The organism is Pseudonocardia wallangbongensis, from assembly GCF_054486945.1.
Window position 1 is genome coordinate 112,199 of sequence record NZ_JBRERS010000013.1, and the last position, 55,560, is coordinate 167,758.

Annotated in this window: 54 protein-coding genes, 1 pseudogene and 2 riboswitches (2 of these 57 only partly in view); of the genes and pseudogenes, 25 read left to right on the forward strand and 30 right to left on the reverse strand. The window is 73.0% G+C overall.

The features are described 5' to 3' along the window. Positions 1–990, forward strand: partial view of an LLM class flavin-dependent oxidoreductase gene (locus tag ACU436_RS34460; RefSeq protein ID WP_459031252.1) — the 3' portion only. Its footprint begins 111 nt before the window's first position; only the last 990 of its 1,101 coding nucleotides appear in the window; the start codon falls outside the window, past its left edge; the stop codon is at positions 988–990. Between the two features lie 200 nt (positions 991–1,190). On the opposite strand, the gene ACU436_RS34465 is transcribed toward ACU436_RS34460, so the two are convergent. The 7 genes from ACU436_RS34465 to ACU436_RS34495 all read right to left on the reverse strand — a co-directional run bounded on the left by ACU436_RS34465 (position 1,191) and on the right by ACU436_RS34495 (position 7,660). Continuing rightward, positions 1,191–1,952, reverse strand: a complete 762-nt coding sequence (locus ACU436_RS34465) for an alpha/beta hydrolase family protein (protein ID WP_459031253.1) — start codon at positions 1,950–1,952, stop codon at positions 1,191–1,193. 187 nt (positions 1,953–2,139) lie between these two features. Continuing rightward, a complete protein-coding gene (locus tag ACU436_RS34470; RefSeq protein ID WP_459031254.1) occupies positions 2,140–3,393 on the reverse strand; it encodes an Nramp family divalent metal transporter in 1,254 nt (417 codons plus the stop codon). 46 nt (positions 3,394–3,439) lie between these two features. Continuing rightward, complete coding sequence (locus ACU436_RS34475; RefSeq protein WP_459031255.1) at positions 3,440–4,081, reverse strand: nucleoside/nucleotide kinase family protein; 642 nt, start codon at positions 4,079–4,081, stop codon at positions 3,440–3,442. After that, the gene (locus ACU436_RS34480; RefSeq protein ID WP_459031256.1) at positions 4,078–4,944 is read right to left on the reverse strand and encodes a sugar phosphate isomerase/epimerase family protein; all 867 of its coding nucleotides are present in this window, start codon (positions 4,942–4,944) and stop codon (positions 4,078–4,080) included. Before ACU436_RS34480 ends, ACU436_RS34475 begins: the two co-directional genes overlap by 4 nt. A 15-nt stretch (positions 4,945–4,959) precedes the next feature. Continuing rightward, complete coding sequence (locus ACU436_RS34485) at positions 4,960–5,691, reverse strand: ATP-binding cassette domain-containing protein (RefSeq protein ID WP_459031257.1); 732 nt, start codon at positions 5,689–5,691, stop codon at positions 4,960–4,962. Next, the gene (locus ACU436_RS34490; protein ID WP_459031258.1) at positions 5,688–6,653 is read right to left on the reverse strand and encodes an ABC transporter permease; all 966 of its coding nucleotides are present in this window, start codon (positions 6,651–6,653) and stop codon (positions 5,688–5,690) included. The genes ACU436_RS34485 and ACU436_RS34490 overlap by 4 nt, the downstream gene beginning before the upstream one ends. Beyond that, positions 6,650–7,660, reverse strand: a complete 1,011-nt coding sequence (locus ACU436_RS34495) for a substrate-binding domain-containing protein (protein WP_459031259.1) — start codon at positions 7,658–7,660, stop codon at positions 6,650–6,652. Before ACU436_RS34495 ends, ACU436_RS34490 begins: the two co-directional genes overlap by 4 nt. 114 nt (positions 7,661–7,774) lie before the next feature. Here ACU436_RS34495 and ACU436_RS34500 point away from each other — a divergent pair, with 114 nt between their 5' ends. The 4 genes from ACU436_RS34500 (at position 7,775) to ACU436_RS34515 (ending at position 10,535) form a co-directional block, all read left to right on the forward strand. Further along, positions 7,775–8,950, forward strand: a complete 1,176-nt coding sequence (locus tag ACU436_RS34500; RefSeq protein WP_459031260.1) for an ROK family protein — start codon at positions 7,775–7,777, stop codon at positions 8,948–8,950. Between the two features lie 138 nt (positions 8,951–9,088). Next, positions 9,089–9,544 carry a DUF6325 family protein gene (locus tag ACU436_RS34505; protein ID WP_459031261.1) on the forward strand — a complete coding sequence of 152 codons (456 nt, stop codon included), beginning with the start codon at positions 9,089–9,091 and terminating at the stop codon, positions 9,542–9,544. Positions 9,545–9,574: 30 nt separating this feature from the next. Further along, the gene (locus ACU436_RS34510) at positions 9,575–9,850 is read left to right on the forward strand and encodes an SHOCT domain-containing protein (protein ID WP_459031262.1); all 276 of its coding nucleotides are present in this window, start codon (positions 9,575–9,577) and stop codon (positions 9,848–9,850) included. A 16-nt stretch (positions 9,851–9,866) separates the two neighbouring features. Continuing rightward, positions 9,867–10,535 carry a GAP family protein gene (locus ACU436_RS34515; protein ID WP_459031263.1) on the forward strand — a complete coding sequence of 223 codons (669 nt, stop codon included), beginning with the start codon at positions 9,867–9,869 and terminating at the stop codon, positions 10,533–10,535. A 10-nt stretch (positions 10,536–10,545) separates the two neighbouring features. On the opposite strand, the gene ACU436_RS34520 is transcribed toward ACU436_RS34515, so the two are convergent. The 5 genes from ACU436_RS34520 to ACU436_RS34540 are packed head-to-tail and all read right to left on the reverse strand — an operon-like array spanning position 10,546 to position 14,821. Beyond that, positions 10,546–11,958, reverse strand: a complete 1,413-nt coding sequence (locus ACU436_RS34520; RefSeq protein WP_459031264.1) for a glutamate decarboxylase — start codon at positions 11,956–11,958, stop codon at positions 10,546–10,548. A gap of 41 nt (positions 11,959–11,999) precedes the next feature. Further along, entirely contained in the window at positions 12,000–12,728 is a 729-nt protein-coding gene (locus ACU436_RS34525; RefSeq protein ID WP_459031265.1) for an SDR family NAD(P)-dependent oxidoreductase, read from the reverse strand. Beyond that, positions 12,728–13,087, reverse strand: coding sequence for a hypothetical protein (locus ACU436_RS34530; protein ID WP_459031266.1), 360 nt, complete (start codon positions 13,085–13,087; stop codon positions 12,728–12,730). Before ACU436_RS34530 ends, ACU436_RS34525 begins: the two co-directional genes overlap by 1 nt. Then, positions 13,084–14,280 carry an acyl-CoA dehydrogenase family protein gene (locus ACU436_RS34535; RefSeq protein ID WP_459031267.1) on the reverse strand — a complete coding sequence of 399 codons (1,197 nt, stop codon included), beginning with the start codon at positions 14,278–14,280 and terminating at the stop codon, positions 13,084–13,086. Before ACU436_RS34535 ends, ACU436_RS34530 begins: the two co-directional genes overlap by 4 nt. Positions 14,281–14,287: 7 nt before the next feature. Beyond that, positions 14,288–14,821 (reverse strand): flavin reductase family protein, encoded by a 534-nt coding sequence (locus tag ACU436_RS34540; protein ID WP_459031268.1) that lies wholly within the window; start codon positions 14,819–14,821, stop codon positions 14,288–14,290. 88 nt (positions 14,822–14,909) lie between these two features. On the opposite strand from ACU436_RS34540, the gene ACU436_RS34545 reads away from it, so the two are divergent. Further along, positions 14,910–15,854, forward strand: a complete 945-nt coding sequence (locus tag ACU436_RS34545) for a LysR substrate-binding domain-containing protein (protein ID WP_459031269.1) — start codon at positions 14,910–14,912, stop codon at positions 15,852–15,854. A gap of 58 nt (positions 15,855–15,912) precedes the next feature. Here the strand turns inward: ACU436_RS34545 and ACU436_RS34550 are convergent, their stop codons facing one another. From ACU436_RS34550 to ACU436_RS34560, 3 genes are read right to left on the reverse strand one after another with little or no spacing between them, the layout of a single operon-like run. Continuing rightward, positions 15,913–16,683, reverse strand: a complete 771-nt coding sequence (locus ACU436_RS34550; RefSeq protein ID WP_459031270.1) for a DUF899 family protein — start codon at positions 16,681–16,683, stop codon at positions 15,913–15,915. Continuing rightward, positions 16,680–17,978: an RNA polymerase sigma factor gene (locus tag ACU436_RS34555; protein WP_459031271.1), complete on the reverse strand. Its 1,299-nt coding sequence runs from the start codon at positions 17,976–17,978 to the stop codon at positions 16,680–16,682. Before ACU436_RS34555 ends, ACU436_RS34550 begins: the two co-directional genes overlap by 4 nt. Beyond that, positions 17,975–18,310: a YciI family protein gene (locus ACU436_RS34560; RefSeq protein WP_459031272.1), complete on the reverse strand. Its 336-nt coding sequence runs from the start codon at positions 18,308–18,310 to the stop codon at positions 17,975–17,977. The genes ACU436_RS34555 and ACU436_RS34560 overlap by 4 nt, the downstream gene beginning before the upstream one ends. Before the next feature lie 28 nt (positions 18,311–18,338). Between ACU436_RS34560 and ACU436_RS34565 the strand changes: the two genes are divergently transcribed. Next, positions 18,339–19,592: an FAD-dependent oxidoreductase gene (locus ACU436_RS34565; RefSeq protein WP_459031273.1), complete on the forward strand. Its 1,254-nt coding sequence runs from the start codon at positions 18,339–18,341 to the stop codon at positions 19,590–19,592. Positions 19,593–19,600: 8 nt separating this feature from the next. Here ACU436_RS34565 and ACU436_RS34570 read toward each other — a convergent pair whose 3' ends face one another. The 3 genes from ACU436_RS34570 to ACU436_RS34580 form a co-directional block, all read right to left on the reverse strand. Continuing rightward, the gene (locus ACU436_RS34570; protein ID WP_459031274.1) at positions 19,601–20,665 is read right to left on the reverse strand and encodes a cyclase family protein; all 1,065 of its coding nucleotides are present in this window, start codon (positions 20,663–20,665) and stop codon (positions 19,601–19,603) included. Positions 20,666–20,731: 66 nt separating this feature from the next. After that, positions 20,732–22,105, reverse strand: a complete 1,374-nt coding sequence (locus tag ACU436_RS34575) for a rhodanese-like domain-containing protein (RefSeq protein WP_459031275.1) — start codon at positions 22,103–22,105, stop codon at positions 20,732–20,734. A 96-nt stretch (positions 22,106–22,201) separates the two neighbouring features. Next, the gene (locus ACU436_RS34580) at positions 22,202–23,431 is read right to left on the reverse strand and encodes a CoA transferase (protein ID WP_459031276.1); all 1,230 of its coding nucleotides are present in this window, start codon (positions 23,429–23,431) and stop codon (positions 22,202–22,204) included. 82 nt (positions 23,432–23,513) lie between these two features. Here ACU436_RS34580 and ACU436_RS34585 point away from each other — a divergent pair, with 82 nt between their 5' ends. Next, entirely contained in the window at positions 23,514–24,521 is a 1,008-nt protein-coding gene (locus tag ACU436_RS34585) for an LLM class flavin-dependent oxidoreductase (protein WP_459031277.1), read from the forward strand. Position 24,522: 1 nt separating this feature from the next. Here the strand turns inward: ACU436_RS34585 and ACU436_RS34590 are convergent, their stop codons facing one another. Both ACU436_RS34590 and ACU436_RS34595 read right to left on the reverse strand, forming a co-directional pair. Then, complete coding sequence (locus ACU436_RS34590) at positions 24,523–25,695, reverse strand: acyl-CoA dehydrogenase family protein (RefSeq protein ID WP_459031278.1); 1,173 nt, start codon at positions 25,693–25,695, stop codon at positions 24,523–24,525. An 11-nt stretch (positions 25,696–25,706) separates the two neighbouring features. After that, a complete protein-coding gene (locus ACU436_RS34595) occupies positions 25,707–26,507 on the reverse strand; it encodes an enoyl-CoA hydratase/isomerase family protein (RefSeq protein WP_459031279.1) in 801 nt (266 codons plus the stop codon). A gap of 127 nt (positions 26,508–26,634) precedes the next feature. Here ACU436_RS34595 and ACU436_RS34600 point away from each other — a divergent pair, with 127 nt between their 5' ends. Further along, a complete protein-coding gene (locus tag ACU436_RS34600; protein ID WP_459031280.1) occupies positions 26,635–27,375 on the forward strand; it encodes an SDR family NAD(P)-dependent oxidoreductase in 741 nt (246 codons plus the stop codon). An 11-nt stretch (positions 27,376–27,386) separates the two neighbouring features. Here ACU436_RS34600 and ACU436_RS34605 read toward each other — a convergent pair whose 3' ends face one another. Both ACU436_RS34605 and ACU436_RS34610 read right to left on the reverse strand, forming a co-directional pair. Further along, positions 27,387–28,025 carry a TetR/AcrR family transcriptional regulator gene (locus tag ACU436_RS34605; protein WP_459031281.1) on the reverse strand — a complete coding sequence of 213 codons (639 nt, stop codon included), beginning with the start codon at positions 28,023–28,025 and terminating at the stop codon, positions 27,387–27,389. A gap of 97 nt (positions 28,026–28,122) precedes the next feature. Beyond that, the gene (locus tag ACU436_RS34610) at positions 28,123–28,323 is read right to left on the reverse strand and encodes a sigma factor (protein ID WP_459031282.1); all 201 of its coding nucleotides are present in this window, start codon (positions 28,321–28,323) and stop codon (positions 28,123–28,125) included. A gap of 208 nt (positions 28,324–28,531) precedes the next feature. Here ACU436_RS34610 and ACU436_RS34615 point away from each other — a divergent pair. After that, positions 28,532–28,753, forward strand: a pseudogene (locus ACU436_RS34615) (WhiB family transcriptional regulator); the annotation flags it as partial. 152 nt (positions 28,754–28,905) lie between these two features. Further along, a complete protein-coding gene (locus ACU436_RS34620) occupies positions 28,906–29,136 on the forward strand; it encodes a helix-turn-helix domain-containing protein (protein WP_459031283.1) in 231 nt (76 codons plus the stop codon). A gap of 3 nt (positions 29,137–29,139) precedes the next feature. Here the strand turns inward: ACU436_RS34620 and ACU436_RS34625 are convergent, their stop codons facing one another. Further along, complete coding sequence (locus ACU436_RS34625; protein ID WP_459031284.1) at positions 29,140–30,234, reverse strand: hypothetical protein; 1,095 nt, start codon at positions 30,232–30,234, stop codon at positions 29,140–29,142. After that, on the reverse strand, positions 30,231–31,190 hold the full coding sequence (locus ACU436_RS34630; protein ID WP_459031285.1) for a UGSC family (seleno)protein: 960 nt from the start codon (positions 31,188–31,190) through the stop codon (positions 30,231–30,233). The genes ACU436_RS34625 and ACU436_RS34630 overlap by 4 nt, the downstream gene beginning before the upstream one ends. Here ACU436_RS34630 and ACU436_RS34635 point away from each other — a divergent pair. Together ACU436_RS34635 and ACU436_RS34640 are read left to right on the forward strand one after the other, a co-directional pair. Beyond that, on the forward strand, positions 31,071–31,526 hold the full coding sequence (locus tag ACU436_RS34635; protein ID WP_459031286.1) for a nitroreductase family deazaflavin-dependent oxidoreductase: 456 nt from the start codon (positions 31,071–31,073) through the stop codon (positions 31,524–31,526). The genes ACU436_RS34630 and ACU436_RS34635 overlap by 120 nt on opposite strands. Positions 31,527–31,635: 109 nt before the next feature. After that, entirely contained in the window at positions 31,636–33,747 is a 2,112-nt protein-coding gene (locus ACU436_RS34640; protein ID WP_459031287.1) for a DUF222 domain-containing protein, read from the forward strand. 6 nt (positions 33,748–33,753) lie between these two features. Here ACU436_RS34640 and ACU436_RS34645 read toward each other — a convergent pair whose 3' ends face one another. Then, a complete protein-coding gene (locus ACU436_RS34645; protein WP_459031288.1) occupies positions 33,754–34,527 on the reverse strand; it encodes an ABC transporter permease in 774 nt (257 codons plus the stop codon). After that, positions 34,524–35,366, reverse strand: a complete 843-nt coding sequence (locus tag ACU436_RS34650) for an ABC transporter ATP-binding protein (RefSeq protein WP_459031289.1) — start codon at positions 35,364–35,366, stop codon at positions 34,524–34,526. Before ACU436_RS34650 ends, ACU436_RS34645 begins: the two co-directional genes overlap by 4 nt. A gap of 136 nt (positions 35,367–35,502) precedes the next feature. Between ACU436_RS34650 and ACU436_RS34655 the strand changes: the two genes are divergently transcribed. The 5 genes from ACU436_RS34655 to ACU436_RS34675 all read left to right on the forward strand — a co-directional run bounded on the left by ACU436_RS34655 (position 35,503) and on the right by ACU436_RS34675 (position 40,192). Then, on the forward strand, positions 35,503–36,690 hold the full coding sequence (locus ACU436_RS34655; RefSeq protein WP_459031290.1) for a sensor histidine kinase: 1,188 nt from the start codon (positions 35,503–35,505) through the stop codon (positions 36,688–36,690). Next, positions 36,687–37,304, forward strand: a complete 618-nt coding sequence (locus ACU436_RS34660; protein WP_459031292.1) for a response regulator transcription factor — start codon at positions 36,687–36,689, stop codon at positions 37,302–37,304. The genes ACU436_RS34655 and ACU436_RS34660 overlap by 4 nt, the downstream gene beginning before the upstream one ends. A 105-nt stretch (positions 37,305–37,409) precedes the next feature. After that, the gene (locus tag ACU436_RS34665) at positions 37,410–38,243 is read left to right on the forward strand and encodes a glycoside hydrolase family 16 protein (RefSeq protein WP_459031293.1); all 834 of its coding nucleotides are present in this window, start codon (positions 37,410–37,412) and stop codon (positions 38,241–38,243) included. A 116-nt stretch (positions 38,244–38,359) separates the two neighbouring features. Then, positions 38,360–39,280: a hypothetical protein gene (locus tag ACU436_RS34670; protein WP_459031294.1), complete on the forward strand. Its 921-nt coding sequence runs from the start codon at positions 38,360–38,362 to the stop codon at positions 39,278–39,280. A gap of 9 nt (positions 39,281–39,289) precedes the next feature. Then, complete coding sequence (locus ACU436_RS34675; protein ID WP_459031295.1) at positions 39,290–40,192, forward strand: NADP-dependent oxidoreductase; 903 nt, start codon at positions 39,290–39,292, stop codon at positions 40,190–40,192. Between the two features lie 39 nt (positions 40,193–40,231). Here ACU436_RS34675 and ACU436_RS34680 read toward each other — a convergent pair whose 3' ends face one another. Both ACU436_RS34680 and ACU436_RS34685 read right to left on the reverse strand, forming a co-directional pair. Further along, positions 40,232–41,290 (reverse strand): ribonucleotide-diphosphate reductase subunit beta, encoded by a 1,059-nt coding sequence (locus tag ACU436_RS34680; protein ID WP_459031373.1) that lies wholly within the window; start codon positions 41,288–41,290, stop codon positions 40,232–40,234. Then, positions 41,281–43,710: a ribonucleoside-diphosphate reductase subunit alpha gene (locus ACU436_RS34685; protein WP_459031296.1), complete on the reverse strand. Its 2,430-nt coding sequence runs from the start codon at positions 43,708–43,710 to the stop codon at positions 41,281–41,283. Before ACU436_RS34685 ends, ACU436_RS34680 begins: the two co-directional genes overlap by 10 nt. Before the next feature lie 24 nt (positions 43,711–43,734). Next, a riboswitch (cobalamin riboswitch) is annotated at positions 43,735–43,961 on the reverse strand. Positions 43,962–44,199: 238 nt separating this feature from the next. On the opposite strand from ACU436_RS34685, the gene ACU436_RS34690 reads away from it, so the two are divergent. From ACU436_RS34690 to ACU436_RS34720, 7 genes are all read left to right on the forward strand, one after another. After that, positions 44,200–45,531 (forward strand): aminomethyltransferase family protein, encoded by a 1,332-nt coding sequence (locus ACU436_RS34690; protein ID WP_459031297.1) that lies wholly within the window; start codon positions 44,200–44,202, stop codon positions 45,529–45,531. Between the two features lie 25 nt (positions 45,532–45,556). Further along, a riboswitch (cobalamin riboswitch) is annotated at positions 45,557–45,787 on the forward strand. A 115-nt stretch (positions 45,788–45,902) separates the two neighbouring features. After that, entirely contained in the window at positions 45,903–48,179 is a 2,277-nt protein-coding gene (gene metE / locus ACU436_RS34695) for a 5-methyltetrahydropteroyltriglutamate--homocysteine S-methyltransferase (RefSeq protein WP_459031298.1), read from the forward strand. A 68-nt stretch (positions 48,180–48,247) separates the two neighbouring features. After that, a complete protein-coding gene (locus ACU436_RS34700; protein WP_459031299.1) occupies positions 48,248–49,765 on the forward strand; it encodes an ABC transporter substrate-binding protein in 1,518 nt (505 codons plus the stop codon). 92 nt (positions 49,766–49,857) lie between these two features. Next, positions 49,858–51,372, forward strand: coding sequence for an ABC transporter substrate-binding protein (locus ACU436_RS34705; RefSeq protein ID WP_459031300.1), 1,515 nt, complete (start codon positions 49,858–49,860; stop codon positions 51,370–51,372). Further along, positions 51,369–52,313 (forward strand): ABC transporter permease, encoded by a 945-nt coding sequence (locus ACU436_RS34710; protein ID WP_459031301.1) that lies wholly within the window; start codon positions 51,369–51,371, stop codon positions 52,311–52,313. Before ACU436_RS34705 ends, ACU436_RS34710 begins: the two co-directional genes overlap by 4 nt. A gap of 11 nt (positions 52,314–52,324) precedes the next feature. Beyond that, a complete protein-coding gene (locus ACU436_RS34715; RefSeq protein WP_459031302.1) occupies positions 52,325–53,134 on the forward strand; it encodes an ABC transporter permease in 810 nt (269 codons plus the stop codon). Further along, positions 53,131–54,552 carry an ABC transporter ATP-binding protein gene (locus ACU436_RS34720; RefSeq protein ID WP_459031303.1) on the forward strand — a complete coding sequence of 474 codons (1,422 nt, stop codon included), beginning with the start codon at positions 53,131–53,133 and terminating at the stop codon, positions 54,550–54,552. The genes ACU436_RS34715 and ACU436_RS34720 overlap by 4 nt, the downstream gene beginning before the upstream one ends. Here ACU436_RS34720 and ACU436_RS34725 read toward each other — a convergent pair. Together ACU436_RS34725 and ACU436_RS34730 are read right to left on the reverse strand one after the other, a co-directional pair. Beyond that, positions 54,539–55,438 carry an ROK family protein gene (locus ACU436_RS34725; protein WP_459031304.1) on the reverse strand — a complete coding sequence of 300 codons (900 nt, stop codon included), beginning with the start codon at positions 55,436–55,438 and terminating at the stop codon, positions 54,539–54,541. The genes ACU436_RS34720 and ACU436_RS34725 overlap by 14 nt on opposite strands. Further along, positions 55,435–55,560, reverse strand: the end of a protein-coding gene (locus ACU436_RS34730) for a sugar ABC transporter permease (RefSeq protein WP_459031305.1). Its footprint extends 1,080 nt past the window's final position; only the last 126 of its 1,206 coding nucleotides appear in the window; its start codon lies off the right edge, out of view; it ends in the stop codon at positions 55,435–55,437. The genes ACU436_RS34725 and ACU436_RS34730 overlap by 4 nt, the downstream gene beginning before the upstream one ends.

Genomic DNA, 55,560 nt, shown 5'->3' on the forward strand with positions numbered 1-55,560 from the left:
GAGGACAACCTGCGGCTCGCGCGCCTCGCCGACGAGGTGGGCATCGACTTCCTGCTGCCGATCGCGCGGTGGATCGGCTACGGCGGGGACACCAACTTCCACGAGGGCGTGCTCGACCCGGTGGCGTCGGCGGCGGCCCTGCTCGCGCACACGCGGCGGATCACCGTGTTCTCGACGGTCCACACCGCGTTCAACCACCCGGTGGTCACGGCGAAGCAGCTCGCCACGATCGACCAGATCGGGCAGGGGCGGGCCGGCGTCAATATCGTGGCCGGCTGGAACGAGCCGGAGTACCGGGCGTTCGGCGTCGAGCTGCCCAGCGACCACGACGACCGCTACGCGCTGGCCCAGGAGTGGTGGGAGGTCATCCGCAGGATCTGGACCGAGCCCGGGTCGTTCGACCACGACGGCCGGTTCTTCACCCTCCACGGCGTCGAGGGCATGCCGAAGCCGTACGCCGGGCCGCTGCCCGTGCTGAACGCGGGCTCGTCGGGCCAGGGCCGCGGGTTCGCCGCCCGCAACGCCGACTTCGCGTTCACGATCGTCGCAGGCCCGGAGGACGGTGCCGAGATCGTGCGGGGGATCCGGAAGCGCGCCGACGAGGACTACGGCCGGTCGGTGGGCGTGTTCACGCTCGGGCACGTGGTGTGCCGGCCCACCCGGCGCGAGGCGGAGGAGTACCTGCGCTACTACGCCGACGAGAACGCCGACTGGGCCGCGGTGGACAACCTCATGCGGCTGCAGGGCCTGCACGCCCAGTCGTTCACCCCGGAGATGCTCGCGACCTTCCGGGCCCGGTTCGCGGCCGGTCACGGCAGCTGCCCCCTGGTCGGCACGCCCGACGACGTCGCCGCCGAGATCGAGCGGTTCCACCGCGCCGGCTTCGGCGGGATGACGCTGTCCTTCGTCGACTACGTCGGCGAGCTGGAGTACTTCGCCCAGGAGGTGCTGCCGCGGCTGGAGGCGAGGGGCGTGCGGCTCCCGGGCTAGCGACCCTGCCGGTTCGAGCCGCGTGATTGTGCCTCGCTTCGGCGCCCTCCGCAGGGCGGTTGCGAACATCTGATCAGCAGGAGCAGGGCGGCAGCTGCGCGAGCGTCGGCTCGGATGGCGGGTGTGATCGACGGAAACGGGACATGGGCTGCACCAGTGCAGCTGATGTCCCGATCCGACCGATCACGGGCCGGCGCACCTCACGCCGCTGTACTCGCCCGGCCGAGGTGCCGGGCGAGGAACCGGACCCCGCTGTCGGCCTCGAACCTCGGCAGCTCCTTGTGCCGGCCGGTGTTGACGTGCAGGGACTTCTCCTTCGATGCGAAGGCGTCGAACAGTGCGAGACCGGCTCGGCGGTCGATGTGCTCGTCGTCCCACTGCATGTCGAACTCGATCGGGATCGTGATCCGGCTCGCCGGCTCGGCCAGGGCGTCGGGCCAGTGGAGGCCGAAGACGGCCGCGGTGATCCTGGGTTCGACCGCCACCAGCGGCACGCCGATCGCGGTGCCCATGTTGAGGCCCCAGTAGCCGACCGGGCCGCCGTCACCGATCTCCGGCAGCTCCTGGAGGGCGCCGAGGGTCGCCCGCCATTCCGGTACGGCGCGCTCCGCGAGGTGGGCGTTGTAGCGGACGACGATCGGGCCTTCCGGGTCGCCCGCCTCCCTCGCCCGGAACATCGCGGCGATCTCCCGCTCGTCGTGCTCCGTGCGGGGGCGGCCGCCGTGCCCGGGCGCGTCGATGGTCGCGACGTGGAAACCGCAGCCGGTCACGAGGAGGTGGGCGCGTCCGGTCATCGCCGGTGCCTTCCGGTGCGTGCCGCCGCCGTGGCCCATCAGCACGAGGGGCGCGCGGCCGGCGCCGGACGCGGGTGACCAGAGGGCGCCGGTGACCTCGCCCAGGGTGAAGTCGCGCTCGACGATGCCGTCGGACGAGGTCTCGCCGGCGAGATGAAGAGAGCTCATGGTTGTCGCCTTTCGGGAGTGCCTGGTCTTCGAGGCGCTCCCGGCGACACCTACGTCGTTCGCCCGGCCGTGACGACGAGGGGGAGCACCCACATCGATCCAACGTTCATGGGTCTCACCTCCTCACCTGGTGTCACGGCCGCAGGCACGGTATCAGCGGGGTCCCGGCCCGTCGCGCCCTTTCCGCTCACCCGCCGGGGGCGCCCCCGGCCAGCACCTGGACCAGGAGGAACGCGTTCAGGCCGATGATCACCGCGGCGATCACGCTCGCGCCGATCGTGGTGGTGCGGCGGTTGACCAGGTCGCCCATGACGTCGCGGCGCCGGGTGAGCAGGACCAGCGGGACCAGCGCGAACGGGATCCCGAACGAGAGCACGACCTGGGACAGCACCAGCGCCCGGGTCGGGTCGACGCCGATCGCGAGCACCGCGAGCGCCGGCGCCAGCGTGAGGGCGCGCCGCAGCAGGAGCGGGATGCGGCGCTGCAGGTAGCCCTGGAGCACGACCTGCCCGGCGAGGGTGCCCACGCCGGAGGAGGCGAAGCCGGACGCCAGCAACGCCAGCGCGAACGCGAGGGCCGCGACGCCGTCCACCGCGGCCAGCCCGCTGTGCACACCGGCCAGGGTGTCGGCCTCGGTGCCGGTGTCGTGGAACAGCGCGGCGGCGATCAGCAGCATGGACAGGTTCACGAGCCCGGCGAGCCCCATGGCGAGGGCTACGTCGATGCGCTGGTAGCGCAGCAGCCGCCGCGTCGACGTCGCCGGCAGGCGGGTGCGGTCCTGGGTCAGCGCCGAGTGCAGGTAGATGACGTGCGGCATCACGGTGGCGCCGAGGATGCCGGTGGCGAGCAGCACGCTGTCGGTGCCGGCGAACCCGGGCACCAGGCCCGAGACGGCGGCCGGGGTGTCGACGTCCACCCGGCCCAGGTTGACGAAGAACCCGATGACGATCACCGCGAACAACCCGCCGATGGCCAGCTCGAAGCGGCGGTAGCCGCGGGTGTGCAGGCCGAGCAGCACGAACGCCACCAGGCCCGTGATGAGCCCGCCCTGGAAGAGCGGGATCCCGAACAGCAGGTTGAGCGCGATGGCGCCGCCGATCACCTCGGCCAGGTCGGTGGCCATCGCCACGAGCTCGGCCTGCGCCCACAGGCCCCACACGACGGGCCGGCGGAACTCCTGCCGCGAGACCTCGCACAGGTTCCGGCCTGTGGCCAGGCCCAGCTTGGCCGACAGCGACTGGATCACCATCGCCATGAGGTTGGCGGTGACGATCACCCAGACCAGGAGGTAGCCGTACGCCGAGCCCGCGGAGAAGTTCGTGGCGAAGTTGCCCGGGTCGACGTAGGCGATCGCCGCCACGAAGGCCGGGCCGAGGAGCAGCAGGCGACCGCGCAGCCCGCCCAGAGGGGGCTCTTCCCGGAGGGCGGTGTTAGCCGACACGAACAGGCACGTTAGACGAGGCTTACGACATGCGATAGCCCCGGCGTCATGACGGGCCGAGCGCCTCCAGCACTGGAGCGGGAACGACCAGGTCGGCGCGGCTGCGCGTGGACTCCACCAGCTTCGCGTTCGGCTCGTCCACCGCGGCCACCCAGGCCCGGGCGTGGTCCGGCGCCTTGCCGAACGCGACGTGCCGGGCGACGAGCTGGGCGAGGCGGGTCTCCGGGTCCGGGTCGCAGAACCAGACCTCGTCCAGCCGCGCCGCCACCTCGGGCCACCGGCCCGACTCCACGAGCAGGTAGTTGCCCTCGGTGAGGACGAGCCGGGCCGCGCGGGGCACGGCGATCGCACCGGCCAGGGGCTGCTCCAGGTCCCGCTCGAACGCCGGCGCGTAGACCACGTCCTCGGCGTCGGCGCGGAGCCTGCGCAGCAGCGCGATGTAGCCGCCGACGTCGAACGTGTCGGGCGCGCCCTTCGCGTCGAGGCGTCCGAGCGCGCGCAGGGCGACGTCGGCGAGGTGGAACCCGTCCATCGGCACGTGCGCCACCCGCTCGGGGGGAAGCTCGCGCAGGAGCGCCTCGACGAGCGTCGACTTGCCGGCGCCCGGGCTGCCGGTGATCCCGAGGACCGCCCGGCCCGGGCCGGCCGCGAGCGCGGCCGCCCGGGTGACGAGGTCGGACAGGGTCACCGCGGACGCGCGGCCGCGAGCCGGCCCGCGATGTAGGTGCGGGCGTGGGCCGCGAGGTCGGCGCCGTCGGACCACAGGTTCCGCCAGACGGCCAGGTCGCTCGACAGCCCGGGCGACACGACCGCCGACGAGAACGACTCGAACGTGATCGGGCCCTGGTAGCCCACGTCGGCCAGTGCGTGGAAGAACGCGCCGAAGTCCAGGTGCCCGGAGCCGAGGTAGCCCCGGTGGTTCTCGCCGATGTGCACGTAGCCGAGCCGCGAGCCCACCTCGTACACCGGGCGGACGAGGTCGTCCTCCTCGATGTTCATGTGGTACGTGTCCAGGTGGATCAGCACGTTGTCGGCGCCGATGTCGTCGGCCAGGCGCAGCGCGTCGTGCGCCGTGTTGATCACATTGGTCTCGTAGCGGTTGCAGATCTCCAGCCCGAGCGTCATGCCGTGCCCCGCGGCCTCGGCGGCCAGCTCGCGCAGCACCCGCACCACGTTGGCCCGCCCGCCGTCCGACAGGGGGGCGGAGTACTTGCCGAGCGCGCTGAAGAGCGCGCCGGTGAGGATCGTGGCGCCGAGCTCCCGCGTGGTGGTCAACGAGTCGGCGAGCAGCTGCGCGCCGCGGTCGACGACGGCGGGGTCGGTGCTGGAGACGTCCGCGTCGAACGCGAGCCCGCGCGAGCACGCCACCCCGATTCCCGCGGCCTCCAGGTCGGCCCGGGCAGCGGCGGTGTCCAGGTGCTTCGCGTCGTGGAGCGAGAGCTCCAGCAGGTCGTAGCCGGCGGCCGCCGTCTTGCCCACCGCCTCGCGCACCGCGGCGGGGCCGGTGTCGCCCACCCACACGAGGGCGTGGACGCCGATCGGGTTGGTCACGTTGGATCCCTTCGTTCAGCCTGCGAGCGCGCCGGTGACCAGCGAGACGATCTCCTCGCCGGTGGTCTCGGCGGTGCGCCTGCCGCCGACGCAGCGACCGGAGCGCATCACCCAGACCTGGTCGGACAGGCGCAGCACCTGTTGGAAATCATGGCTGATCAGCAGGACGGCGCGCCCGCGGTCGCGCAGGCCGCGGATGAGGTGCTCGACGCGCTCGGTCTCCTGCACGCCCAGCGCCGCGGTGGGCTCGTCCATGATCACGAGCCGGGAGTCGAACCCGGCGGCCCGGCAGATCGCGACGGCCTGGCGCTGCCCGCCCGACAGCCGCCGCACCCGCGAACCGACCGCCGGGACGTTGACGGCCAGCTCCGAGACCATCTCCTGCGCCCGCCGCCGCATCGCGGCACGGTCGAGGAACGGCCCGCGCGTCAGCTCGCGGTTGAGGAACAGGTTCTGCCAGACCGTGAGGTCCTCGACCAGCGCGAGGTTCTGGTGCACGGTCTCGATGCCGGCGTGCCGGGCGTCCTCGGCGGAGCGGAACGCGACCGGCTCGCCGTCGAGCAGGATCCGGCCGCTGTCGGGTCGGTGCACACCCGACATGCAGCGCACGAGGGTCGACTTGCCGGCCCCGTTGTCGCCGACCAGTGCGGTGATCTCGCCCGGCGCCACCGAGAGGGTGACCTCGCGCAGCGCGGTGACGCTGCCGAACGACAGGGACAGGTCCTCGACGGCCAGGAGCGCGCTCATCGCCGCCACCTCGTCAGGAACGCCGCCGCCACGACGACCACGCCGACGGCGAGCGGCTGGTAGAAGGGCGAGACGCCGAGCATCGTCAGGCCGTTCGCGAGCACGGTGAGCAGCAGCGCACCGAGCACCGGGCCGGCAATGCCGCCTCGGCCGCCCGCGAGGCTGACCCCGCCGAGCACCACCGCGGCCACCGAGTTGAGCAGGAACGACGTGTTCGACGCCGGCTCGGCCGCACCGACGCGCGACACCAGCAGGATCGCCGCGATGCCGGCGAGCAGCCCGCTCGCCGCATACACGAGGACCTTGATCCGGGCCACGCTGATGCCGGTGGCGACGGCGGCCTCGGGGTTGCCGCCCGCGGCCAGCACGTGCGTGCCGACCCGGGTGCGGAAGAGCACGACGTGCGCGACGGCGGCGAGCACCGCCGCCACGAGCACCGACCAGCCGATCGGCCCGATCCCGCCCGCCGAGAGCCGGAGCAGCCCGGCGTCGATCACGGTGACGGGCTTGCCGTCGGCGATGACCAGCGCGGCGCCGGACGCCGCGGAGAGCGCGCCGAGCGTGACGACGAAGTCCGTGATGCGGCCGTGGCCGATGAGGACCCCGCTCACGACCCCGACCGCCGTGCCGCCGACGAGCGCGACGACGCAGCACAGCGGCAGACCCCACCCGTGGGCGAAGCCGAACCCGAACAGCACGGCGGCGAACGTCATCGTCGAGGCGACCGAGAGGTCGATGCCGCCGGTGGCGACGACGAAGGCCTGCCCGATCGACAGCACGACGAGGATGGCCGAGGCCAGGAGCATCGAACGGATGTTGCCGATGGCCAGGAACCCCGGGTCGAGCAGCTGGAACACGACCAGCAGCACCACCAGGCCCACCGCGGCGGCGCGGTCGGCCCACCGGCCGGGGTCGCGCCATACCGCCGTGATCGGCGGCTTCGCGGTGGCGGTGCTCGTCACTTCGCGGTGAACGGGTTGTCGTAGGGCGCGGGCGGCTTCGGGGCCGACTCGATCGCCTGCTGCGCGTTGTCCTTCGTGACGACCTGGACCGGGGCGTCGACCTTCGCCGGCAGCGTCGCGCCGCTCGCGGCGGCGGTGCAGGCGTCGACGCCCATCTGCCCGATCACGTACGGGTACTGCGCCACGGTGGCGGCGAGCTCGCCGTTGGCCACGGCGGTGAGGGCGTCCGGGTTGCCGTCGACGCTGATCACCGCGATCTGGCCGGTCCTGCCGGCGTTCGCGACGGCCCGCGTGATGCCGAGGCCCATGTCGTCGTTGGCGGCGAAGAAGCCCTTCACGTCCGGGTGGGCGGAGAGGATCGTGGTGGCCTGGGTGAGCGCCTCCTGGCGCTCCCAGTTGGCGGCCACCTCCTGCAGCACGGTGACGCCGTTCGTCAGGCCGGCCTCGAACCCCTCGATGCGGGCGCCGCTGGTGACGTCGCCCGGGATGCCGCCGATGACGGCCACCGGTCCGCCGCCGGGCAGGGCCTTCCCCATCTGCTCCGCGGCGAGCTTCCCGGCGGCCACGTTGTCGGTGCCGATGTAGGTGGCGAGCTGCACGCCTGCGGCCTGGGCCGCGGCCGGGTCGACCGGGCTGTCGATGTTGACCACCGTCTTGCCCGCCGCCGCGAGCTGGGCGAGGCCCTGCACGAGGTTCGTGCCGGAGATCGGGTTGACGATGTAGCAGCCGAAGTCCTGCCCGGCGAGCCCGGTGAGCTTGTCGGCCTGGCCGGTGGTGTCGGTGATCGACGTCGCCGCCTGGACGGTGGACTGCACGCCCGCCGCGGCGCTCTCGTCGGTGATGCCCTCCTCCATGGCCTGGAAGAACGGGTTGTCCAGGCCCTTGATCACCGCGGCGACCGTGGCCGGGGCCGCGCCCCCGCTGTCGCCGCCCCCGCAGGCCGTGAGCGCCATGGCGACGCCCGCCGCCAGCGCCGTGGCGATGAGAGCACGCCTCCGGATCTGCATGACCGTTCCTCCGCCCAGCCGGACCGACGTACGCATGACACCCCTACTTCTAACTTCTGTCAAGCAAAAATCTCGCTCTTTCTGTCTGGTCGATGTCCTATTAGCCTGAGGCCCGTGCAGTCGGTGGGTGAGGTGCTCGCGCTGTTCCGCAGCGCCGGGCCGCAGACCAGGGCCGACGTGATGCACCGCACCGGGCTCTCCCGGTCCACCGTGAACCAGCGGCTCGACGCGCTGCTCGCCCACGGTTTCGTCGTGCCGGCGGGGGAGCACCGTGAGGAGGCACCGGGGCGAGGCCGGCCCGCGGGCACCTTCGCGTTCCACTCCGGACGCGGCGTGCTGCTCGTCGCGGACGTCGGCGCCACCGGCCTGCGGGCAGCCCTGTGCGACCTCGCGGGTGCGGTGGCGCTGGAGCGGACGAGGACGATCGACGTCGCCGAGGGCCCGCAGGCCGTCCTCGAGGTGGTCGACGGGTTCTTCCGCGACATGCTCGACGAGGCGGGGCGCGGCGCCGACGCGGTGCACGGCATCGGGCTGGACGTGCCGGGCCCCGTCGACTTCGCGGCCGGCCTCGTCGTCAGCCCCCCGATCATGACCGGCTGGGACCGGTTCGACATCCGCGGCTGGTTCGCGCCGCGCTATCCGTGCCACGTGATGGTCGACAAGGACGTCAACGCGATGGCGTTCGGCGAGCACCGCGCCGTGCACCCCGACGCGGAGACGCTGCTCATGCTCAAGGTGGGCACCGGGATCGGCTCGGGCATCATCGCGGGCGGCCGCGTCTACCGCGGCGCCGACGGGGCCGCGGGCGACATCGGGCACGTGCAGCTCGCCGTCCCCGGCACCGCGTCCCCGCCGATGTGCCGCTGCGGCAACGTCGGCTGTCTCGAGGCGTACGCGGGCGGGTGGGCGCTGGTCCGCGACCTGCGCGAGACCGGGCACGACGTCGCGAGCGTCGACGGCGCGCTGGCGCTGGCCGCCTCCGGCAACCCGGACGCCGCGCGCTTCCTGCGCCGCGCGGGCCGGTTACTCGGAGGTGCGGTGGCCGAGGCGGTCAGCCTGCTCAACCCGCGGGTCATCGTGCTCGGCGGGCAGGTCGCCGCCGGAGCGGGCGACCCGCTGCTCGCCGGCATCCGCGAGCACGTCTACCGGCGGTCCCTCCCGCTCGCCACCGCCCGGCTGCAGATCGTGCCGAGCCGGCTGGGCACCGGCGCCGGGTTGGTGGGCAGCGCGCTGCTGCTGGCCGACCTGGTGCTCGCCCCGGAGCGGATCAGCGAACTGCTCTCGCGCTGACGCCCCCGGCTCGCGGAGCGACCGAGCGGCCCGCCCGCTCGGCAGGAGACCGCCGCTGGTTCATCCGCAGGAGGTGAGGCCACGGGGGAGCGCAGGGTTGAGCATCCGAGGCGAGAAGTGCCGGACCGAGGAGGCGGGATGGGCGACGAGCTGGACGTGATGGGGCCGGTCGACTACGTCGTCGTCGAGTTCCCGGATGCGCGGATTCCGGGGGATGTGCTGCAACGCATCCTCGACCTGGTCGACCGGGGCACCTTGCGCATCCTCGACCTCGCCTTCATCCGCAAGGAGACCGACGGGTCGGTCACCGCTCTCGGCGTCGCCGATCTCGACGGCGACGGCGAGCTCGACCTACTGGTGCTGGAGGGCGCGACGTCGGGGGTCGTGGCTCGGGACGATCTGGACGATGCCGCCGGTGCGATCGAGCCGGGCAGCGCTGCATTGATCGTGCTGTACGAGAACCTGTGGGCGATCCCGTTCGCGACCGCGGCCCGCCGGGTAGGAGCCGAGCTGGTGGCGAGTGGCCGCATCCCCGTCGGGGCCCTGCTCGACGCGCTCGACGCGGTCGAGGGCGTCGAGCCCGCCAACTCCTGAGATGCCCCGACACCCGAGAGGACGATCACCATGCCTGGTCTGCTTCGTGGAATCGCCCGCACGGCGGTCGTCGCCGGAACGGCCACGGCGGTGTCCAACCGCGTGTCGCGGCGGCAGGCCGGCCGGTGGGCCCGCAAGGACCAGCAGCAGTACACCGCGCAGGAACCCGCCGAGCGCGAGCCGGCAGCCGCCGGGGGGATGGACGAGCAGCTGAAGCAGCTGAAGCAGCTGGGCGAGCTGAAGAGCCAGGGTGTGCTCACCGAGGCCGAGTTCCAGCAGCAGAAGGACCGGATCCTGAACTCCTGAACGCGGTTCGGGCGACATGAGCACGGAGGCTCTCGTACTCGCCCTGACCGCCGTTGTCCGTCCGACGAGCACGGCCGCCGTGGTCGCGATTCTGTCGACGGAGCGCCCGCGGCACCTCCTGGTGGCGTACCTCGCGGCGGGGCTCGCGTTCAGCCTCGCGATCGGGACGCTCGTCGTCGTGACCTTCGGCGGGCTGCACTCGACGCGTGCGGCGTCGGCGGTCCACCCGCTGTTCGACCTCGTGCTCGGCGTGTGCTCGCTGGGCTGCGCCGCATGTGCATGGGCCGGATGGCTGCCCCGGCACCGCGCCGCGGCACCCGAGCGGAACGGTTGGCTGCGGCGCAGGTTGGTGGATCCCACACCGTTCGGTGCCGCGGTGGCCGGCGTGCTCACGCACCTTCCGGGCCTGGTCTACCTGGCCGCGCTCAACGCGATCGTCGCCACCAAGCCGGGTGTCGTGAACGGGCTGTTCCAGGTGGCGATCTACAACGCCATCTGGTTCAGCCTCGCGATCATCGCGCTGTTGCTGTCGGTCTACCGGCCGGAGGTGTCGCGGGAGCTCCTCGAACAGGGCCTCGCCTGGCTCCGGCGGCACCTGCGGGTGATCGTCATCGGCTTCTTCGGAACGCTGGGTGGCTACCTGGTCGTGTCGGCTGTGCTGGCGCTCGCCCGGATCCCGTCGTGACGATCGGGGGTCAGGTCTTGCGGTGCGCGGAGGCGTGGTCGAAGCCCGCCGCGTCCGCACCCCTGGCGGGGCCGGGCTGCCGCTGCAGCCGGGGGAGCAGTCGGGTGATGTCCTCCAGCAGGAGGTCGGCCATCTCGCGGCCGGTGCCGTTGCGCACCACGACGCGCAGGGCGGCGAGGTCCTCCCGGTTGGCGGGGAACGTGTACGCGGGCACCTGCCAGCCGCGCTCCCGCAGCCCGGCCGAGACGTCGAAGACGCTGAAGTTCGTGACGTCGTCGTGCAGCGTGCACGCGAACACGGGGAGCTCGTCGCCGCGGGTGAGCAGCCGGAACGGGCCCAGCTCCGCGAGGCGGTCCGCGGTGTAGCTGGCGACGTCCCGGCACTCCTGTTGGACCTGGCGGAACCCTTCCCGCCCCAGCCGCAGGAACGTGTAGTACTGCGCCACCACCTGCCCGCCGGGCCGGGAGAAGTTCAGGGCGAGGGTCGGCATCTCCCCACCGAGGTAGTTGACCTTGAAGACCAGCTCGTCCGGCAGCGCGTCGGCGTCGCGCCACAGCACCCAGCCGACGCCCGGGTAGACGAGCCCGTACTTGTGCCCCGACGTGTTGATCGACGCCACGCGCGGCAGCCGGAAGTCCCACGGCAGGTCGGGGTCGAGGAACGGCGCGACCATGCCGCCGGACGCCCCGTCGACGTGCACCGGGACGTCGAGGCCGGTGCGGGCCTGGAGGCCGTCCAGCCCGGCCGCGATCTCGGCAACCGGTTCGTAGCTGCCGTCGAACGTGGAGCCGAGCACCGCGACGACCCCGATGGTGTTCTCGTCGCACAGGCCGACGGCCTGCTCGGCGTCGAGGTGGAACCGCTCGCCCTCCATCGGGGCGAGCCGCGGCTCCACCTCGAAGTAGTTGCAGAACTTGTCCCAGCAGACCTGGACGTTGATCCCCATGACGAGGTTGGGCCGGGCGGTGTCGGCGCCCGCGGCCCGGCGCCGCTGCTGCCAGCGCCGCTTGAGCGCGAGCCCGGCGAACATCGCCGCCTCGCTCGACCCGATCGTCGAGCAGCCGACGGCCTGTGAGTCGCTCGTCGGCGCGTTCCACAAGGCGGCGAGCATGTTCACGCAGCGTGTCTCTAGCTCTGCGGTCTGCGGGTACTCGTCCTTGTCGATCATGTTCTTGTCGAAGCACTCGGCCATCAGCCGGTCGGCCTCGGGCTCCATCCACGTCGTCACGAACGTCGCCAGGTTGAGGCGCGCGTTCCCGTCGAGCATGAGGTGGTCGTGGACGACCTGGTAGGCGGTCGCCGGGTCCATCGGCCCGTCGGGGAGCCGGTGCCTCGGCACCGCGGCGACCTCCCCGGAACGCGCGAACATCGGGTTGACCGAGACCGCTGCATCGACTCCGCGAGCCGTGTGGTGCTTCGCCATCGTGTCATCGTGCCCCGCTCCGCCGGTCGGGCGTGTCACCTCTACCGCATGAACACACCGCCGTTGACGTCGAAGGTGGCGCCGGTGATGAACCCCGTGTCCTCGCCGCAGAGGTAGCCGACCAGCCCGGCCACCTCCTCGGCCCGGCCGAAGCGGCCCACGGGGATCGCCGCCTCGGCGGCGCGCAGCCGGTCGGGGTCCATCCCGTCCATCGCCGGGGTCCGTGTCGCCGCCGGGGCGATGGCGTTCACCGTGACGCCGGACGCGGCCAGCTCCTTCGCGAAGATCTTCGTCAGCACGAGGATCCCCGCCTTGGACGAGGCGTAGTGCGCGCCCGCGACGAGGCCGCCCTGCTGGCCGGCCAGCGACGCCATGTTCACGATGCGGCCGAAGCCGCGCTCGCGCATCGGGGGCGCCAGCTCGCGGGTCAGCAGGAAGACGCTGCGGAGGTTGGTCGCCAGCACGTCGTCCCACTCGTCGAGCTCGATCTCCCAGATCGGCCTCGGCACCGTGCGGGCGGCGTTGTTCACCAGGATCTCGGGAGTGCCGAACCGCTCCCGGACGGCGTCGAGGGCCGCGCGGACCGCAGCGGGATCTCTTACGTCGGCCGCGAAGGCGGCGGCCCCCGGCCCGATCCGCTCGGCCGTGCCGGCCGCCAACTGCGCGTCGATGTCGAGGAGCGCGACCCGGTGCCCCCGCGAGTGCAGGTCCGCCGCCACGGCGGCGCCGATGCCCTGCCCGGCGCCGGTGACGACGGCGGTCCGCTCCATCACGCGTTGCCGAAGAACAGCTGCCGACCCACGCGCGCCTGGACGGTGAAGTAGTGCCAGAGCTGGTGGTCGCCGACGGGGTGGTCCCGGATGATCCCGCAGATCCGGCCGACGGTCGCGTAGTCCGGGACGTCGGCCAGGATGTAGCAGGTCCACGGGAACCCCGTCGACGGGCCGACCATGGACTCGTCGTCGTCCATCGTGCCCAGCACGCGCACGCCGAAGCGGCCGCCCAGGTCGTCGAACGCGCGCCGGGACTCGTCGAACACGGCCTTGCGCTCGTCGGCTCCCGCCGCGAAGAACGCGTCCCGCACGCCGATGCAGAACAGGGTGCGCAGGTACTCGGCGTCGTCGGTCATCCTCGGTCTCCCTCTGTGGTCGGGGCGAGCGCGACGCCCACCGACGTCGCGCCGATGAGCTCGCGCGCGGCGTGGTTGGCGAACGGCATGAACGGGCCGGCCTGAGCATCCCGCCACATGCGCTCGAAGGGCAGCTTGCGGACGTAGGAGGCGCCGCCGACGACCTCGACCAGCGTGGTGAGCGCCTCGACCGCGTTGTTGGTGCACACGTACTTCACGAAGGCGCACCGCGCAAGGCCCTCCTGCACACCGAGCCGCTCGCGCAGCAGGCCCGACCCGACCTCCTCGGCATGCCGGTACAGCACCGCGCGGGACTGCTCGACCAGGATCTCCACCTTCGCGACGGTGTCCATGATCAGCGGCTGCGCGGCCGTCCCGCGGCGGACCACCTGGCGCTTGGCCCACTCCAGCGCACCGACCGCGATCCCGTTGTAGACGGCGCCGAACGCGGGCATCGCCCAGGCGAACACGGTCTCCAACACGCGGGCGTCGAGGTGGCCGACGGGGAGCGTGTGCACGACGTTCTCGGAGGGGACGAACAGGTCCGTGAACTCGACGTCGTTGCTCTGCGTCGCGCGCATCCCCAGCATGTCCCAGTTCTGGTGGATGGTGACGGCCGGGTCGGACAGGTCGGCCCGCAGGAGCAGCAGGAGCGGCCCGCGCTCGGGGTCCTCGTAGCGGGCGGTGGTGGAGCAGTGCGTGGCGACCGAGGTGTTGGTGCCGAAGTTCTTGCGCCCGTTGACGAGGAACCCGCCCTCGACGGCCGTCGCGGTCGTGCGGGCGTCGGTCATGAGGTTCGGGCTGCCGATCTCGCTGGTCACGGCCGCCCACACCAGCTCGTCCCGGGCGGCCGCGCGCAGGAAACCCTCGAGCCGGGGGTCCCGCGTGCGCCGCCAGACCGCCGACCACTGCCCCAGCGGCGAGATGTGCATGTTCACGGCGAGCGCGGTCGCCGCGTCGCCCTGTGCCAGGCGCTCGATCGCCGGGATCGCCTCGGCCTGCGTCGCACCGAGCCCGCCGAGCTCCTCGGGGAGCGTGAGCCGCAGGAAGCCGGCGGCCCGCATGTCCTCGTAGTTCTCGAACGGGAAGGTGTTGTCCCGGTCGTGCTCGTCGGCGCGTTCGGCGAACGTGTCGGCCAGCTTGGCGGCGAGGTCGACGAACTCCTGCTGACGCTCGGTCAGGCACTGCTGCATGCGCTGCTCAGCTCCTCGGTTCGGGAAGGTGCCGGCCGTAGCCGCGGTCGCGGTAGGTCAGGCCCTCCACCGCGGAGGAGGTGGCGGCCACGACGCGCCCCACGCACACGACGTGCGTCCCGACGACGAACGTGTGGCCGAGCACGCAGTCGAAGGCGGCGGGGACGTCGGTGCGGATCGGGGAGCCGGTTCGCGCCGGGCGCCAGGCGTCGTCGAACACGTACCGCTCACCGACCGCGCCCTGCCCGGCGAACACGTCGGACACGGCTCGGTGCGCCGGGCCGAGCACGTTGACCGCGAAGCACCCGTTGGCCAGCACCGCCTCCGCGGCCGCGGTTGCCCGGTACAGGCAGACCAGCAGAGCGGGTGGGTCCGCCGTCACCGATGTCGCCGCGCTGACCGTCTGGCCGAAGCGCCCCGCCGCGCCGTCGGTGGTGACGACGCTGACCGCTGCTGCGGTCCGGGCCATCGCGGCGACGTAGGCCTGGCGGAGGGCGGGGTCGTACCCGTCGGGTAGGTCTACGCGCGACATCGTCGGCATGCGTCGAGTGTGGTGAGACCTGGGACACAACCTCAAACGGGACTTCTCGCTACTCTGCATCGATCCGCTCGATGCAGGGAGGTCAGCGGTGTCCTCTCGGCCCGGGTTCACGCTGGTGCAGCTGCAGTACTTCGTGGAGGCCGCCGAGACCGGGAACATCACGGTGGCCGCCGGGCGGCTGCACGCGTCGCAGTCCACGCTGTCCTCGGCGATCCAGCAGCTCGAGCACGAGCTCGGGTGCCAGCTGTTGGTGCGGCACCAGGCCCGCGGGGTCGGCCTCACGGCCAACGGTCGCGAGCTGCTCGCCCGGGCGCGTGACCTCCTGGACCGGGCCGCCGAGCTCGGCGAGGTCGGGCGGGCCCTGCAGGACCAACCGGCCGGGACGCTGCACGCGGGGCTGTTCGTGACGCTCGCGCCGTTCTACCTGCCCGAGGTGCTGACCCGCCTGCAGCGCAGCCATCCCCGGATCGAGCTCGAGGTGCTGGAGACCGACCAGACGGGCCTGCACGCGGCGGTCCGTTCCGGGCAGTGCGAGGTCGCCCTGACCTACGGGCTCGACATCGGCGAGGACATGACGTTCCGGGCGCTCGTCGAGGTCCGCCCGTACGCGCTGGTCTCCGCCCGGCACCCCCTGGCAGGCCGGGAGGTCGCGACGCTGTGCGAGCTCGCGCAGCGGCCGATGGTGATGCTGGACCTGCCCGAGACCAGCCGCTTCATGCTGGGCATGCTCAAGCGGGCCGGCGCCCGACCCCAGCGGATCCTGCGCACCACCAACTTCGAGACCATGCGCGGGCTCGTGGCGGCCGGCGACGGGTTCGCGATCCTCAACCAGCGCCCGCAGATCGTCTCGCCCCGCCCCGGCGCCGCCTTCGCCGTCACGATCGCCGACGCCGAGCCGGTCAGCATCGGGATCATGCAGCGGCGTGGAACCCCGGTGCACCGACGCATGACCGCCTTCACCGACGCGTGCCGCGCCGCCGCCCGGACGATCACCGGGCAACGACCCAGCCCAGAGAGCACTATGGATCCATAGTGCTGTTTTGGACGCCCCGAAACAGCAGTAAGGATCCATAGTGTGCCAAGGCGGACCGTCAGGGGTGGCAGCAACCCGACCCCGGCTCCCGTTCGTCCTGGAGCGGTACGCCCAGGTCGTCGGGGCGGCCGGCCTCGACCCGCGACCACTGGGCGATCGGGCGCCCGTTCGTGCGGAACGGCCCGGTGGGCTCGTCCCACTGCTGCGGCCAGCCACGCGGCGAGTCCTCCCACGGCTCCTGGCGTCCGTACACGGTGAGGTCCAGGAGCCGGTAGTTGATGTCCACGGCCTCCACGCCACGGCCGGTCGTCCAGTAGGTCTCGAAGACGCGGTCGCCGTCCCGCAGGTAGCACACGAGGTGCATCGAACCGATGTGGCGTCCGGGGAGGAGCGCGTCGAGGGAGTCCCGTGCCGAGTACCACGGCAGGTCCCAGCCCATGAAGTCGCGGTAGCGGCTGCTCTCCTCGTACGGTCCCTGGCAGAGGACCGCGTACGTGACGTCGCGGGAACGCAGGTAGGACAGCTCCGCGAGCTGCGTGTTGTTCCACGTGCAGCCCTCGCACTGCTCCGGCGCGGGGCGGCCGGGGTACCACATGAAGTAGTAGGCCATGAGCTGCGTCCGGCCCTCGAAGACGTCCCGCAGGGGGACCGGGCCCGACGCGCCGACGACGGGGATCGAAGGATCGACCTCCACCATCGGGAGCCGGCGGCGCGCGGCGGCGATCGCGTCACCTCCGCGGGTGTGCGCCTTCTCCCGGATCCGCAGCTCCTCGACGGCGGCCTGCCAGGTGGCGCGGTCGACGACGTCGGGTGTGGGTGAGTTGGTCATGGGTCCGTCCCTTCTCCATCGGTGGTCCGTCGCCCCACCGACGAAGGGGGATGCCCGGCTTCGACATCGACCCGCAACGAGTTCAGCCGGCCTTCGAGGTAGCGGCGCTCGGCCTCGGTCGGGGCCAGGGCCAGGGCATCGGTGTAGGCGGCCCGGGCCTCGTCCGGCCGGCCGGCGCGGCGCAGCAGGTCGGCGCGGGTCGCGGGCAGCAGGTGGTAGCCCGCGAGCCGGCCCGATGCATCCAGCGCGTCGACGAGGCGCAGCCCGGCCGGGACGCCGTCGGCCATCGCGACGGCGACCGACCGGTTGAGCTCCACCACCGGGGACGGCGCGAGCCGCGCGAGCTCGCCGTAGAGGGCCGCGATCTGTCGCCAGTCGGTGTCGGCGGCGGTCGGCGCGGTGGCGTGGCAGGCGGCGATCGCGGCCTGCACCTGGTACGGCCCGGCCCGCCGCGCCGCCAGCGCCTCGTCGAGCACCGCCACGCCTTCGCCGATCGACGCGCGGTCCCAGCGGGACCGGTCCTGCTCCTCCAGCGGCACCAGCACGCCGTCGGCGGTCCGGGTCGCGCGGCGGGCCTCGTGCAGCAGCATCAGCGCGAGCAACCCGGCCGGTTCCGGCTCGTGCGGCAGCAGGCCGGCCAGGACCCGGGCGAGCCGGATCGCCTCGGCGGCCAGGGCCCGGCCGGCGCCGTCCTCGTCGTAGCCCTGGTTGAAGATCAGGTAGAGCACCGCGAGGACGGCCGCGAGCCGCTGCGGGAGGAGCTCGGCGGGCGGCACCCGGTACGGGATGCCGGCCTCGCGGATCTTGCGCTTGGCCCGGGAGAGGCGCTGCCCCATCGACGGCTCGGCCGTCAGGAACGCCCGGGCGATCTCCGCCGTGCTCATGCCGGCCAGCGTCCGCAGCGTGAGCGCGACGCGGGCCGGGAACGGCAGCGCCGGATGGCAGCACGTGAAGATCAGTCGCAGCCGCTCGTCCGGGATCTCGTCCGCGGGACGCTCGTCGTCCGGGTCGCGCGCCAGCACGGCGACCTGCCGCAGCTTGGCCGCGCCGGCGGCGTCGCGGCGCAGCCGGTCGGTGGCGCGGTTGCGGGCCGTCGTGGTGAGCCAGGCGCCGGGACGGCGCGGGATGCCGTCCCGCGGCCAGGTCGTCAGGGCGCCCGCGAACGCCTCCTGCGCGCAGTCCTCGGCGAGGTCCCAGTCCCCGGTGACCCCGATCAGGGTCGCGACCACCTGGCCCCACTCGTCCCGGTAGGCCGCCTCGACCGCGGTCCGGACCTCGCCGTCGGGCGTGCTCACTCCCAGACCGGGCGGATCTCGATCCCGCCGCGGCGCGCGTACGGGTGCCCCTCGGCGATCGCGATGGCGTCGTCCAGGTCCGGGCAGTCGATGATCACGACGCCGCCGACGAAGTCCTTCGTCTCGGCGAACGGCCCGTCCGAGACGAGCGTCTCGCCGTCCCTGACCCGGACGGTCGTGGCGTCCACCACCGGGCGCAGCCGCTGCCCGGAGAGCATGGCGCCGCGCCGCTGCAGGTCCTCCCACCAGGCCTGGTGCACCGGATCGGCCCGGAGCTCCTCGTTGGTGGGCGAGCCCCGCTCGTCGTCGCAGATCAGCAGCACGTACTTCATGCGGGCGAGTGTGGGCTATGAAGTCTCCATGACAAATGGCGAGCACTTCGACGTCGTCGTGGTCGGGGGTGGTGCCGCCGGGGTCGCGGCCGCCGTCGGCGCGCGCCGGGCCGGGGCCCGGGTGCGGCTGGTGGAGCGCTACCCGTTCCTCGGCGGGGCGGCCACCAACAGCTCGGTGCTGACGTTCTGCGGGTTCTTCGACCAGCACCGCGACCAGGTGGTCGCGGGGGTCGGCGACGAGGTGCTGCAGCGGCTGCAGCGGCGGGACGTGTACCGCGAGATGAGCTTCGCCTGGACCGGGAACCACTTCGTGCTCCTCGACCTGGAGACGACGAAGGTCGTGTACGACGAGCTGGTCACCGACGAGGGCATCGACGTCCGGCTGCACAGCACGCTGTCCGACGCGGTGCGCGACGAGCACGGCCGGGTCGCGGAGGTCGAGGTGCACGGGCGCGGCGGGAAGGAACGGCTCACGGCGGCCGCGTTCGTCGACGGGAGCGGCGACGGGGCGCTGCTCGCCGCGGCCGGTGCCGGCGTCCGGGTGGCTCCCGTCGACGAGCGGCAGACCAGCACGCTTGTCTGCCGGTTCGGCGGTGTCGCCGAGGACGGTGACCTGAGCCGGGAGGGCATGCGCGAAGCCGTGGCGGCGCACGCACGTGAGACCGGGGTGCCGCTGGCGCGCGACCAGGGGATCACCGTCCGCCTGCCGGTCACCGGGCAGATCCTCTCGCTGGTCGTCGACGAGCAGCTCGACGCCCTCGACGCCGCCGCGTTCACGCGGGACGAGATGAGCGCCCGCCGGCAGGCGTGGCGCTACCTGGAGGCCTTCCGCAAGCACCTGGCGGGCTGGGAGCGCGCGTACCTCGTGGAGACCGGCCCGCAGATCGGGATCCGGGAGAGCCGGCACCTGCGCGGCCGCGACGAGCTCACCCGCGAGGACGTGCTGCGCGGCCGCAAGCGCCCCGAGGAGTCGATCGGGCGCTGCGGCTGGCCGATCGAGGACCACGTCGCCCCCGGCGTCACCCGCTACCAGCCGATCGACGACAAGGGCTGGTACGACATCCCCTACGGCGCGATCAGGTCGGCCGACACGGACAACCTGTGGGCCGCGGGCCGCCTGACGGCCGCGGACCGGGACGCGTTCGCGTCGGTGCGCGTGATGGGTGCGGCGTTCGCCACCGGCCACGCGGCGGGCGTCGCCGCGGCCCAGTACGCCGCCGGCCGCCCGCACGACCTCCCCGCGATCCGGGCGGAGCTTCTCCGCCAGGGCGCGCTCGTCTGACGTTCGGATCAGACCGTCGCGATCGGGGTCACCGGCGACCCGACCGCGCCGGGCAGGCGCAGCGGGGGAGCGGTGAGCAGGAAACGGGACCGGCCGGCCGCCCGGAGGTGGGCGGCGAGGTCGGACACCCACCAGAGCTCGCCGAGGTGCACGCCGAGCCGGAACAGGCACAGGTTGTGCAGCGGCAGCGCCGGTTCGTCGTGCAGCTCGCGGGCGGGTGGGAACCCCTCGACCGCGTAGTTGTCGGCGGCGATCGCGGCGACACCGCTGTCGCGGATCCAGTCCTGCAGGTCGCGGTCGGCCCCGTCGAGCACGGCGCAGACGTCGACCGAGTCCGGGTCGGGGCGTCCGTGCTGCGCGGCGAGCAGCCGGGTGAACCCGGTGTGCAGGACCAGGATGTCGCCGGGTTCGACGACGATCCCGTCGGCGTCGAGCACCCGCGTGAGCGCCGCGTGCCCCACGACGGTGCGTTCGGTGCCGAGGTGGGCCTCGAGATCGACGAGAACGGCCCGGCCCTGGACGCCGTGGTGCGCCATGTGGCTGATGTCCACGGGACCGGCGTTCGAGGTCGACGCCGTGCCCTCGGTGATGCCGTCCAGGTCGTCGAGGCTCCGGGTGCCGGCCCGGTCGACCCGGTCCGGGCCCACCACGTCGGTGCCCGCGCGCCAGCCGTTGTAGTAGACGCGTTCGGGCATGCCGTCGCCGTCGGCGTCGAAGTGGGAGCCGGCGTGCCCGAGGGCGTCCCATTGCGTCGAGTACTGGGTGTGGAGCACGACGAGCTCGTCGCACATCACGTCGCTGGCGCCGGGGACGGCGACGGACAGGTCGCAGTTGAAGCCGACGGCGCCGGACCGCAGCGCCGGCCGGAGGACGGGCGGGAGCCGGTTCGGGTTGAGCACCGCGCCGCCGGGCAGGTTCAGCGGGAGCGACAGGCAGAAGGTGACCCCGTCGTGCACCTCGGCGACGCCCTTGCGGACCTGCTCGGGTCCGATCAGGTTGAGCCGTCCTAGGTGGTCGTCGGGGCCGAAGTCGCCCCAGGTCGAACCCTCCGGCCGGTTGCGCCAGCGCGACATCGCGCCACCTCCCGCTCAGTACGTGATCTGGTGGATCTCGATCACGCTACCGAGTGGGCGCCGTCCTCACGGCTCGCGCTGCAACCTCTCCCCGGTGGCCTCGGCCCACTCGCCGGGCCCGCCGGTCACGACGGCGAGGTCGCGGTGCCCGGCCCGCTCGAGCACGCTCGCCGCGCCCATCGCCCGGTCCCCGTGCGCGCACATCAGCACCGTCGGCTCCACCGGGAGGTCACGGGCGGCCCGCTGGAGCGATCCGAGCTCGATGTGGACGGCGCCGGGCAGGTGGCCCGCGGCGAACTCGGCGTCCTGCCGGACGTCGAGCACGCGGCCCCGCCCGCCGATCTCCCCGGGCCCGATCCTGGGGGTCGTGGAGGTGGGGTACCCGGCGGCGACCCAGGCGTCGATCCCCCTGGCGAGCTCGCCGGCGAGCCGGTCGACGCCGATGTTCAGGGCCTGCCAGACCAGGTCGGCGGCGTCCTGGTCGGGGTTCCGGACGACCACGACGGAAGCGTCGGACGGGACGAGCCAGCCCAGCCAGGTGGCGAACTGCGGCCGCAGCGGGATCGACAGCGTCCCCGGCACGTGGATGCGCGAGTAGTCGCGCGCCGGCCGGGCGTCGACCACGACCGCCCCGCTGTCGCCCAGGTCCCGCACCGCCGACGCCGGGAGCTGCGCGAGCGCCCCCGCGGCCGCGGGGTCGAGCACGGCGGGCCCGCGCCGGTTGACCCCGGCCAGGCGCAGGAAGTACTGCGGGTGGCTGCCCAGCGAGCCGAGCAGCCGTTCGACGAACCGGTCCTCGTCCTCGATGCCCAGGAGCGGGTTCGTGGCCAGCTCCCGGCCGATCGTCGACGTCCGGTCCGCACCGGGCGGCGCGGAGCAGAACGACCCCGCCCCGTGGGTCGGCCACACCGCCGTCCCGGCGGGCAGCACGGACAGCCGCCGCAGCGACGCGAACTGGGCGCGCGCGAGCTCCTCGGCGCGCCCGGGCCCGAGCAGATCGGTGCGCGCCGCGGAGCCCACGATGAGCGACCCGCCCGTGAACACCCCGACCGGACGGTCCGCGTCGCAGAGCAGGTACGACAGGTGCTCGTCGGTGTGCCCGGGCGTGGCCAGCGCCATCACGGTCAGCCCGCCCAGGTCGACCTCGTCACCGTCGCCGAGGCCGCGGTGGTCGAAGGCGCGCCGCCCGGCGGCCGACGCCAGGATCGTCGCGCCGTCGTCGTGGGCGAGTTGCCGTGCGGCGGAGAGGAAGTCCGCGTGCAGGTGGGTGTCGGCGGCGAACCGGATCCGCAGGCCCGCCTTCCCCGCGGCCGTCCGCACGGCCCGCAGGTCGCGCGGCGGGTCGACCACGAGTGCCGACCCGTCCCCGAGATCGACCACGTAGCAGGAGTTGCCGAGGCCTTCGTCCACGACGGCCGTCAACGAGACGTTGCTGCTCATGCGACCCCTCCCAGCGAACTCGTACGCTATTGCGGGGGCACCACCGTCCGCGACCGGCTGACGGAGCAACGTCGTCGCGTCCCGACCCTCATCCGGTCAGGCGACGACCCCGCGCTCGTGCAGCGCGCCGATCTCGGCCAGGTTCATCCCGAGGACGTCGGCGAGGACCTGCTCGGTGTCGGTCCCCAGCACCGGCGCCCGGCCGGCCTCGCCGTGCTCGCCGTTCCAGCGGAGCGGGGAGCGGGCGGTGATGGCGGAGCTGCCGTCGGGCAGGGGATGCTCGGCGAGCACCGGGTGGTGGCCCGCGCGCCAGGCGGTGACGACGTCGGACATGCCCTGGTAGCGGCCCCAGAGCACGCGGGCGGCGTCCAGCTCCGCCGCCACGGTGGTGGAGTCGCGGGCGGCGAACCAGGGCTTCAGGATCGCGGCGATCGTGTCGCGCAGCCGGTAGCGCTCCGTCTCGCGGGTGAGGTCGGCGTCCAGCGCGTGCTCGAGGGCCGCGAACACCTCGTCGGTGCCGGTCACGGTCTTCAGGGCCGACCACTGCCCCGGCGTGAGGGCGACCACCATCACCCGGCCGCCGTCCGAGCACGCGAAGTCGACGCCGAAGGAGCCGTAGACGTGGTTGCCGTGGCGCGGCCGGTCGTGGCCCCGCTCGGCGGCCTCCGACAGCCAGCCGAGGTTGGCCACCCCGGCGAGGGCGACGTCGGCGAGCGCGAGCTCGACGTACGCGCCGCGGCCGGTCCGGGCGCGGTCGTGCAGCGCGGCGAGCACGCCGGTGGACACCGACAGGCCGGTGACCAGGTCCCACGCCGGCAGCACGTGGTTGACCGGAGCCCCGCCGCCCTCGGGGCCGGTGATCTGCGGGATGCCGACCTCGGCGTTGACGGTGTAGTCCACCGCGGGACGCCCGTCCGCGTGGCCCTGGACGCGCAGGTGGATCAGGTCGGGGCGCAGGCGCACCAGCGCGTCGTTCGACATCCACCGGCGCCCGACGACGTTGTCGACCAGCACGCCGCGGTCGTCGCCCGGGGCGGTGATCAGGGCGGTGACCAGCTCGCGGCCCTCGTCGGAGCGCATGTCGACCGCGACGGAGCGCTTGCCCTTGTTGAGCGAGGTCCAGTAGTAGGACTCCGCGTCGGCCGGCCCGGTGCCGACCCCAGCGACGGGCCAGCGGCGGTAGTCGGCGTTGCCGCCGATCGGGTCGATGCGGATCACCGTGGCGCCGAGCTGGGCGAGGGTCATTCCGCCGGTCGGTCCGGCGACGAAGCTCGCGCACTCCACGACCTGGAGCCCGGAGAGCGGGCGGGCTGATGGGGACGACATGGACGCGATCATCGTCCTCGATCGGCTTCCGCGAAAGTTCAACCCTATGGTCGGCTTGCCGTCTCCGTGGTTGGATGCGGGCATGGAGATCGGGCTCGTGGTCATGGACGAGAACCCGGCGGACGCGCTGCGGATCGTCCGCGCGGCCGACCGCGCCGGAGTGCACTCGCTGTGGAGCATCGACTACTACAACCGAAGCAGCCTCACCCGCGCCGCGGCGTTCGCGGCCGTCGCCGAGAACGCGATCGTCGGCACGAGCGTCACCCCGCTGTTCGCCCGCTCGGCGCTGGCGCTCGCCTCGGCCGCCGCCGACGTCCAGGCGATCGCAGGCGGCCGGTTCGTGCTCGGCGTCGGCAGCAGCACCCGCCGGATGAACCGGGACTGGTACGGCACCGCGCTGCAGCACCCGGCACCGCAGGTCCGGGAGCGGGTCGAGCTGGTCCGGCGGTTGATCGCGCACCGCAGCGGCCCGTTCCGGTTCGAGGGCGAGTTCGACCGCGTCGCCCTGGCCCACTACGAGCGCACCGCGCTGCCCGACGCCGTGCCGATCCTCGCCGCGGGCGTCGGGGAGCACATGGTCCGCGCCGCCGGTGGGTGTGCGGACGGGTTCGTCGGGCACACGATCGCCTCGGCCGACCACCTGCGCGACGTCGCGCCTCCGTTGCTGGCCGAGGGCGCGGCCCGGGCCGGGCGGGACGTCTCTCAGCTGCGGATGACCACCCAGATCGTCGCCTCGGCGGGCCCCGACCCAGGTGTCGCGCGGCGGGACGCCGCGGCCCAGGTGGGGTTCTACGCGACGCCCAAGGGTTACGACGCGCTGTTCCCGGAGGGCCGGTTCGGCGCCGAGCGGGCCGCGGCCCGGGAGGCGGTGGCGAGCGGTGACGTGGCCGGTGTGATCGCGGCCGGGGAGGCGATGGTCGAGGAGCGCGCCGTGTTCGGCACCCCGGAGGACGTCGCCGCGCAGCTGCGCCGCTACGCCGGCGCGGTCGACTGGGCGCTGCTCTACCCGCCGCACTTCGGCGTGGATCCGGAGCGCGTCCACGCGAACGAGCTGGCCCTGATCGAGGTTGCCGCCGGCTGGGACCCCTGACTCAGCGTGCGCGCAGGCCCAGGTCCCGGCCGATGATCTCCTTCATGATCTCGGTGGTGCCGCCGTAGATGCGGGTGATGCGCGCGTCGGCCCAGGCCTGCGCGATCGGGTACTCGGCCATGTAGCCGTAGCCGCCGTGCAGCTGGACGCCGAGGTCGACGGCGCGGCCCTGCAGCTCGGTGCACCACCACTTCGCCTTCGCCGCGTCGGCCGCGGACAGCTCGCCGTCGGCCAGCGCGAGCACGCACTGGTCGACGAACGCCTGCGCGACGTCGACCTCGGTGGCCAGCTCGGCGAGCCGGAACCGGGTGTTCTGGAACCCGCCGATCGGCCGGCCGAACGCTTCGCGGCCCTGCACGTAGTCGAGGGTCCAGCCCAGCGCGGCGCGGGCGGCCGCCACGCCGTATGCGGCGAGCGAGAGGCGTTCCTGCGGCAGGTTGTCGGTGAGGTGCCGGAAGCCCTCGCCCTCCACACCGAGGAGGTTGGCCGCCGGGACGCGCGCGTCGTCGAAGAAGAGCTCGGCGGTGTCCTGGGCGTGCTGGCCCATCTTGGCCAGGTTGCGGCCGCGGTCGAAGCCGGGCGTGCCGCGTTCGACCACGAGCAGGCTCATCCCGCGGTGCGCCCGGGCGGGGTCGGTCTTGACGGCCAGGATCACGAGGTCGGCGTTGATGCCGTTGCTGATGAACGTCTTGCTGCCGGTGACGCGGTAGTGGTCGCCGTCGCGGCGGGCGGTGGTGGTCATCGAGGCGAGGTCGGAGCCGATCGCCGGCTCGGTCATCGCGATGGCTGTGATCAGCTCGCCGGAGGCGATGCCGGGCAGCCAGCGGCGCTTCTGCTCGTCGTTCGTGAGCCGGAGGAAGTACGGCGTGCACACATCGGTGTGCAGGGTGAGGCCGATCGCAACCGCCGCGGCGCCCACCCGGGCCAGCTCCTCACCCAGGACCAGGTTGAACCGGAAGTCGGGGACCCCGCCGCCACCGAACTGCTCGGGGACGGCCGTCGACAGGAGCCCCGCGGCACCGGCCGCGGTGAACAGCTCGCGGGGGACGATGCCCGCCTCGGACCACCGCTGGGTGTGCGGGGCGACCTCCTTCTCGACGAACCGGCGCACCGTGGCGCGGAAGTCGCCGTTCGCGGTGTCCCCGTGCTCGGTGTCCCACAGCCTGCGTCGCATGATGCCCTCCCTCAGGACTGGGCGGAGGGGAAGCGGGGGGCGCGCTTCTCGCGCAGCGCGGTGTAGCCCTCGACGACGTCGGGGCCCATGAAGGTCAACATCTCGTAGGCGGCGGACTGGTCGAAGGCGGGGCCCGCGGCTCGCAGCCAGTTGTTGAGCGCCTTCTTGGTGAGCCGGATGGCGGGCTGGGAGCCGGTGGCCAGCGCGTCGGCGACGCGCAGCGCCTCGTCGAGCACCTGGTCGCGGGGCAGGGCCTTGGCCACCATGCCGAGCCGTTCGGCCTCGGCGCCGGTGAGCATCTCGCCGGTGAGCAGGTAGTAGCGGGCCTTGGCCATGCCGGCCAGCAGGGGCCAGATGATCGCGGCGTGATCGCCTGCCGCAACCCCGAGCTTGACGTGCCCGTCGCCGATGCGGGCGTCCTCGGCGGCGATGGCGACGTCGGCCAGCAGCGCGGCGACGGTGCCTGCGCCGACGGCGACGCCGTTGATGGCCGAGACGATGGGCTTGTCGCAGTTGATGATGTTGTAGACGAGGGCGCTCATCTCCTCGAGCATGTGCGAGACGCGGTCGTAGTCGCCGGCCATCCGTTCGACCATGGCCAGGTCGCCGCCCGCGGAGAACGCCTTGCCCGCGCCGGTGATCACGGCGACGCGGGTCTCCGGATCGGCGGCGACGTCGTTCCAGACCCGGGCGAGCTCACCGTGCATCACCTCGTCGGTGGCGTTGTACTTGTCCGGCCGGTCGAGCGTGATGAGCAGGACGCCGTTCGCGCGGCGGTCGAACGTCAGCTGCGTGTATCCGTCGAGGCTCACGGTGGTTCCTCCCGTTCGTCGCGCCTGAGTCAACCATAGTTACGGTTCTTCGACCAGGCCGACTGATATTCGACTTATCGGTCGAAGAACTGATACCGTCCGATCCGGATGCGAGGGAGGCGGCCCGATGGATCTCGGGAACAAGGTTGCGATCGTCACCGGCGCGGCGTCCGGCATCGGGCGGGCCGTCGCGGTGGGGATGGCGAGGGCGGGTGCCACGGTCGCGGCCGTCGACCGGGACGCCGAAGGGCTCGCTGCCACCGTGCGGGCGATCGACGGCCGGTCCGCGCCGCACCAGGCCGACCTGGGTGACAGGGACGCGATCCTCGCGCTGCGCGACGAGGTCGTGGCCACGCACGGGCTGCCGGACGTGATCGTCAACGCCGCCGGGTTCGACCGGGTCGAACCGTTCATGCAGAACGACGACGCGCTGTGGGAGCAGCTGGCCGCGGTGAACTTCCTCGGGCCCGTCCGGCTGACCCACGCGTTCCTCGAGCCGATCCTCGCGGCGGAACGCCCGGTCAAGATCGTCAACATCGCCAGCGACGCGGGTCGGGTCGGCAGCCTGGGGGAGACCGTCTACGCAGGCACGAAGGGTGGGCTGATCGCCTTCAGCAAGTCGCTGGCGCGCGAGATGGCCCGCCACCGGATCAACGTCAACTGCGTCTGCCCCGGCCCCACCGACACGCCGCTGTTCGCGTCCCTGCCGGAGAAGGTGCGGGAAGGGCTGGTCCGGGCCATCCCGTTCCGCAGGCTCGCCGCGCCGGAGGAGGTGGCCGACGCGGTCCTGTTCTTCGCGTCGGACCACGCGAACTACGTCACCGGCCAGGTGCTCAGCGTCAGCGGTGGCCTGACGATGGCCGGCTGATCAGTGCCCTCTCACCGGGCACCGTCGAGGCTGAACATCCGGGACGCGGTGTCCACGACCGCCTCCCACAGCTCGGCCTTCTTCTCCGCGGGCAGCGACGGGCGGATCCACAGGGAGGACTGGTTCAGCACCCCGTGCAGGCACTGCAGCGCGACGTCCGGGTTCGGGCAGTCGAACTCGCCCGCCGCGAGCCCGGCCTCGACGACCCGGCGGAAGATCGCGTCGTGGCGGCGCCGGCTCTCCTTCATGGTGTCCTGGAAGGAGTCGGGCCACGTCTTCGGCCAGGAGAACAGCGTGGCGACCTCGGGGGCCGTGTCGGTGAGGATCCGGATCTGCTCCCGGATCAGGGTGCGGATCTGCTCGAGGTGGCTGCGGTCCCGGACGCCGTCGAGCTCCTGCTCGAGGCGCCGGTTGACGTCGACCGTCAGCGCCTCGATCACCGCGGCGACCAGCTCGTCCTTGCCGGAGAAGTAGTGGTAGAGCGTGGCCTTGGCGATGTCGGTCCGTTCGGCGACGTCCTCCAGGTTCATCCCCTGGTAGCCGTGGTCGGACAGCAGCTCGGTCGCGGTCCGGACGATCTCGGCCTTGCGCCGGTCCCGGCGGCGCTCCACCCGGCTGCCCGGGCGGTCGGTGGTCGCTGGCTCGGCCACTGGTCGTCGCTCCCGTCAGAAGACACCGCTGGGCCCGTGGCCCGAGCAGAGTCTAGGTCAGCCGACCGGTGGGACTGGTATTCGACTCAACGATCGGTCACGCCACGACCCGCCGTGCCCGGTCGGCACGCTGCCAGCGGACCCAGACGTCCTGGGCGACGTCCTCGGCGTCGGCCGCCCGGCCCAGCAGCCGGTACGCGATCCCGAACAGGCGCGGGCGGACGGTCTGGAAGTCCGCCGCTTCCTCGGCTGTCGAGACGGGTGACGAGCCGGACTCGAACACGATGTCGACGGGCATACGACCACCGTCGTGCGGCTCGGGTGCCGCTCGCGCCCTTGGTGGCCCCGGGTGGATCCCCGGGGTGGAGCGGCCAGGGCCCCGGTGCCGGATGCACGGGGTCCCGGATGTGCGCCGGGGGGATGCCCGGGGCCTTCACCGGGGCGATCGGCGCAGCCGGAGGCCGATAGTTACCTCGTCATCAGCCATCCCCGGAAGGGGGATCGTCGTGGACTGGCTTTTCAGAGCGGCGTGCCGCGCGGAGGAACCGGAGTTGTTCTTCCCGGTCGGCACCGAAGGGCCGGGCCTCGCCCAGACGGCCCGGGCCAAGGCCGTGTGCCGACGCTGCCCGGTGATGATCCGGTGCCGGACGTGGGCGCTGTCGACGGGGCAGACCGCCGGGGTGTGGGGCGGCTTGAGCGAGGACGAGCGTCGCGCGTTGCGTCGCCGGGACCGCGTGGACCTCCTGCTGCCCCGTGGGCTGCGGGTTGCCGACGACCGGACCGCGGTTGACCCTCTGCCGGAACGAGCTGACCACGCACGCGGTCCGAGCGGCTGCACCGCTTCGGTGCCGAGGCCTTCGCCGAACGCGCCCGTCGCGAGTTGCTGACCACCGGCGAGTCGGTGCGCCACCGCGTGGTCGAGACCCGCGACGCCCTCACCGCGCAGGAGGCCCAGATCGCCCGGCTCGCCGGCGACGGCATGACGAACTCAGAGATCGGCGCCACGCTGTTCATCAGCCCTCGCACCGTCGAATGGCACCTCCGCAAGGTGTTCACCAAACTCGCCGTCGACTCGCGCAACAAGCTCCGCGGAGCCCTGGCCGCGACCTGAGGGTCAGTGCGGCGCAGCCCGCACCGGGGCGAGCGCGGGCCGGTCGCCGCGCGGCCCGAACGTGTCGACCACCGCCGACACCCCGGAGTTCGACGCGCCGGCCACCACGATCTGCACGGCGTCCGGCGAGGTGAGCACGTGGAAAGCGCCGGTGGCGGGGTCGATGCGGTCGTCGAGCACCGCCTCGGGGTGGTCGGCGGGCAGCCGCCACGAGGTCGTGCGCGAGATCGCGGTCTTGCCGACCCGGTCGAGATCCTCCTTCCCGAGCCGCGCCTCCTCGTACACGAACCTGCGGATGGCCGGCTTGTCCCAGCCCTGCCCGGCCAGGAGGTGGGCGTGCTCCGGGCCGAGCACCAGGCAGGTGGAGATCGCGTGGTGCAGCAGGGCGCCCGTGCGCGCGACCGTGCCGGCCAGGTCACGCAGCAGTTGCGTCGCCTCGCTGGTGTGCCGCGCCTCGATGTGCGAGACCGAGCGGATCGTCATCACGGTGACCGCGCTCTCGTCCGGCCCGAACCCGAACTCCTCGTGGAACGCCCCCCACGGGCTCTCCTCCTGGTTCTCCCCGATGCAGCACGTGTACTTCGCCGGGGTGCCCTGGGTGGCCTGGTCGAGCGCGTGCGGGCGGAGCCCGAACACGTTGATCGCCGCGAGCCGGATCGCCCGCCCGATCGTCGCGTTGGCGCGGAAACCGGAGCCGAACACGTTGCCCTTGCAGTTGATCCCGATCTGCCCGCGCACCGGCCCGTTCACGAGCACCAGTGGCGCGGTGCCGGTGGTGCTCTGCCAGATGCCCTTGCCCGCGTACCCCTCGGCGCGCAGCGAGTCCCACACCGCGAGCACCACCGGGAAGTACTCCGGGCGGCAGCCGGCCATCGCGGCGTTCAGCGCGGCCATCCGGACCGTGCACTCCCGCCCGATCTGCGGCATGGCCAGCAGCACGTCGTCCGGCCCGCGATCGGTCTGCGCGAGGAACGCATCGAGCCGTTCGGGCGTGCACGGGACCACCGGGAGCCCGTCGCTCCACTCCTGGTCGTAGCAGTACTCGACCGCGTCGACGAGCGCATCCACGATCGCGCGGGCCTCGTTGTCGACCGTCATTCCGCGACCCCCAGGATCTCGAGGATGCGGGGGATCATCAGCCGCACGCGCTCGCGGACCTCCTCACGCGACAGGCTCGCCACCGGATGCTCGGTGACGACGTACGGGTAGTCGGGGAAGCCGTACGAGCGCGCCATCGCGTCGGCGGCGAGTCGGAACGGCTCGGTGCAGATGCTGACGGCCGGCACGCCGGCACGTTCCAGCAGGATCCCGTCGGCCAGACTGGCCGCGCTGCACGAGCCTCAATCACCGACCGCCGTGACGGCGAAGTTGCAGTTCGCGACGATGCGCTCGACCTGCGTTCGTTCCACCGGAGTGCCGAAGTAGTCCTTCGTGTACGCCTTGACGTCCTGCAGCCGGAACCGTTCGGAGAGCTGCCGGCCGACCTCCTCGAGCAGCAGCGCCGCGTTCGGCTTGCCGTTGTCCAACAGCCCGAGGGTGGCCCCGTGCAGCGTGGCAGGCCGTGGGGAGAGGGCGCGGTCCTCGCCGCGCTCCACCTCGCCGGTCGGGTCGAGGATCGCGCGCGACCAGTCGATCACTGTCACCTCCTGGGTGGTGCCGTTCGGGCCATCATCGGGGATGTGCTCGGCCCCGCGAAGATATCCGGGAATAGCCGAGACGGATGACGTAGCCGAGAAAAGCTGGATGTCGCCCCGGCGAATTGATAATGCGAATTGGTCGGGGCATCGGCGTTCGGACCAGCCGTGCCGCGGGCTGCGGGCCGGCGGTTGTCGACGAAAGATGCGGCCGGGATGTCGAGACCGGCGTGACGGCTCCGTCCCAGGGGCAGATGCGGCCGGCGTGGCCGCATCCCACGCACCGAAAGGACCGCCGCCATGGCCATCGCCGAGGACCTCGACCGCGCCACCGACTCGCAGTGGGACTGGGTCGCCGAGCACACCCGCACGTACCTCGCCTCGGGCGGCGCCGAGGGGCACGAGAACGACGGCGTGCACACCCTCGTGCTCGCCACGACCGGACGCCGGACCGGCACGCCCCGCCGCACCTGCCTGATCTACGGCACCTCGGGCGGCGAGTACGTCGTCGTCGCCTCGAAAGGCGGCGCCGAGGAGCACCCGGCATGGTTCATGAACCTCGAGGCGGAGCCCAGCGTCGGGGTGCAGGTCGGCACCCACCGGTTCACCGCACGCGCCCGCGTCGCATCCCCCGCCGAGCACGCGTCCCTCTGGGCCCAGATGGTGAACATCTTCCCGCTCTACGACGACTACGCGCGGAAGACCTCCCGCAAGATCCCGATCATCCTGCTCGCCCCGGTGGGTGGGCCCTGCTAGTGCGGGGCCTGCCCGTCGCTGACACTGTCGGCTGGGCCGTTCGGGTGGTCTCGTCCGGGTCGGGCTCGGGGGCGCCGGAAGTGTCAGTAGTCGAACGTAGGTTCGAATCATGCCGGGAGTGGTGGAGCTGATCGACCGGGTGGTGGACTTACCGCCCGGTCCGCAGCTGTCCGCGCTGCTGGCTGAGTTGCCGTGGTCGCGGGTGCCGAACGCGCGGCTGGTCGAGGTCCTGCAAGCCCGCTCCCGACAGCTCGCGCACGAGCAGGCCGGGCTGCTGGCCGGGATGGTCGAGATTTCCTGTGCGGTCCCGGTCGCGGGGCTGTCCGACGAGGCGGTGGCGCGGGCCGGGGACGACTTCGAGTGGGCCTCCCACGAGATCGCCGCCGCCCTGACCTGGACCCCCACCGCGGCCGATCGGGAACTGGACTTCGCCCGGGTCCTGGTGCGCGGGCTGCCGCTGGTGTTCGCCGCCCTCGAACATGGGTTGATCGACCGGGGTAAGGCGAAAGTCTTCTGCGACCACCTCGACCCGGCCCGCGGGGAGCTCACCCCCGCCCAGATCCGGCGGTTGTGTGAACGGTTCGTGCCCCTGGCGCCGGGGTGGACGGCGCGGCGGCTGTCGCGGCGGTTGCTGGCCGCGATCCTGGCGATCGACCCGGAGTTCCACCGCCGCCGCTACCGGCGCGGGCTGCGCGGGCGTGGGGTGGCGCTGTATCTGAACCGGGACGGCACCGCCACCCTGTCCGGGGAAGGCCTGCCCCCGGACGAGGCGGCCGCCGCGGCGGCACGCCTGGACCGGTTGGCGGAGGCGGCGAAACGGGCCGGGCACCCGGGCCGGCTATCCCAGATCTCGGCCGATCTGTTCCTGGGGATGCTGCACGGGTCGTTCCACGGGCTGACCGAGGCGGAGATCCTGGCCCGGTTGCTGGCCCAATCCCGGCCGGAAGACACCGACACCCAGACCGACGGCACCGGCACCGGCACCGAGGCCGCCGGCACCGACACTGTCGAGGTCAAGGCCGTCGACACCGGGCCGACCGACACCGCCACCGCCACCGCCACCGCCGCCATCGCGGGCACCGAGGACTCGGCGGGTAGTGGCGCCACCGCAGATGCGGCCGCCGGCGACCGCGGCGAGGGCAGCGAGCGGGTCAGCGACCCGGGACCCGAGGAGGAGGCCGCCGCCACCGCAGGTGCCAGCGGGGACTCCGCCGAGGATCACCCGGTGGGTCACCTCACCGGCGGGGGACCAGGCGCACATGCCCCGACCAGTGACGCCCCGACCAGTGACGCCCCGACCAGTGAGGCCCTGACCGGCGCGAGTGCGACCGACCCGCCCGACACGGGTGGGGGCCGTTGGAGCGGTGAGCGGATCGGGATCCGGGAGGGCATCGAACTGCGCGCCGGGCTGGCCACCCTGCTGGGCCACGACCAGCGGCCCGCCGAGATCCCCGGCCTCGGCCCGGTCGACCCCCACATCGCCCGCGCCACGGTGGCCCGACAACGTCGCGGCGCCCGGTGGCAGTTCGCCATCGTCGACACCCGCGGATACCTCCTACTTGCCGGGCCGCTACGCCGCCGCCCCCGCACCAACGGCCCACCCCCGGACCGAGTCCGCGGTGGGGTGGTCGAACTACACCTGACCCTGGTCGAGCTGACCCGCTTCGCCGCCGACCCCCAGCAGGCCGGGGAATGGGCCGGGGTGATCGCCGAGATCGCCGCCCAATGGGCGGACCGGCACCGGCTGTGGCGCGAACTCGCCAAGAACCCGCGCGCCCGGTTCGCCCGCGCCGCCCTGGGGCGCCACGTGCAGGTACGGGACCGCACCTGCATCGGCTCCGGCTGCGAACGCTCCGCACGCCGCTCGGACCTCGACCACACCTGGGACCACGCCTGGGGCGGGCGCACCCTCGAGATCAACCTCGGACCCAGCTGCTGGCGCCACCACCCCGACAAAGACCGCGGCTGGACCCTGAGCCAACCCGAGCCAGGGCACTTCGTGTGGATCTCCCCGCTCGGGCGGATCTACCGCACGCGGGGGGAGCCAATCCGGCCCGACCTGCCCGACCCGGACCCACCACTGGACGGTGAGGACCCGCGCGATGATCTCGACGGCGCCCACGGGCACCCGGTCGACCCGCACATCCTGTGGCGGGAAGGTCGCGACCCGCCACCACCACCCCCACCAGCACCCGACGACGAGGAGGAACCACCGTTCTGATGCGGATCAGTGCTGCGGGCCCCACCGGACCGTGCGCTTCGCGAGCACGGCGAACACCGTGGTCCACAAGGCCAGCGCGAGCAGCGCCGGCACCACCGCGGGCAGCCCGGCCGCTCCGGGCGCCCACGTGGCCCCGGTCATCGCGAGCTGCACCAACTGCCCGACCGCGGCCCCGGGGAGCAGCACGAGCGCCTGCAGCCGGCTGTCCAGCGGGATCGCCGTCAACACGACCGCCCCGCCGAGCATCACGAACACGATCGGCATCGTCGTGACCTGGGCCCGCTCCGGCGTGGAGGTGACGCCCGCCGTCGCGAACGACGCGGCGACGGCGAGCGCGAGCCCACCGAACACCGCCGGTACGAGCGGCACCGGGTCGCTCGGCGGCGATGTTCCGTTCACCGCGTCGATGACGGCGAACACCGCGAGCTGCACGATCCCGAGCGCTGCGCTCGGCGCCGTCGTCGCGACGAGCAGCTCCGCATCTCCCAGGCCGGTGGTGCGCATGCGCTTGAGCACCCCGGACTGCCGTCGGGCCACCAGCGTCTGGGTGGCAGTCACGTAGACCGTCATGCCGAGGACGACGGCAAGCTGCAGGGCCACCACGATGGACAGGCGGGTCGAATCTCCGCCCGTGTCGAAGGTGAAGGCCCAGAACAGGCCGATGCCGAGCGGCACCACGATCGCCGACACGGCCGCCCTCCGGTTGCGCAAGATCAGCTTCAGCTCGGTGGCGACCAGCGCGAGCACCCGGCTCGGCCGGGTCTCCCCCGCGGCGGTCATGGCGCGTTCCCCACCTCGGTGCGAACGGCGTGGTAGATGTCGGCCAGCGAGGCCGGGGCGGCGCGGACGTCGGCCCGCCGCACCCCTGTGCGGCCGACGCCCGCGGGCACCGTGGCGGTGAACCCGGCGGGCCGGGCGCCGACGATCTCCGCGAGCGTTCCCGCCACGATCCGCCCCTCGTGCATGATCGCCACCCGGTCGGCGAGCGCCTCGGCCTCCTCGAGGTGGTGCGTGGTGAGCACGACGGTGCGACCGGCTTCCTGCAGCTCCTGGATGGCGTCCCAGGCGCGGCGTCGGGACTCCGGGTCGAGGCCGGTCGTCGGCTCGTCGAGGACGACCAGGTCTGGCGACCCCCACACCGCCAGAGCCAGGTCGAGCCGCCGCTTCTCGCCGCCCGACAGCTTCCCGACGGGCACGTCGCGCCGGCCCCGCAGCTCGAACCGGTCGAGCAGCCGTTCCGGCCGGTCCGGCCGGTCGACGAGCCGCTGCCACAGCTGCAGCGTCTCGTGCATGGTCAGCTCCTCGACGAAGCCGCCTTCCTGGAGCTGGACGCCCATGCGTGCGCGCAGTTCCGCGCGCTGGGTCGCCGGGTCGAGGCCGAGCACCGAGACCGTTCCGCTGCTGCGGGGGCCGAAGCCCCCGAGCACCTCCAGCGTGGTGGTCTTGCCCGCACCGTTCGTGCCGAGCAGGGCGAAGATCTCCCCGCGCCGCACGTCGATGTCGATGCCGCGGACGGCCTCGAAGCCGCCGTACCGGACGCGCAGGTCGCGCACCGTGACGGCAGGGACCTGGTCGGGCGGCGTATCGGGCGGGGCCGGCCAACGGGTCGTCTGCGTCATGGATCCACTGTTGCGGCCGGCGGGGCGTCGCCAGTAGTCGCGCTGATCATCGCTCGGGCTGACAGACCGCAGCGATGCCGATGACAGCTGTCATCAGCGCAGGTGCGGGCGTTGCCGGTCGGTTACGTTGGCCGCCGTGGACGTCTCGCCGCTGCAGGGAGCCGAGGAGCGCAAGGTCCGCGCGGCGCGCCGGTTCGGCCGGATCGGCCTGCTGATCACGGTGGGGTGGCTGCTGCTGGTGCCGGCGTCCATCACGTGGGGCGGTTGGCCCTACGTGGGTTTCAGCGCCACGCTCCTGGTGCTGTACCTCGCGGCGCTCGGCCTGCACCTGTGGCGGATCCGCGAGCACGTCACGTCGCCGGGGCGCCGCGCCCGGCCGTGGTTCGTCGTGGCGGCGAGCGCCGTCGGGCTGGCGATCACACTGGCCGGCCTCGCGAGCGGCTTCTCCGGGTTCGTGTGGGCGCTGGTCGGCGGGGTGCTGCTGGGCGACGTCGTGGCCGGGATGCGAGCGCGCGCGACGGCGGTCTGGGTGGTTGCCGCCACGGCCGTCGTCATCGTCGCGGGGTACCGGGTGAGCCTGCCCGTCTACGCGGAGCTGCCCCCGGAGGTCTCGCCGTGGATCGGCACGATCATCGCGGCGTTCTACATCGCGGTCATGTGGGTCGTCGACGTCGAGCGCCTGTGGTGGCTCAAGGCCGTCACCGACCTCGACGAGGCCCGCCGGACGGCCGCCGAGCTCGCCGCGGCCCGGGAGCGGCTGCGGCTCGCCGACGACCTGCACGACATCCTCGGGCACGCGTTGGAGGTCGTCGCCTTCAAGGCCGAGCTCGCCACCCGCCTGCAGACCGCAGACCCCGACCGGGCCCGCGCCGAGATGGAGGACGTCCAGCGCGTCGCCCGCGAGTCGCTCAGTGAGGTCCGCTCCCTGGCGCGGGAGACCCGCGACACCGACCTGGTCACCGAGCTCGCGGGGGCCCGTGCCGTGCTCGACTCCGCCGGCGTCGAGCTCTCCCTGCACGGCAGCCCGGACACGGTCGGTCCGGCGGCCCGCAACGTGCTCGGGCGCGTCCTGCGGGAGGCGATGACCAACGTGCTGCGGCACGCCGAACCGCGGAGGTGCACGATCGAGATCGACGTGGCGGATGGGGACGCCCGCCTCCGGGTCGAGAACGATGGGGTGGGCCCGGGGAACGCCGCCGGGTCCGGCACCGGGTTGATCGCGCTCGAGCGATACCTGAGCGAGCATTCCGGGCGGCTGGACGCCGGCCCGGGACCGGGCGGCACCTTCCGCCTCGACGCTCTGCTGCGCGGGGCGGCGCGATGAACGGCGAGCGGATCCGCCTCGTGCTGGCCGACGACGAGTCCCTGACCCGGGGCGCGGTCGGCGCCCTGCTCGGGCTGGAGTCCGACCTCGTCGTGGTCGGCGAGGCGGGCACCGGCGACGAGGCGATCGCGATCATCGGGCAGCACCGGCCCGACGTCGCGGTGCTGGACGTGGAGATGCCGGGGCGCGACGGCGCCGAGGTGGCGCAGTGGGTGTCGGCGAACGAGTCCGGCACGCGTTGCATCGTGCTGACCCGGCACGCCCGGCCCGGTGTGCTGCGGCGTGCGCTCGCCGCGGGCGCTGCCGGGTTCGTCACGAAGAGCGCACCTGCCACGGTGCTCGCCGACGTCATCCGGCGGGTGCACCGCGGCGGCCGCTACGTCGACCCCGACCTGGCCATGACCGCGCTCATGGCCGAGGACTGCCCTTTGACCGACCGCGAGCTCGAGGTGCTCCGTTCCGTCGACGCGGCGGGGACGGCCGCGGACATCGCCCGCCGGGTCCACCTCTCGCCCGGCACCGTGCGCAACTACCTCTCGTCGGCCATGCAGAAGCTCGGGGCCGGCAGCCGCACGGAGGCGGTGCAGATCGCGCGGGACAGCGGCTGGCTCTGAACAGGACAGCGGCCGGTATCACCCGTTTAGTCCGATTTGTTAGGGTCGCCTCGCGGGCCGGCGCTCCCCGCGGCTCCCCCTCCGGCCGGCACGCGAGGAGGCAGGATGTCCCGGGTCCCGCGGCGCGTGTGGACAGCGCTGCTCGGTGCCGTCGTCGTCCTGGTGGCCGGGTGCGGGGGCGGGACCGCCGCGCTGCACGAGCCGGACCTGTTCGAGGCGCTGCCCGTGCCGTCGCCCCCGCCGACCGACGTCCCCACGCCATTGTCGAACATGGCGCACTCGTCCGAGAGCCGCGCCGGGGACGAGTGGCGGCTGGTGTTCAGCGACGACTTCACCGATCCGCGGCTCGATCCCGCCGTCTGGAACCGCTACAACTCGGTGGGCGGGTTCGGCAACGGCTACCGCCGTCCCCAGGCGATCACAGCGGCGGACGGCAAGCTGCGCATCACCGCCCGCGGCAACGTCTCGGGCGGCATGAACCACGAGCGCAGCCAGCGGTACGGGCGTTGGGAGTTCCGGGCCCGGACCGACAAGGGGCGCGGCCGGGGTTCGGCCATCCTGCTGTGGCCGGACTCCCTGGACAAGGCGGCCGACGGCGAGCTGGACATGATGGAGGTGCCCCGGGAGGACCGGGCGCAGGCCCATTTCGTGATCCACTACTCGGCTCAGAACAAGCTCGCGGGCAGCAAGGTGAGCGGCGACTTCAGCCAGTGGCACACGTTCGCCATGGACTGGCTGCCCGACCGCATCACCTGGTACGTCGACGGGGTCAAGCAGTTCGAGACCACCGACCGCAACGTGATCCCGACGAGCCCGATGCACCTGACGATCCAGCTCGACATGGGCCCCTACGAGGAGTGGATCCTCGCGCCGGACGAGACCACGCCGGCCGAGGTCCGCCTGGAGGTCGACTGGGTGCGCGTGTACGCGCGGCGGTAGCCGCTCTCACCCCGGTCACAACCTCAGCGCGCTCACAGGGTGGCTGTGCCACGGTCGGTCCCCAGCGCGCTGAAGATCGTGCGCCCGGAAGAGGCACCCAGAAGATCGGAGGCACGATGGCGGTCTGCCGTCACCGGTCGCGTCGGCTCGCGGCCGTGCTTGCCGTGCTCGCGGCGACCGCCCTGCTCGCGGCGTGCGGCACCGAGATCCCCGGCACGGCGGACGGCTGCGGCATCTACAAGCCGGGCCAGCCCGACGACTGTGCCGAGGGCACGGGCGGCGGCTCGGCGGACGGCCAGGACGGCGGGGGAAGCAAGTTCGACGCCGAGGTCGGGCGCATCGCCATCTCGGCGGACGGCAACCAGCACGACAACGACGACTGGGCGTCCACGCCCATGGCGCTGGCGCTCCTCGCGCACAAGAACCTCCAGGCCAACCTGGTGCACTTCGACTACAACAACCACATCTGGGACTCCGACGCCGACCACGTCAAGAACATGACGGAGAGCGCCAAGGAGGGCGGCGAACGCTTCGGGTTCGACATGTCCCGGTTCTTCGACGACACCGACAAGGACCAGCTGGACGCCGGCACCCAGAACCTGGTGAAGGAGATCAACGCCTCCACCGACGACGACCAGCTCTCGATCGTGCTCGCCGGACCCATCGAGACCGTCTGGATGGCGCTGGACGCCGCCGACTCGGAAGCCCGCAAGCACGTGGAGTGCATCACCCACGGCGAGGACAGCTTCAACCAGACCCACGGCAAGGAGGAGCACGGCGGTCACGACTACGACGACCTGCTCGACCTGGGCTGCGAGAAGGTGGACATCCCCGACCAGAACTCCGGGCTCGGCCCCACCGAGATGGACTTCTGGGACTTCCTGCAGGACAGCGGCGACGACAACCTGGAATGGCTGTACTCCCGGCTCGACCTGGTGGGCAACGGCGACGTCTCCGACGCCGGGATGGTCTTCTACGCCATCACCGACGAGAAGGACGCCGACCGCTCCGACCTGAAGTCGTACCTCGAGTCGTAAGTTGATCCCGTGCGCGCATATGGATTCACTGAGGTAGGCGGTCCGGAGAAGCAGGCGTTCCTGGATGTCCCCGTCCCGGAGCCGGGCACCGACGAGCTGCTGGTGCGGGTGCGGGCGGCCGGGGTGAACCCGGGGGACTGGCGGGTCCGGGACGGCTCCTACGGCACCAGCGGGCCCGCGGTCCTGGGCAGGGAGGTCGCCGGCACGGTCGTCGCCGTGGGCCCCGGAGTGTCCGGTTTCGCGGTCGGTGACGAGGTGTTCGGCGGCTGTCCGGGGATGGTCGGCGGCTGGGCCGAGCAGGCGGTGGTCACGGCGTCGTTCGCGGCGCACCGGCCGGACGGGGTGAGCCCGGAGGATGCGGCGGCGCTGCCGGTGGCGGCGGGTACCGCGTTCGACGCGCTGAACCGGCTCGGCCTGCCCGCGGGAGCGACGTTCCTGGCCAACGGCGCCGGCGGCGGGGTGGGGATCCCGGCCGTGCAGTTGGCCAGCGCGCGCGGGCTGCGGGTGATCGGGGTGGCGAGCCCGGCCAAGCACGATCTGGTGGCGAAGCTCGGCGGGGTTCCCGTGGCCTACGGTGACGGTGTCGTCGAGCGGGTGCGCGCGGCGGCCCCGGACGGGGTGGACGCGATCCTCGACATGGTCGGTGGCGACGCCCTGCGGACCGTCGCCGGGCTGCTCCCGGACGCCTCGCGGCTGACGTCGATCGCGGACCGGCCACTGGCGATCGAGCTCGGAGGCTTCTCCCTCGAGCGGGACCGGAGCACGGCGGTGCTCACCGAGCTGGCGCGGCTGGTGCAGGCCGGTGACCTGGACCCGCACGTCACGGAGGTCCGGCCGCTGTCCGACGCGGCGGCCGCCCTCGCGCTGGTGGAGGGCGGGCACGTCACCGGGAAGGTCATCCTCGTCCCCTGAGGACGTGCTGTTGGCGCCGCCGCGCCGGCGATGCTGCCGTCAGTCCCAGGCGAGCGTTCCGCCCGACCGGTAGTCGATCACCCGGGTCTCGAAGAAGTTCTTCTCCTTCTTCAGGTCCATGGCCTCCGAGATCCACGGGAACGGGTTGTCGGGCTCGCCGTGCAGCGGTTCGAGCCCGATCTGCCGGGCGCGGCGGTCGGTGATGAACCGCAGGTACTGCGCGCAGGCGTCCGCGGTGAGGCCGAGCATGCCGCGGGGCATGGTGTCGCGGGCGTAGGCGATCTCCAGCTCGCAGGCCTCTCCGAGCATGCCCCGGATCTCGTCGGCGAACCCGTCCGTCCACAGGTGCGGGTTCTCGAGCTTGATCTGGTTGATGCAGTCGATGCCGAAGTTCAGGTGGATCGACTCGTCGCGCAGGATGTACTGGTACTGCTCGGCGACGCCCACCAGCTTGTTCCGGCGCCCCAGCGACAGGATCTGCGCGAACCCGGTGTAGAACCACATGCCCTCGAACACCACGTAGAACGCGACGAGATCACGCAGGAACGCCCGGTCGGCCCCGGGCGTGCCGGTGGTGAAGCCGGGGTCGGAGAGGCTCTCGGTGTACCGCAGGGCCCACGCGTCCTTGTCGGTGATCGAGGGCACCTCGCGGTACATGTTGAACAGCTCGCCCTCGTCGAGGCCGAGGCTCTCGCAGATGTACTGGAACGTGTGGGTGTGCACGGCCTCCTCGAAGGCCTGCCGCAGCAGGTACTGGCGGCACTCGGGGTTGGTGAGGTGCCGGTAGACGGCCAGCACGATGTTGTTGGCCACCAGCGACTCGGCCGTGGCGAAGAACCCGAGGTTGCGCTGCACCATCAGCCGCTCGTCGGCGGTGAGGCCGTCGCGGGAGCGCCAGAGCGCGATGTCGGCCTGCATCCCGACCTCGGTGGGCATCCAGTGGTTGCTGCACGCCGCGAGGTAGCGGTCCCACGCCCAGCGGTACTTGAGCGGGAGGAGCTGGTTGACGTCCGCCCGGGCGTTGATCATCCGCTTCGCGTCGGCGTCGACCGGGGCGGCGCCGCGGTCGATCGTCTCCAACCCGGTGGTCACTGGCAGGCCTCGCAGTCCGCGTCGTCGACGCTGCACGCCGCAGTCTCGATCGGGGCGGCGGAGACCGCGTTGAGCTTGCCGTCCGTGCCGCGCAGGGTGGACTTCTCCACGTGCGTGGCCGACTGCGCCCGCAGGTAGTAGGTGGTCTTGAGGCCCTTGTGCCAGGCCAGGCGGTAGAGCTCGTCGAGTGCCCGGCCGCTCGGGGCGGCGACGTAGAGGTTGAGCGACTGGGCCTGGTCGATCCACTTCTGCCGCCGGGACGCGGCCTCGACCAGCCAGTGCGGCTCGATCTCGAAGGCGGTGGCGTAGCGCGCCTTCAGGTCGGCGGGCACCCGGTCGATCGGGCCGAGGCTGCCGTCGAAGAGCTTCAGGTCGGCCACCATCGCCGGGTCCCACAGCCCGCGCGCCTTGAGGTCGGCCACCAGGTACTGGTTGATCACGGTGAACTCGCCGGACATGTTCGACTTCACGAACAGGTTCCGGAACTGCGGCTCGATCGACTGCCCGACCCCGCAGATGTTGGAGATCGTCGCGGTCGGCGCGACGGCCATGACGTTGGAGTTGCGCATCCCCTGCGCGCGCACCCGGTCCCGCAGGGCGTCCCAGTCGAGCGTGACCGAGGCGTCGACGTCGAGGCCGTCGCCGTCGCGGGCGGCGGCCAGCAGCGCGAGCGAGTCGATCGGCAGGATGCCGCGGCTCCACAGCGAGCCGTCGTAGCTCCCGTACCGGCCGCGCTCGGCGGCGAGGTCGGACGAGGCGGCGATGGCGTGGTAGCTGAGGTTCTCCATGCTGCGGTCGGCGAACTCGACGGCGGCGTCGCTCGCGAACGGGATGCCCTGGGCGAACAGCGCGTCCTGGAAGCCCATGAGACCGAGGCCGATCGGGCGGTGGCGCAGGTTGGACCGGCCGGCCTGCGGGATCGTGTAGAAGTTGACGTCGATCACGTTGTCGAGCATCCGCACGGCGGTCCGCACGGTCCGTTCCAGCTTCGCGGTGTCGAGCCCGTCGGGGCCGGTGTGCGCGGCGAGGTTGACCGAGCCGAGGTTGCACACGGCGACCTCACCGTCCTCACCGGCTTTCGTGTTGAGCGTGATCTCCGTGCACAGGTTCGACGAGTGCACGACGCCCACGTGCTGCTGCGGGGAGCGCAGGTTGCACGGGTCCTTGAACGTGATCCACGGGTGGCCGGTCTCGAACAGCATCGTCAGCATGCGTCGCCACAGCGCGACCGCGGAGACGCGCCGGAACACCCGGATCTCACCGCGGTCGGCCGCGGCCTCGTACTCGCGGTAGCGGGTGGCGAACGCGGTGCTGTGGAGGTCGTGCAGGTCGGGGGTCTCGTCTGGGGAGAACAGGGTCCACTGCGCGCCCGCCTCGACGCGGCGGAGGAACTCGTCGGGCACCCAGTTCGCGGTGTTCATGTCGTGGGTGCGGCGGCGGTCGTCGCCGGTGTTCTTGCGCAGGTCGAGGAACTCCTCGACGTCGACGTGCCAGGTCTCCAGGTACGCGCAGGCGGCGCCCTTGCGCTTGCCGCCCTGGTTCACGGCCACCGCGGTGTCGCCGGCGATCTTGAGGAACGGCACGACGCCCTGGGAGCGCCCGTTGGTGCCCTTGATGTGGGCGCCGAGGCCGCGCACCGGGGTCCAGTCGTTGCCCAGCCCGCCGGAGTACTTCGCGAGCAGGGCGTTGTTCCGGTAGCCCTGGAAGATCGAGTCCAGGTCGTCGGCGACGGTGGTGAGGAAGCACGACGACAGCTGCGGCCGGGTGGTGCCGGAGTTGAACAGCGTGGGCGTGGAGGCCATGAACCGATGAGAGGACAGCAGCTCGTAGAACTCGATCGCGCGGCCCTCGCGGTCGTCCTCGCGCAGGGCCAACCCCATGGCCACCCGCAGGAAGAACGCCTGGGGCAGCTCGAAGCGCACGCCCTGCTCGTGCAGGAAGTAGCGGTCGTAGAGGGTCTGCAGGCCGAGGAACGTGAAGTCGAGGTCGCGCTCCGGGCGCAGCGCCACCGTCAGCCGTTCCAGGTCGAACGTCAGCAGGGCCGGGTCGGCCAGCTCCAGCGCAACGGCCCGCCGCAGGTAGTCGCGGACGTACCGGGGGTAGATCGCGGCCATCTCGTCCTGGCTCGCCTGCCGGTGGGCCCCGGCCAGGTGGCTCAGGGCTTCGGTCCGCAGGCCGTCGAGGAGCAACCGTGCCGCGACGGCGGAGTAGTTCGGCTCCGACTCGACGAGGGAGCGTGCGGCCATGACCGGGGCGAGGGCGAGCTCGTCCGCGGTGATGCCGTCGTAGATCGTGCGGCGGGTCTCCGCCAGCACCGTGGCGGCGTCGACGTCGGCGATGCCGGCCACGGCCTCGTCGACGAGCCGCTCGACGCGGGTGGGTGGGGCGGTGATGACGGCAGGTGGGGTGATGGCAGGTGGGGTCACAGCTCTCTCCTCGCGAGCTCGGGGGACCGGGCTTCGCCGATGGCAGGTCTTCGGACTCGTGGGCGTGCACCGCCACAACCTCGTGGCCGGCGCTCCTACTGGCCGTCGCTTCCCAGGTGGTGTGACACCCAGTGCTTCTGACGGCGGTCGTTCCCGCTCACCGCTGCGGGGCAGTCCCGGATTTCCACCGGGTTCCCTCTCGCCTCCCTCCGCCTGGCTGGCGGAGCGGAACCATCAGCGGCGCTGACCCTACATGTTGTGGCACGGACGACGTTGAACCCCCACATGTCGTGGCGTGTCGCGCGTGCTCTTCCAATTCTGCCGAATTGTCGAGTTGCACATCGTGGAACTCATTGACCGATCTAGAAATGAGTCGTACCGTTCTCGCACGCTGCGAGATAAAGGAATCCGGTACGGAATCTTTCCGTGCTCGCTCTTCCGGTGCCCGCGGTCGTTGATCATCTGATCCGGCAGATCTTGGAGACGAAGATGACGAACGGTGCCGTTACCGCCCCGTCCCACCACAACCAGCCTTCGGTCGACCAGTCCGACCGCCTCGTCCCGATCAACCTCCGGCAGAGCGGGTCCACCCCCGTCGAGATGTTGATCTCCACGCGGATCCGCAAGTCCCCGTACTGGCACCTCTCGGCGGCCGCCGGGTGCTGGCGGGCCGAGGTGTACAACCGCGTCTACCACCCCCGCGGCTACGTCCGCCCGGAGGACGGCGGCGCGATGGCCGAGTACGAGGCGCTCGTCAACCACGTCACGCTGTGGAACGTCGCGGTCGAGCGCCAGATCCGCGTGAAAGGCCCGGACGCCGAGGCGTTCGTCAACTTCGTGATCACGCGGGACGCCGCGAAGATTCCCGTGATGCGTGCGCGGTACGTGATCCTCTGCAACGAGTACGGCGGGATCCTGAACGACCCGGTGCTGTTGCGGATCGCGGAGGACGAGTTCTGGTTCAGCATCTCCGACTCGGACCTGCTGCTCTGGCTGCAGGGCGTCAAGATCGGGCAGCCGTTCGACGTGCGGATCGCCGAGATCGACGTCGCGCCGGTCCAGATCCAGGGCCCGCGGTCGGTCGACCTGATGGTCGACCTCGTCGGCCCCGACCTCGCGGACCTGCCGTCGTACGGGCTGATGGAGGCCACCGTCGCCGGGCTACCGGTGGTCATCTCGCAGACCGGCTTCACCGGCGAGAAGGGCTACGAGATCTACCTCCGTGACGCCAGCCTCCACGCCGAGGAGATGTGGAACGCCGTGCTGGACGCCGGGCGCCGGCACAACCTCCAGGTCATCGCCCCGGCCCACCACCGGCGGGTGGCTGCCGGGATCCTGTCCTGGGGTCAGGACATGGACGCCGAGACGCTGCCGTTCCAGGTGAACCTCGGCTACCAGGTGCCGCGGGCGAAGGAGGCCGACTACATCGGCAAGGCGGCACTCGAGCGCGCCCGAGCGCAGGTCGAGGCGGGCACCCCACCGTTCCGGATGGTGCTGGTCGGCTTGCGGGTCGGCGGCCGCCCCATCGACGACTACGCGCCCGACTTCTGGCTCGTCCGGCGGCGGGCCGGCGGCGATCCGGTCGGGTACCTGACCTCGCCGTGGTGGTCACCCGAGCTCGGCACGAACATCGCGCTCGGGTACGTGCCGGTCGAACTCTCGGCGGTGGGCACCCCGCTGGCCGTCGACCTGCCCGTCCAGTACGCGCACGTGCCCGGCAGCCCGGTCGGCGCGGAGGTGGTCGAGGTCCCGTTCCGGCCGTCGGTGAACCCCAACACGCGTGAGCGGCTCAAGGAGCGCGGACTCGACAGCGCTGTCTGACGCGGACCAGGTCCACCCGCGGGGTAGGGTGCCGATCGTCGGCGGTTCGTCCCGGGTGCCGATCGTGGCCCGGGACGAGGCAAGAGGGAACCCGGTGGGAATCCGGGACTGCCCCGCAGCGGTGAGTGGGAACGACCGTCATCAGAAGCACTGGGTCACACGGCCCGGGAAGCGATGGCCAGTAGGTGCACCGGCCACAGGGATGTGGCAGTGCGCGCCCGCGAGTCCGAAGACCTGCCGCCGGCGCGCACGCCGTTGGCGTGCGCGGATCCGCGGCCTCGTGGGTGGGACCGGCGGAACCGGGCGTGCCCCGGTCTCTGTCGCCTGCCCTCCGGTCGCGGGTCCTCGGAACCGCTCGCGAGGAGAGAGCAGTGCCAGAGATCCCCACGTCACAGATCCCCACCCTGGGACCCACCGTCCTCGGCTACCCGCGCATCGGCCCGCGCCGGGAGCTCAAGCGTGCCGTCGAGCGCTACTGGTCCGGTGCGACGGACGCCGCCGCGCTCCATGACGTCGCCGCCTGCCTGCGGCGCGACACCTGGACCGAGCTCGCGGACGCGGGCCTGGGCTCGGTGCCGTCGAACACGTTCTCGTTCTACGACCAGGTGCTCGACGCGGCCCGGGTCGTCGGCGCGGTGCCGGAACGGTTCACCGCGCTCGGGCTCGACCCGCTGGACGAGATGTTCGCGATGGCCCGCGGCCGGGACGGCGTGCCCGCGCTGGAGCTGACGAAGTTCTTCGACACGAACTACCACTATCTGGTACCCGAGCTGGGGCCCGACGCGCGGTTCGCGCTCACCGACCGCAAGCCGTTCGACGAGTTCACCGAGGCTCTCGCCCACGGTGTGCGGACCCGCCCGGTGCTGGTCGGCCCGGTCACGTTCCTGCTGCTCGCCAAGCCGGCGCCTGGGGCGCCCGCCGGGTTCGCGCCGCTCGATCTGCTGGAGCCGCTGCTCGACGTCTACGCCGAGCTGCTGGGCGACCTGGCCACGGCGGGTGCGGGGTGGGTGCAGCTGGACGAGCCCGCGTTCGTCGCCGACCGCACCCCGGCCGAGCTGGACGCGCTGCGCCGGGCGTACACGCGGTTGGGTGGTCTGGCAGAACGGCCCGCGCTGCTCGTCGCCGGGTACTTCGGGCATCTCGGACCGGCGTTGCCGGTGCTCGCCGACAGCCCGGTGGAGGCGATCGCGCTCGACCTCGTCAGCGGGACGGCGGATGCCGGAGCGGCCCTGCCGGGGCTGCGCGACAAGGCGGTGCTCGCGGGGGTCGTCGACGGGCGCAACGTGTGGCGCACCGACCTCGACTCCGCGCTCGGCCGCGCCGCGACGCTGCTGGGGTCCGCCGGGCTGGTGGAGATCTCGACCTCGTGCTCGCTGCTGCACGTGCCCTACGACCTCGACGCGGAGCCCGGGCTCGCCCCGGAGCTGCGCGGGCGCCTCGCGTTCGCCCGGCAGAAGGTGGCCGAGGTGGTCCTGCTCTCGCGCGCTCTGCACGACGGGCGCGATGCCGTCGCCGGCGAGCTCGCCGCAGGAACCGCCACCGGTCCGGCCGCTCGCGATGACCGCGTCCGCGCCCGGCTCGACGCGCTCGGCCCCGACCACTACCGTCGCGGAACCGCGGGGGAGCGCCGGGCGGCCCAGCAGCGGCACCTGCGGCTGCCCCAGCTGCCCACCACGACGATCGGCTCGTTCCCGCAGACGGCGTCGATCCGGGCCGACCGCGCGGCGCATCGTGCGGGGAAGCTCGACGACGCCGAGTACACCAGGCGGATGCGCGCGGAGATCGAGCGCGTGGTGCACCTGCAGGAGGAGATCGGGCTCGACGTCATCGTGCACGGCGAGCCCGAGCGCAACGACATGGTGCAGTACTTCGCCGAGCACCTCGACGGGTTCGCCACCACGGAGCTGGGCTGGGTGCAGTCCTACGGCAGCCGCTGCGTGCGCCCGCCGATCCTGCACGGCGACGTGTCCCGGCCCGGGCCGATCACCGTCGGCTGGTCGACGTACGCGCAGTCGCTCACGGACCGGCCGGTGAAGGGCATGCTGACCGGGCCGGTGACGATCCTGGCGTGGTCGTTCGTGCGCATCGACCAGCCGCTCGGCGAGACTGCGCGCCAGGTCGGGCTGGCCCTGCGCGACGAGGTGCGTGAACTGGAGGCTGCCGGCCTGCGGATCGTGCAGGTCGACGAACCCGCGCTGCGGGAGCTGCTGCCCCTGCGTGTCGCCGACCGGCCCGCCTACCAGGGCTGGGCGGTGGACGCGTTCCGCCTGGCCATCGGCGGGGTCGCCGACTCGACGCAGATCCACACGCACCTGTGCTACTCGGAGTTCGGCGACGTCATCGCGGCGATCGACGCGTTGGACGCCGACGTCACCACGGTGGAGGCGGCCCGGTCGAAGATGGAGGTGCTCGCCGAGCTGGGGCCCGGCGTGCCGCGCGCCCTCGGGCCCGGCATGTACGACGTGCACTCCCCGCAGGTGCCCGACACCACCGAGGTCCGCATTCTGATCCTCGCGGCGCTGAAGTGGGTCGAGCCCTCCCGGCTGTGGATCAACCCCGACTGCGGGCTCAAGACCCGCGGCGAGGCCGAGGCCGTGGCCGCCCTGGGCAACCTCGTGACCGCCGCCCGTGCGGCGCGTGGTGCCTGACACCGGTCGTCCATGGTCTGATACATGAGCAGTTGTTCAGGTGATCCGTTGTGAGGAGGCCGGTGGCCGTGCCGTTTTCCCGTCGCTCGTTCCTCGGCGGGGCACTGGCCGCCGCCTCCGTCGCACTGCCGCTCGCGGCGTGCGGCGGTGCGGCCCGAAGTGGGGAGCGGCTTCGGGTGGCGTTCGCGGCGGGTGGGGCGCGGGAGAACCTCGATCCGCACGTGTTGCCGCTGTTCGTGGACCAGGCGCGGGCGAAGGCGTGCTTCGACACCCTCGCCGGCTGGTCGCAGGACATGACGGCCGAGCCCCGGCTGGCCGAGTCCTGGGAGGTCGACGACTCCGGTACCCGGTGGCGGATCCGGCTGCGGGCGGCCCGCTTCCACGACGGCCGCCCGGTGACCGCCGCGGACGTGCTCTACAGCTTCCGGCGGATCGCGGATCCCGCCACGTCCGCGTTGGCTGCCGCGCTGTTCAGCGGGGTCGACTTCGCCGCCAGCCGCGCGGTGTCCGACACCGAGCTGGAGATCGTGCTGGGCAGCCCGAACTTCGTGTTCCCCCTGTCGTGGGGAGCGCCCGGGGCCGAGATCGTCCCGCAGGGCACGAGCGATTTCGCGCACCCGATCGGGAGCGGGCCGTTCCGGTTCGTGTCGTTCACGCCCGGCGGCCCGGCGCTGTACGCGCCGAACGATGCGTACCGGGACGGCCGGCCGCAGATCGGCGAGCTGGAGTTCGTGCCGGTGAACGACGAGCAGGCGCGGTTGGGAGCGCTGCTGTCCGGTCAGGTCCAGTACGCCGACGACCTGCGTGCCACGAGCGCACAGCAGCTGGTGTCCGACTCCCGGGTTCGGCTGCTGTCGGCCGAGGGGGCGACGACCCAGTTCCTCGCGCTGCGCGTGGACCGGCCGCCGTTCGCCGACCCTCGACTGCGTGAGGCGGTGCGGCTCGGCCTGGATCGCGAGGAGCTGGTGCGGGTCGCGCTGCTGGGCATGGGCCAGGTCGGCAACGACGTGTTCGGGCGGGGCCTGCGCTACTACGACGCCGCGATCCCGCAGGTCGCCCGGGACGTCGAGCGGGCGCGTGCCCTCGTCGCCGATGCGGGCGCCACCGGGTTGCGGGTCGAGCTGCAGACCAGCAGCGTCGACCCGAACTTCGAGGCGGCCGCGAACCTGGTCGCGCCGCAGCTGGCGGAGATCGGGCTACGGGCCACGCCGCGGATGCTGGCGCCGGAGACGTACTTCGCGGAGATCCGCAAGAACGGGGTGTTCTCGCACTACAGCACCGGGCCGTTCCCGATCCCGGACTACGTCGGGCGGCGGATCGTCTCGTCGGCCACGAGCCGCAACTACACGGGCTACCGCAGCGCGGAGGTCGACGCCGGCTACGCCGCCGCGATCGCCACGCGGGACGAGTCGGTGCGGGCCGCCGAGCTCGACCGGGTGCAGGAGCTGCTGCGCGCCGAGTCCGGCAACCTCGTGTGGGCCGCGAGCAACGCCAACGCCGGCATCTCCGCCGACGTCGGCGGCGTCGAGGCGGCCCGCCCGAACACGGCGGCCTGGGCGCGGTTCGACCGGGCGACTCTCGGCTGAGCGGCCGGTGACCCGGGCAACACATGAGAGATTGTTCAAATGTGAGAGCTATACGATCCTCGCCGCTCCCCGCCCGTCCCGGAGGTCCCCCCATGCCCGTCTCCCGCCGCCGCCTCCTGGCCGGTGCGGCCGGTGCGAGCGCCCTCGCGGCGCTCGCCGCCTGCTCCGGCGGCGGGACGGGCGGCGCGGGTGGGCGGCTGCGTGCGGCGTTCGTCGCGGGCGGGTCGCAGGAGACGCTGGACCCGCACCGGCTCCCGCAGTTCATGGACCAGGCGCGGGCCAAGGCCTGCTTCGACACGCTGGGCCGCTGGGAGCAGGACATGTCGGTCACGCCGCGGCTGGCGGAGTCGTGGGAGCCCGACGCCACCGGCACCCGCTGGCGGATCCGGCTGAGGGAGGCGAGCTTCCACGACGGCCGCCCGGTCCGGGCCGCGGACGTCCTCTACACCTACCGGCGGGTCGCCGACCCGGGGACGACGGCGAGCGCGGCTGCCCTGTTCTCCGGCATCGACTTCGCGGCCAGCCGGGCGGTCTCCGACCGCGAGCTGGAGGTCGTGCTGGGCGCGCCGAACCAGCTGTTCCCGGTGGCGCTCGGCTCCTACGGCAGCGAGATCGTGCCCGAGGGCACCACCGACTTCACCGCGCCTGTCGGGTCGGGGCCGTTCCGGTTCGTGTCGTTCACCCCCGGCGGGCCCGCGCTCTACCGGCGCAACGACGCCCACTGGGACGGCGCGCCGCCGCTGGAGGAGCTGGAGTTCCTGCCGATCAACGACGAGAGCGCGCGCCTCGGCGCGCTGCTGTCCGGCCAGATCGAGTACGCCCACGACCTGCGCGCCACGAGCGCGCAGCAGCTGGAGTCCGACTCGCGCGCGCAGGTGCTCAGCGCCTCCGGCGCGGCATTCCAGTTCCTGTACGTCAAGCACGACCGGCCCCCGTTCTCCGACCCGCGCCTGCGGGAGGCGCTGGTGCTCGGCCTCGACCGCGACGCGCTGGCGCGGGTCGCCCTGCTGGGGCGCGGCAGCCCCGGCAACGACATGTTCGGCACCGGCCTGCAGTACTACCCGGCGGACGTCCCGCAGCGGCGGCGCGACGTGGACCGGGCCCGCGCGCTGGTCGCCGGGTCCGGCGTGCGCACCGTCGAGCTCGCGACCGGCGTCACCGACCCGTCGTGGCAGGCGGCCACCCAGCTCGTCGTCGCGCAGCTGGGGGAGATCGGGCTGACCGTGCAGGTCAGGGACGTGCCGCCGGAGACGTACTTCGCCGAGGTGCGCAGGTCGGCCACGTTCCACTTCAGCCGCACCGGGACGCTGCCGATCCCGAACTGGGTCGCCACGACCCTGCTGTCGTCCGTGGTCGACGCGGGCTTCAGCAGGTACGTGAACCCCGAGATCGACCGCCTCTACGCCGAGGCGCTCGCCAGCCCGGACGAGGGCACCCGCGCGGCCGCGATCGGGCGGGCGCTGACCCTCGTCCACGACGACGTGGCGGCGCCGATCTGGGGTGTCAGCGACTGGATCGTCGGTGCGCACGCCGACGTGCGCGGGCTGGCGGGGTTCCGCCCGAACACCTACGACTGGGCGAACTTCAGCCGGGCCTCCCTGGGATGACCACCGGGCGCGTCGTCGCGCGTGTGGTGCTGGCGGTGCTGCAGCTGGCCGCCGTCTCGGTGGCGGTGTTCGCCCTGACCACCTTCCTGCCGGGCGACACGGCCGAGGTCGTCCTCGGCCCGCTCGCCACGCCGGAGCAGATCGCTGTGCTGCGTGAGCAGCTGGGCCTCGACCGCCCACCCGTGGAACGGTTCGCCGACTGGATCGGTGGGCTGCTGCACGGCGACCTCGGCACGTCGCTCGCGACGGGCCTGCCCGTGCTGCAGGACACCGGCGCCCGGCTCCGGCTCACCGTCGTGCTCGCCGTGGCGGCGGTGCTCGTGCTCGTCCCGGCAGCCGTCGGGCTCGGCCTCTACTGCGGCCGGCACCCCGGCTCGCCGGCCGACCGGCTGATCACGGCCGCGACGACGGTCGCGCAGGCCGTGCCGGACTTCGCGCTCGGGCTGCTGCTCGTCGCGCTGTTCGCGCTGCAGCTGGGGTGGTTGCCGGCCACCGCCGCGGGCGTCGTCGGGTTCTCCGGGTTGACGGCGCCGATGCTGGTGCTGCCCGTCGCGGTGCTCGTGTCCAACCAGCTCGGGCGGCTGGCCCGGCAGATCCGCATCGGCGTCGTGGAGGCCGACGCCGCCGAGCACGTCGCGCACCTGCGCCGGCTCGGGCTGGGGGAGCGCGACGTGCTGCTCCGGCACGTGCTCCCCGGCAGCGTGGTGCCGTCGCTGCAGCAGCTCGCGCGCACCGTCGACGGGTTGCTCGGCGGCGTGCTGGTCGTGGAGGCGCTCTTCGCGCTGCCGGGGATCGGGTCGGGGTTCGTCGCGGCCGTGCAGACCCGGGACCTCCCGGTCGTCCAGACCTACGCGCTGCTCTTCGCGGTGACGACGGTCGGGATCAACCTGGTGGCCGACCTCGGGTCCGCGCGGCTGGTCCCGCAGGCGGTGCGGCTGTAGATGGCTGTGTGGTGAGAGCCCTCGACACGGCGCGGGCGCTGCGCGTCACCGGCCGGGTGCTGCTGCTGGTGCCGGTGGTCGCGGCCACCGCAGGCCCGCTCCTGGCCGCGGTGCTCGGGCTCGACACCGCCCCGGGTGGCACTCCCCTCCGGCCCGCCGGCGCCGGGCACGTCCTGGGCACCGACGTCCTCGGCCGCGACCTGCTCGCCCTCCTCCTGTACGGCGGCACCACCGTCGTGCTCATGACCCTGGCCGCGCTGGTGCTCGCCTACACCGTCGCGGTACCGGTCGGGCTGCTGGTCGCCGCCGGTGGCCGGCACGTCGAGAGCGTCGCGATCGGGCTGCTCGACGTCGTGCTCGCGTTGCCGTCGCTGCTGGTGCTGATGGTGCTCGCCGCGTCGGGGCGCACCGGCACCGGGTGGCTCGTCGTCGCGGTGGCGCTGGTCCAGCTGCCGTACGTGGTGCGGCTGGTGCGGGCCGCGGCGACGGCGCCCGCGTGCCTGGCGGTGCTGGAGACCATGACGATGATCGGTGAGCCGTGGTGGCGGGTGCGGCTGGTCGAGACGGGGCGGCGGGTGCTGCCCCCGGTGCTCGTGGACGCGACGACCCGCGTCACCGGCATCGTCGGGCTGCTGTCCTCGGCGAACTTCCTCGGCGTCGGCCTCGACCGGTCGGTGGTCGACTGGGCCGTCGTCGTCGACCAGAACATGACGGCACTGTTCCTGCGCCCGGCCGTCGTCCTCCTGCCCGCCGGGCTGCTGGTCGCCCTGTGCGCGGGCACGAACCTGCTGGTCGACGAGCTGCTGGAGCGTCGCCGATGACGCTGCTGCAGGTCACGGCGCTGCACGCCGACGCGGGGGAGCGGAGGCTGCTGCACGGGATCGACCTGGCCGTCGAGCCGGGCGAGGTGCTCGCCGTGCTCGGCGACTCGGGGGCGGGCAAGTCCACGTTGGGCCTCGCGCTGCTGGGGGAGGCGGCCCCGGGGCTGCGGCTGGGCGGCCGCGTCCGGCTCGGGGGCACCGAGCTCCTGGGCCTCGCCGACCTGGCCCGGCGCCGCGCCCGAGCGGGCCGGATCGGGTACCTGCCGCAGCACCCCGGCGCCGTGCTGGACCCGGTCCGCCGGGTGGGGCGGGTACTGGGCGAGCTGGCCGGGCTCGTGCACCGCGACCGCCGCGCGGCCGTCGGCGAGGCGTGCGCCGCCGCCCGGTTCGACCCTCGCCTGCTGCGCCGCTTCCCCCACCAGCTCTCCGGTGGCCAGCAGCAGCGCGCCGCGCTCGCGCAGACCCTCGTGACGAACCCCGCGGTCCTCGTCCTCGACGAGCCGACGACCGGCCTCGATCCCGGCACGTCCGCCGAGCTCGTCGACGGGCTGGCGGCGCTGTGCGCGGGCGGCACCGCCGTCGTGCTGCTCACGCACGACCACGCCGTCGCCCGTGCGCTCGGCGGGAGTGCGGTGGTGCTCGACGAGGGGCAGGTCGTCCGCCGTGGCACCGTGGCGGAGATCCTCGGCCGCGCCGATCCGGCGGCGTCCGGCGGGCGTGCCGGCCCGCCGGGCCGCCCCCGGCTGCAGGTCCGCGGGGCCGCTGTCGACGACGCGGCCGGGCGGCCCGTGCTCCGCGGCGTGGACGTCGACGCGGCGGTGGGCGAGCTGGTCGCCGTGGTCGGGCCGTCCGGGGCGGGCAAGACGACGTTCGGGCGGCTCGTCGCCGGCCTCCTGCACGGCGACGTGCGCGGCAGCGTGCGCGTCGACGGCGAGCCGCTGCCCGCCGGGATCGGCCGGCGCAGCGCGGCGCAGCGCGGCGCCGTGCAGTACGTGCACCAGGACCCGCGCGCGACGTTCCGTCCCCACCGGCCCGTCCTCGACCAGGTCGCGCGCCCGGCCGTGCTCCTGCGGGGCGAGCCCGCCGGCCGGGCGTCGGCCCGGGCCGCGGAGCTGCTCGACCGGCTGGGGGTGGACGCCGCGGTCGCCGCCCGCCGGCCGGGCACGCTCTCGGGCGGGCAGCTGCAGCGGGCCGCCGTCGCGCGGGCGCTCGCGGCCCGGCCGGCCGTCCTGATCTGCGACGAGGTCACCTCCGCCCTCGACGCCACCCACCGCGACGGGCTGCTCGACGCGATCGACGGGCTGCGGCGCGCCCACGGCACGACGGTGCTGCTGATCAGCCACGACCACGTGCTGGTCGACCGGGTCGCCGACCGGGTCCTCACCGTCGAGGACGGGCGGCTCGTCAGGAGGCCGTGACGGCGTCCCAGGCCAGCGCCGCGGCGCCCACCAGCGGCCCGTTCTGCGCGAACCGGGCGGGCAGCAGTTCCGGCGGGAACGGCGCGGCGCGGTCGAGCGCGGCCCGCAGCGCGGGCAGCACGACGTCGGCCGACTCCACCATCCCGCCGCCGACGGTGATCCGCGCCGGGTCGACGAGGATCGCGGCGTTGGCCACGTGCAGGGCGAGCTCGTCGAGCGACTCCTCGAGGAGGGCGCGCGCCGCGGGCTCGGTGCGGGCCAGCGCGAACACCGAGGCCGCGTCACCACTGCCGCCGACGTCGCGGCCGCGGGCGCCGATCGCCACGCCGCCGACGCGTTCCTCCAGGGGGGCGTGCCCGTCGTGCGCGCCGGAGCGGTCGCCGGGGACGAGCAGGTTGTAGCCGATCTCGCCGCCGGCACCGTGTGCGCCGGTCAGCACGGCGCCCTCGACGACGACGCCGAGCGCGATCCCGGTGCCCAGGTTCAGGTGCAGACCGGTGTGGACGCCGTGCAGGTGCCCCCAGCGCGCCTCGGCCAGCGCGGCGGCCTTGACGTCGGTGGCGCACGTCGCGGGCACCCCGAGCGCGTCCTCGAACGTGTCCTGCAACCGCAGCCGCGACCAGCCCGGCACGTTCGGCGCGAGGAGCACCCGGTCGCGCCGCACGATGCCGGGGCTGGCGACGCCGGAGCCGAGCAGCGCGCGCCCGCCGGCGCCGGCGACCAGCGAGCGGGCCGCCTCGATCGTGCGGGCGACCGCCTGCTCGGCGCCCCGTTCGGCGTGGATCGGGAGCCGCTCGCTCGCCAGCACGGTGCCCGTCGCGTCGAAGGCGGCCAGACCGGCCTTCGTGCCCCCGAAGTCGACGGCGAGGACGTAGCCGTCCGTCACGGTGTGGCGCCCCGCCGCGCCAGGGAGTCGATCGCCACCGCGATCGCGAGCACCGCGCCCGTGACCATGAACCGCACCGACGAGTCGACGTTGAGCAGCAGCATCCCGTTGGTGATCGACTG

What these genes read in the sequence shown, in the direction of transcription:
- ACU436_RS34585 (WP_459031277.1), top strand. Translation starts at nt 23,514, where the DNA reads ATGGAGATCGGGCTCGTGGTCATGGACGAGAACCCGGCGGACGCGCTG.
- ACU436_RS34550 (WP_459031270.1), bottom strand. Translation starts at nt 16,683, where the DNA reads ATGACCAACTCACCCACACCCGACGTCGTCGACCGCGCCACCTGGCAG.
- ACU436_RS34570 (WP_459031274.1), bottom strand. Translation starts at nt 20,665, where the DNA reads ATGTCGCGCTGGCGCAACCGGCCGGAGGGTTCGACCTGGGGCGACTTC.
- ACU436_RS34515 (WP_459031263.1), top strand. Translation starts at nt 9,867, where the DNA reads ATGAGCACGGAGGCTCTCGTACTCGCCCTGACCGCCGTTGTCCGTCCG.
- ACU436_RS34610 (WP_459031282.1), bottom strand. Translation starts at nt 28,323, where the DNA reads ATGCCCGTCGACATCGTGTTCGAGTCCGGCTCGTCACCCGTCTCGACA.
- ACU436_RS34535 (WP_459031267.1), bottom strand. Translation starts at nt 14,280, where the DNA reads ATGCAGCAGTGCCTGACCGAGCGTCAGCAGGAGTTCGTCGACCTCGCC.
- ACU436_RS34640 (WP_459031287.1), top strand. Translation starts at nt 31,636, where the DNA reads ATGCCGGGAGTGGTGGAGCTGATCGACCGGGTGGTGGACTTACCGCCC.
- ACU436_RS34720 (WP_459031303.1), top strand. Translation starts at nt 53,131, where the DNA reads ATGACGCTGCTGCAGGTCACGGCGCTGCACGCCGACGCGGGGGAGCGG.
- ACU436_RS34575 (WP_459031275.1), bottom strand. Translation starts at nt 22,105, where the DNA reads ATGAGCAGCAACGTCTCGTTGACGGCCGTCGTGGACGAAGGCCTCGGC.
- ACU436_RS34660 (WP_459031292.1), top strand. Translation starts at nt 36,687, where the DNA reads ATGAACGGCGAGCGGATCCGCCTCGTGCTGGCCGACGACGAGTCCCTG.
- ACU436_RS34505 (WP_459031261.1), top strand. Translation starts at nt 9,089, where the DNA reads ATGGGCGACGAGCTGGACGTGATGGGGCCGGTCGACTACGTCGTCGTC.
- ACU436_RS34530 (WP_459031266.1), bottom strand. Translation starts at nt 13,087, where the DNA reads ATGACCGACGACGCCGAGTACCTGCGCACCCTGTTCTGCATCGGCGTG.
- ACU436_RS34705 (WP_459031300.1), top strand. Translation starts at nt 49,858, where the DNA reads ATGCCCGTCTCCCGCCGCCGCCTCCTGGCCGGTGCGGCCGGTGCGAGC.
- ACU436_RS34580 (WP_459031276.1), bottom strand. Translation starts at nt 23,431, where the DNA reads ATGTCGTCCCCATCAGCCCGCCCGCTCTCCGGGCTCCAGGTCGTGGAG.
- ACU436_RS34625 (WP_459031284.1), bottom strand. Translation starts at nt 30,234, where the DNA reads ATGACGGTCGACAACGAGGCCCGCGCGATCGTGGATGCGCTCGTCGAC.
- ACU436_RS34560 (WP_459031272.1), bottom strand. Translation starts at nt 18,310, where the DNA reads ATGAAGTACGTGCTGCTGATCTGCGACGACGAGCGGGGCTCGCCCACC.
- ACU436_RS34645 (WP_459031288.1), bottom strand. Translation starts at nt 34,527, where the DNA reads ATGACCGCCGCGGGGGAGACCCGGCCGAGCCGGGTGCTCGCGCTGGTC.
- ACU436_RS34520 (WP_459031264.1), bottom strand. Translation starts at nt 11,958, where the DNA reads ATGGCGAAGCACCACACGGCTCGCGGAGTCGATGCAGCGGTCTCGGTC.
- ACU436_RS34525 (WP_459031265.1), bottom strand. Translation starts at nt 12,728, where the DNA reads ATGGAGCGGACCGCCGTCGTCACCGGCGCCGGGCAGGGCATCGGCGCC.
- ACU436_RS34590 (WP_459031278.1), bottom strand. Translation starts at nt 25,695, where the DNA reads ATGCGACGCAGGCTGTGGGACACCGAGCACGGGGACACCGCGAACGGC.
- ACU436_RS34495 (WP_459031259.1), bottom strand. Translation starts at nt 7,660, where the DNA reads ATGCAGATCCGGAGGCGTGCTCTCATCGCCACGGCGCTGGCGGCGGGC.
- ACU436_RS34670 (WP_459031294.1), top strand. Translation starts at nt 38,360, where the DNA reads ATGGCGGTCTGCCGTCACCGGTCGCGTCGGCTCGCGGCCGTGCTTGCC.
- ACU436_RS34600 (WP_459031280.1), top strand. Translation starts at nt 26,635, where the DNA reads ATGGATCTCGGGAACAAGGTTGCGATCGTCACCGGCGCGGCGTCCGGC.
- ACU436_RS34665 (WP_459031293.1), top strand. Translation starts at nt 37,410, where the DNA reads ATGTCCCGGGTCCCGCGGCGCGTGTGGACAGCGCTGCTCGGTGCCGTC.
- ACU436_RS34635 (WP_459031286.1), top strand. Translation starts at nt 31,071, where the DNA reads ATGGCCATCGCCGAGGACCTCGACCGCGCCACCGACTCGCAGTGGGAC.
- ACU436_RS34485 (WP_459031257.1), bottom strand. Translation starts at nt 5,691, where the DNA reads ATGAGCGCGCTCCTGGCCGTCGAGGACCTGTCCCTGTCGTTCGGCAGC.
- ACU436_RS34565 (WP_459031273.1), top strand. Translation starts at nt 18,339, where the DNA reads ATGACAAATGGCGAGCACTTCGACGTCGTCGTGGTCGGGGGTGGTGCC.
- ACU436_RS34510 (WP_459031262.1), top strand. Translation starts at nt 9,575, where the DNA reads ATGCCTGGTCTGCTTCGTGGAATCGCCCGCACGGCGGTCGTCGCCGGA.
- ACU436_RS34690 (WP_459031297.1), top strand. Translation starts at nt 44,200, where the DNA reads ATGACGAACGGTGCCGTTACCGCCCCGTCCCACCACAACCAGCCTTCG.
- ACU436_RS34710 (WP_459031301.1), top strand. Translation starts at nt 51,369, where the DNA reads ATGACCACCGGGCGCGTCGTCGCGCGTGTGGTGCTGGCGGTGCTGCAG.
- ACU436_RS34650 (WP_459031289.1), bottom strand. Translation starts at nt 35,366, where the DNA reads ATGACGCAGACGACCCGTTGGCCGGCCCCGCCCGATACGCCGCCCGAC.
- ACU436_RS34465 (WP_459031253.1), bottom strand. Translation starts at nt 1,952, where the DNA reads ATGAGCTCTCTTCATCTCGCCGGCGAGACCTCGTCCGACGGCATCGTC.
- ACU436_RS34540 (WP_459031268.1), bottom strand. Translation starts at nt 14,821, where the DNA reads ATGCCGACGATGTCGCGCGTAGACCTACCCGACGGGTACGACCCCGCC.